A 57,413-nucleotide genomic window follows, 5' to 3' on the forward strand; every position below is an offset into this window, starting at 1 on the left:
CATCGTCCTCGCCACCCGCGTGATCGTCCTCGCTACCCGCGTGATCGTCCTCGCTACCCGCGTGATCGTCCTCGCTACCCGCGTGATCGTCCTCGCTACCCGCGTGATCGTCCTCGCCACCCGCGTGATCGTCCTCGCCACCCGCGTGATCGTCCTCGCCACGCGCCCGACCTCCCTGCGATCTTGGAAAGTTGGCGCCCGTGCCGCCGCAAACCGCCAAGATCGCACGCAGGGCGCGCGGCCCGGGGCGCGGGGCGCAGGACTCGGGGGCGCTCGCAGGACGTGATCTTGGATAGTTGACTCGCACCGTTTCACGCGGCGGGCGGCTTTCCCAAGGGTGGTGCACCGGTCGCAGCCCTGGACGGCCCCTGACTTACCAAGATCCGCGCACGCCGGAGCCGAGCCGTAGCTCCGGCAGCAATGACGCCCCGATAACCTGTCCCCACTACGGCTCGGACCCGCGAGCCGTAGCCAGCGCATGAAATCCGAGCCCGGAGGCATGCGCGCCCTACGGCTCGCCTACCCGAGCCGTAGCCAGCGCAGGGAATACGGCTCGTTGACCTGTCCTGACTACGGCTCGGCCGGCAATGCACCGCCAGTCGACCCGATCTTGGCGAGTTGCGCACCGCCCGTGCGTGCGCCGCCCGTGCGTGCGCCGCCCGTGCGTGCGCCGCCCGTGCGGTAGCAAGTCGCCAAGATCGCGAGGCGAGGTCAGGCTGCTCGCGCCCGACGGCTGCGCGGATGCACCCCGCCTGCTCCGACCGACAGCTGATCAACTGCCATCGCTGACAGTTATCCGGACCGCCGCCGGCAGGCCGGCGGCATCCAGATCGAGATGTACGGGGAAGACCCCGTCACCGACCGACGTCATCGCCATCATGATGTGCGCGCCACCGACCGCGACCGTGGCGGCCTCGTGCTCGGCCGCGCGCACCGCGGCCATCACCTGCCAGTGGTCCGAATGCGGCCGGAAGTCGAACGCGAACTTGACCTCGGGCTCGGCGTGCTGCCGGTGCTGCAGGGCAACGGCTCTCTCGTAGGCCTCCTCATCCGGCATGTTCAGCCACCCGAAGACGTCGTCGCCCGGGGTGCCGGTGCGGCCGGCGCCGAACTCGGCCGCCACCAGGTCCTCGTCGCGGCCCCAGAACACCAGGTCGGCGAGGCCGTCCCGGGTGGCCTCGTGCTCCCACGAGCCGAGCGCCTCCACATCGGCGAACACGAACCGGGCGTAGTCGACGAACATGCTGCCCAGCGGGCGGGTCCGGGCTACCGGCGCCACACCGAACCCGATCTGGATCTCGCGCCAGCCGTGCGCGCCAGGGGTCGCCGTCACCGGCAGCGGACGATCGGCGGGCACGTTGCCGATCGGCACCACCGGGACACCCGTGATCAGGAAGTCCGGATCGCCGGCTGCCAGAGCGCGCCGGAATCTCTCCCGGTGCGGCACCCGGCGTGGGAACAGCCGCAGCGACGCGTCGTACCCATGGTCCTGGCAGTGTTCCTCGAACAGCGCGTGGATCTTGGCGACGCCGTGCTGCGGGATGTCGTAGAGAAACAGTCCCGACTGGCGGTCGAACGACCGGGCCGCGGCCGCCGCGTCCGGCCCGGCGATCTCGAAGTCAGCAGCCGCGACGGAGCCTGGCTCGGCGGTGTCGTCCGGTGACTGCTCGCCGGACCACAGGCCGAGATAGCCGCCATCCATCAGGACGAGCTCACCGGACGGGCAAGTGATCTCACCGAGGCGCACACGTTCCTCCATGGGCGCGGAGTCTAAACAGGCCGAGCCGTGCGAAGCCAGGTCAACCTGTGGGGCTGCCCGGGCAAGAACCTGATCGGGGTAAATCGAACACCGCCGGTCCGAACTCGGAGACCTGCGGGTTTCGGGACCGCACGGGTGTCCGGCGGCAGCGGTCCGGCGCTAGCATGGTCGTGGGTGGAGCGCCCGCCCGAGCCCGGCATCTCCGATGTGCCAAGAGTCCCCGACTCAGCGCGTTCCTTGAGTCACTGTGCTTGTGAGGGACGTGATGGTGATGTTCGAGAGGTTCACCGACAGGGCGCGACGAGTGGTCGTCCTGGCGCAAGAAGAAGCGCGGTTGCTCAACCACAACTACATCGGCACCGAGCATGTCCTGCTCGGCCTGGTCCGCGAGGGTGAGGGCGTCGCAGCCCGATCGCTGGAGAGCCTGGGCATCACCCTCGACCGGGTGCGCGAGCAGGTCGAGGCGATCATCGGGCAGGGTCAGCAGCCGGCGAGCGGGCACATCCCGTTCACGCCGCGGGCCAAGAAGGTGCTGGAGATGTCGCTGCGCGAGGCGCTCCAGCTGGGACACAACTACATCGGTACGGAGCACATCCTGCTCGGCCTGATCCGGGAGGGCGACGGCGTGGCCGTTCAGGTGCTCACCCGGATGCAGCCCGACCTCAACCGGATCCGCCAGCGGGTGATCCAGCTGATCAGCGGCTACCCGGAGAAGGAGCCCACCGCCACCGGTTCCGCCCCGCCGACCGGCCCCTCCACATCGCTGGTGCTGGACCAGTTCGGCCGCAACCTCACGGAGGCCGCCCGCGAGGGCAAGCTGGACCCGGTCATCGGCCGGGAGAAAGAGATCGAGCGGGTCATGCAGGTGATGTCCCGCCGGCTGAAGAACAACCCGGTCCTGATCGGCGAGCCCGGTGTCGGCAAGACCGCCGTTGTCGAGGGCCTGGCGCAGTCGATCATCCGGGGCGACGTGCCGGAGACGCTGACGGACAAGCAGCTCTACACCCTCGACCTGGGCGCGCTGGTGGCCGGCTCGCGCTATCGCGGTGACTTCGAGGAGCGCCTGAAAAAGGTGCTCAAGGAGATCCGGTCCCGCGGCGACATCATTCTGTTCATCGACGAGATCCACACGCTGGTCGGTGCGGGGGCCGCCGAGGGAGCGATCGACGCCGCATCGATCCTCAAGCCGGTGCTGGCTCGTGGCGAGTTGCAGGCGATCGGCGCCACGACCAACGACGAGTACCGGAAGAGCATCGAGAAGGACGGCGCCCTGGAGCGCCGCTTCCAGCCGATCCGGGTCGAGGAGCCCACCCTCGGCATGACCATCGAGATCCTCAAGGGGCTGCGCGACCGATACGAGGCGCACCACCAGGTCAGCATCACCGACTCGGCTCTGGTCGCGGCCGCGTCGCTCGCGGATCGGTACATCTCGGACCGCTTCCTGCCGGACAAGGCGATCGACCTGATCGACGAGGCCGGCGCGCGGATGCGGATCCGGCGGATGACAAGTGCGGAGGCCGGCGGAGACGTCGGTGAGGAACAGATCGCCGAGGTGCTGGGCAACTGGACCGGCATCCCGGTCTACAAGCTGACCGAGGAGGAGTCGACCCGTCTGCTGCGCATGGAGGACGAGCTGCACAAACGGGTCATCGGGCAGGACGACGCGGTGCGGGCCGTCGCCAGGGCGATCCGGCGTACGCGTGCGGGGTTGAAAGACCCGAAGCGCCCGTCCGGTTCGTTCATCCTGGCCGGCCCGTCCGGTGTCGGAAAGACCGAGCTGTCCAAGGCTCTCGCCGAGTTCCTCTTCGGCACCGAGGACGCGCTGATCCAGCTGGACATGTCGGAGTTCCACGATCGGTACACGGTGTCCCGGCTGGTCGGCGCCCCGCCCGGATATGTTGGTTATGACGAGGGCGGACAGCTGACCGAGAAGGTGCGTCGCAAGCCGTTCTCGGTGGTGCTCTTCGACGAGATCGAGAAAGCTCACCCGGACGTCTTCAACACGCTGCTGCAGATCTTGGAGGACGGCCGGCTCACCGACGGCCAGGGCCGGATCGTGGACTTCAAGAACACGGTCGTCATCCTGACGACGAACCTCGGCACGAAAGACGCCACGAAAGCGGTGTCGCTCGGGTTCCAGGCGTCGGAGGCCTCGGAGAGCTCCTATGAGCGGATGAAGAACGGGGTCAACGACGAGTTGAAGCGCAGCTTCCGGCCGGAGTTCCTGAACCGGATCGACGACACGATCGTCTTCCACCAGCTGCGGCTGGACGAGATCCTGCAGATCGTGGACATCTTCACGGCGCGCATCGAGGCGCAGCTGAAGAACAAGGACATGGGGCTGGAGCTGACCGACCGGGCCAAGAAGTACCTGGCTGACAAGGGGTTCGACCCGGTGCTGGGTGCGCGGCCGCTGCGCCGGACGATCCAGCGCGAGCTGGAGGACACGCTGTCCGAGCAGATCCTCTTCAACGAGCTGCGGCCCGGCCACACCGTGATCGTCGATTGTGAGGAGGGCCAGCTGACGTTCCGGGGAGCCAGCGACACCGTCCCGGTGGGCTGAGCCCCGGCTGGTCCAGGGACCGGCGGCCGCCGCTCACGGGACCGGCCCGGCGGTTCGCGGGACCGGCCCGGCGGTTCGCGGGACCGGCCCGGCGGTTCGCGGGACCGGCCCGGCGGTTCGCGGGACCGGCCCGGCGGTTCGCGCGACCGGCCGCCCGCTCACGGGAGCTCGTCCCGCTCCGGAGACCCGGCGAGGTCCCAGGAGCGGGCCGGTGCTGGCGCTGCCCGTTGAGGGTGACGCTGCGCTGATGGGCTCGGTCAACCGGGGAGCGACTCCTGACCCGGCGGGACGGCCAGCTCGCCGGCTGCCATGCCGAGGGTGCCGGTCGCGCCGTCGAGCTGGATGCGATAGGCGATCGGCGGGCCCAGGGCGCCCCAGACCGCTCCGACGATGGTGGCTGTCTTGCTGGTGTGCGGGCCGGCCAGGACGCGCACCCGCGTTCCCGGGGCGTGGCCGTCGTCGGCGACCACCAGCAGGGCGTCCAGGATCTGCCGGACCCCGTCAAAGGGCGGCGACAGAACGAACGGCAGCTCGTGCGGCCCGTTCGACGGCTGCGGCTCGAGTCCGGCGTGGGCGGGTCCGGCGTGGGCGGGTCCGGCGTGGGCGGGATCGGCATGGGCGGGTGCGGCGTGGGCGGGTCCGGCGTGGGCGGGGCCAGCGTGGGCGGGATCGGCATGGGCGGGGCCGGCGTGGGCGGGATCGGCGTCGGTGGGGGCAGCGGTGGGGCGCCGCGTGTTCCACGGAGCCGGGGACGCTGTCAGCCGCTCCGCTGCCAGGCGCAAGTGCGGGTCGGGGCCGGCGGCGGCTGCTGCCAGCGCTTCGGCCAGGCGGGGAGACAGCTCGGTGGTGTCGCACTCCAGCATCGACCGGGCCTGCCGGTCGAGCAGCGCGCACTCGATGTCGACCGCCGTCTCCTCGCCCATCTCGGCGACCCACGCGATGTCGGCGGGCTCCGGAACCAGGCCGGGGAACTCGACGGCGACCGCCAGGTACAGCATGGTGAGCAGCTCGGGACGGCCCGCGCCCTGGTAGAGCTGGCCCACCCCGCTGCCGACCCGCCCGCGACCCGGCGGGAAGCGGCCGACGAGATGCTGGGCGCGGCCCTCCGGCAGCACGGCGGCCCGCCGGGTGTCGGCCAGCCGCTCCGCGAACGACCGGCGGCCGCGCTCGTCGACCGCCCGTTGCCGGACCGGGTCGCAGGGATAGATCGTCCGCCCGTGTGAGGCGATCGACTCGCCGGGCCGCAGCCCGAGCTCGGCGATCACCCGGGCGGCCACCGAGTAGGGCACGCCGGTCCGTGCGGCTTGCTCACGGATGGCTCGTTTGCGGGCGCGGCCGGGGCGTGGATTACGCCTCCGGGGATGGGTGTCATTCATGATCGCCTCCGAGGCAGCCCCACGCCCTGCACACCGACGGCAGCAAGGACCGGAACGCTGAGTCGGTGACTCTTGGCCCGAACGGACGACCAGGCGTGGGCGGCCACCCAAAGGCTCCGGCGGGCGCTCCGCCTGGACTCGACTATAACGCCCAGGCGGTGCGCCACGCGTACACCGGAACCGCGATCAGCAGGGTTGCCCGACCGGCGAAATCATCACGAGGCGGTACTGCTGGGCCACGGTCTCCGGCATCGAGCCGACCTCGGCGTTCGGGTTCGGGTGACCTGGGAAGTTCGTGCCGACGCCGCCCACGACCAGCAGTCGTTTGTCGACACCGAGGTCGGTCAGCACGTCGGTGACGGCCTTCGCGCGGGCCCGCGACAGCGGATTCGACTTGTCGCGTTCCCGGTAGGCGGTGGTGCCGACGACCGTCGCCGCCGCGTTGTTCTCCTTCAGATCGGCCGCGATCGGGGTGAGTACCTTGATCGCCTTCTTCGGGTCCTTGAAGACTGCCTGATCGCCGACGAACCCGACCTTGTCGCCACGGATCTTGTAACAATGCGGCTTGATCGGGACCACCTCCTCGCTGTCCGGCTTCACCACGCCGACCTTCGGCATGCCGGCGGCGACCGGCTCATCGTCCGGGATGCTCGCGGTCTCGATCTTCACCGTGGCGCCGCCGGCCGTCAGCACGGCCTCCCAGAGCCTCTCCAGCTTGGCCGTGTCAGCGGGCGGCAGGGGCTCCTGCGGGGTACGGGCGGCGCCCAGCCCGGTGAAGAGGACTTCCGTGTCGTTCAGGTACGCGAGCCGGTCACCGGTGGACAGCTCCGCGGCCACCAGTTCCGGATCGGCGGCGAGGGCGCCGTCGCCGTTCAGCGGAAGCTCTCCGGTGGTCTGGAGGCCGTTGTCCACCACGACGATCCGGTGCGGGCCGGAACCGTCCATGTTGCGGGCGGCGAGCTGGATCGCGCCGAGCGTGTCGGCCTCGGGGGCGGTGGCCCGGGCCTGGTCGAAGATGTCGGTCACGCCCTTCTGATATTCCTCCACCACCGACTCGCACGCCTTCTCCGAGTCGCACTCGTGGTCGGCGCGGTCCTGCAGCAGGATCTCTGGCTTGCCGGAGACGCCGACCACGACGATGCGGTCCTTGCTCAGCACCGCGTCCCGCAGCCATGCCTGGGCCTCACCGACGAGTCGCGGTTTGGGCATGTTGCTGCGTCCGCCGACGACGAACGCGATGGTGCCGGGCGGGTGCGGGATCGGCGGCGGATCCGGTACGCACCCGGCGCCGGCCAGTCCGGTCAGCCCGGCCAGAGCCACGGCGCCGATCGAGCGTCGCCTGTTCGGTGTCACAAGGTCCTCCGGGGGGAGTGTGTCGGGCCGGACTCAGATCTCCGGCGGGTCGTCGTAGGGCCGGCGCGCCGTTCGCGGCGACGGCACGGTCCTGGGGTAGTTGTTCAGGGCGTCGGTGGCCGCCGGGTCGTGCTGCGTCTCGGCCGCTTTGATCCGGGCCGCGCTGCGCAGCACGTCGCCGCGGTGCTTGTCGATCTCGTGGTCGCGGTCCCGGGACTGCGTCACCCGTACCTGATCGGCCCGGACGTGGTTGAGGTTGCCATTGGCCTGCTCCACCTCGTACTCCCGGGTGGAAAGTTCTTTGAAGAGCTTCGCCTTGGCCCGGTACGCGGCGCGCACCTCGGCCAGCCGCGGATCTCCCCAGCGGTATCCGTGACCCATCGCCAGCGCCCCGGTCATCAGGAAGAGCACGAGCAGCAGCAGAGCGATGTGCAGCGCCTCCTGGTCGAATCCGGCGGAGGCGGCGGCGGGGGCTTTCGGCGCGAGGGCGCCGGTGGCGTTGCCGAAGACCGAGGTGTCCCGGTCGCTGGCGCGCAGCCACCACATCGTGGCGCCGAGCCCGAGCCAGAGCACGCTCAGCACGAAGATCCAGATGATGCTGCCGCCGTATCCCACCTGGCGTGACCGGCTGACCCGGCCGATCTCGTGCGGGAGCGCCACCGAGCCGATCGACATCGCGACGACGAAGACCAGCACCAGTGTGGTGTCGCGCTGGATGATTCCGGTCAGCGTGTTCCAGAATCCGAAGCCGTCGGCGCCGGCCATCAGGAGCAGGACCGGGTACGCGGCGTACCGTCGCCACCACTGCCCGCGCAGACCCTCGATGGGCGCTCGGAACGGACGCCCCCAGGTCCTGCCGCCGGCGGGCCCGTCCTGCGTGGTTGTCATTGGTCCTCCGCTGTCGGTTCGCTCACTGCGGTTGGTTTCGGCTCCCGGCGGGGCGGGGGAGCCTCCTCGGCGGGCGGGGGAGCGGGCTCGGCCACCGGCGGGGGAGGGTTCTCCGGCGGATGCGGCTTCGGGCGTCGCCGGAACAGTTCGAAGCGGCGGCGGCGTCGTCCGGCCCGGGGCCACTCGGTGACCGCGGTGAGCCGTTCGATCTCGGCGTTGACGGCGGCGTACTCGGCGTGGACGACGCTGAGCATCGTCCTGCGCCGCTCGAGTTCCGCGGCCGCTTCCGTCTCGAGCAGCTGCAGCTCGCTCTGGCGGGCGTCGTGCTCGTTGTCGATGTCGTTGTGCCACTGCTCGACCCATGCGTCGATCGCGACGTCCAGGACGCCGCCGTTGCCCTCGTCGATGGCGCGTTCCTTGGCGAGCCGGCCCATCTCGGTACGGACCAGGTCCGCCGCCGTGCCGACCTTCGGCGCGAGGGACGGCAGGTTGCCGTGCCGCATCCGGGTGAGGATCGGCGGCTCGTCCGTCTGCTCCGGGGCGAACGCGACCCGATCCATCACCCGGCGGATCAGCGGGGGCCGGCGCTGTTCGCCGGCATCGTCCGACGCGCTCACCGACCGCCCTGTCCCTCGTGCCGCGAGTACATCGGTTCGGACACCACGGCCGGCAGCCGGAACGGCGCCCTGTCGAGAAGCAGTCGCACGAGTTCCCTCTCCGTGTGTCGTTTGAGCAGTGCCTGCTGGTACACCTCGTGGGCGGACTCGTAGAGCGCCGCGATCCGGCGGGCCGCGTCGACCGCCTCCCGGGACAGCTCGGCCGCCTCGGCCTCCAGCCGGGTGACGCTCTCCTGGGCCGCCCGCAGGTCCGCCAGCGCGGTGAGGTGCACGCCCGCCGCGGCATCGCGGCGCCGCTCGAACTCGCGGAAACGGCGCCGGCGCAGCACGCCGTCGGGGGTCTGCTCCTCGCCGGCGAAGCGCTGCACCTCGTCGGTGACGTCCGGCTCGTCCTGCTGGACGCGGCCGAGCCGCTTCTCGGCGTCGGCGATCCGCATCGAGATCATCGGGATCGTGGATGCGACTGACTGGGCCTGGACGAGCTTCTCCGAGACCCGTTTGGCGTACGCCGACCAGGTGACCTCGACCTGGTAGCGCATCTCGGCCTCGAGCTGGAGACGGGTCGCGGTGCGCACCGGCGGTTCGGCGAAGTCGGGGTCCGGGTGCCGCTGCCGCCCGTCCTGGCGGCCGAGCCGGCGCAGCCGCCATCGCCAGCGCCATCCGACGCCGGCTGCCTGCGGTTTCCCGGTGCTGCTCGTGGTGGCTCTCGAGGGTGCCATGGGCGATCCTTGATTGCGTGTCGGCCTCGGTCGGCGCGCCTCGGAATAGGGATCTTGCATTGGATCCAGTAGATGGATCCAGTAGATGGATGCGGCGGATCGTGTCATCGCCCGGCCGCATAAGCAAGATGGATTCTGGTACGCGACATCCGGTTCATCTGTACGGCTGAGTCCTCATCGGCCGGTGGGACTCGTCAATGTCTGACCGGCTCTTGCCGGGGCCCTTGCGGGTGAGCAAACTCTAGGCGTCGCGCAGATAGGGGCAGCAACGAGATGAGTGAGCCGCCGGGCCAGCCGGATGATTCGCCCGCTTGGGTAGGTGAGCTTTATTCATGGCTTGCCGTGAAACCGCAGATCGTGCTGACCGGCAACATCGCTGACGAGCACCTCATGCGCTCACGGGATGACGAGAGTCGCTCGCTTTTGTCGACCACCGAGGCGGTGGTCGAATGTCTGCGCGCCAGCGCGTACCAGTTGGTGATGGGCTGGGATCCGGTGGACGGCCCGATGGCGCACTATTTCACCAATCCCAAGCTCGCCGATGACGTGGTGCCCGAGGCGGATCGATTCCACGGCGAGGAGCAGGCCGATCCGGACCGGCTGGCGACCCTGATGCGCGAGGTCGTCGAGGGCACCGGGTCCCGCGCCGCCCTGATCGTCGAGGACGCGCCGCTGCTGGCGGGCTCACCCCAGGACCCGGACCTGCACCGGGTGTACCTCACCGGCCGCCGGCTGGCCCGGACGGCGCCCCGGATCGCGGCCGAGACCGACGGCCGCAACGGCCTCTACAACACGATCATCTGGATCGTCGGCCGGGAGGCGGACCTGCCCGCCTGGCTTCTCGACCCGAACGCGGTCCGGGTGATCCGGGTGCCGCCACCGGGCATGTCCGAGCGGCGCCGGCTGAGCGCCATCCTGCTGCGTGCGCTGCCGGAGTACGTCCGGCTGACGGCCGACGACCGTGACGGGGCGGGATTACGCCTGGCCCGGCTCACCGACGGATTCTCGCTGCGTGATGTGGCGACGTCGGTGCAGCTCGCAGCGGACGACGCCCTGCCGCTGGCCCGCATCGAGGAGGCGGTGCGCACCGTCCGGTCCGCCGACGGGGGCACTCCGTGGCGGGACCCCGACCTGCGCCGCCGGATCTCCGGCGCGGCCGTCGCGCTCAACCGGACCGTCCTGGGCCAGCGGCGTGCGGTCCAGAAGGTCGCCGACGTGCTGGCCCGGGCGGCGCTCGGGCTGTCCGGGGCGCAGAGCGCCAGCCATCCGACCCGCCCGCAGGGCGTCCTCTTCCTCGCCGGGCCGACCGGCGTGGGCAAGACCGAGGTCGCCAAGCAGGTGGCGGAGCTCGTCTTCGGACGGCCGGAGGCGATGCTCCGGTTCGACATGAGCGAGTTCAGCGAGGAGCACGCCAAGGCCCGGCTGATCGGTGCGCCACCGGGTTACCGGGGACACGGCGACGGCGGCGAGCTGACCGAGGCGGTGCGCCGCAAGCCGTTCTCGCTGCTGCTCTTCGACGAGATCGAGAAGGCGCACCTCAATGTGCTGGACATGTTCCTGCAGATCCTGGAGGACGGCCGCCTCACCGATTCCGCGGGAGTGACCACCTATTTCGGAGACACTCTCGTGGTTTTCACCTCCAATCTGGGAACCGTCGCACACGGCACCCGCCCTCACCGTGCGGAAATAACTTCCGATCAGCTGGAAGGCCGCGTCATCAGCGCGATCCGGCGGGAGTTCATCAAGCTCGGCCGGCCGGAATTGCTGAACCGGATCGGGCAGAACATCATCGTCTTCGGCTTCATCGACGGTCCGACCTCGGTGCGGATTCTTGAACGCAATCTGGAGACCGCCGTGCAACGGGTCGTCAAACAGACCGGGCACCGGCTCACGATCGGCGTCGAGGCACGGCTTTACCTGGAGGAACGGGTGCAGCGACCGGAAGTCCTCGCTTTCGGCGGCCGGGGAGTCGGTTCGGTCGTGGAGGCCTGTTTCCTCAATCCCCTGGCCCGGATTCTGGTCGACGCCGATCCGCGCGACGACTACGAGATCGTGGGGATCGAGGAGGACGACGGGGGAGTTCGGCTGAAGACGACACATCATCGACGAGAGGCGTGACGAATGGCGGATCAACGACGATGCTTCAAATGTCGGGCCGTGCTGCTCGAGGGCGCAGAGGTCTGTGCCTCGTGCCAGAGGAAACAGCCCGGACAGGAGGAGCCGACGGAGCTCTCTGTTCGCCGGGACAGGAGGACCCGCGGCCTCAAGGCGATCCTCCGGATCGGTACGCGGGACAGCTTCTTGACAGCGTCCCCGCTCCTGGTCGCCGACGAGAGACTGATCGTGATCGGGCGAGGGACGCCGGGCGAGATCGGTGACGCCCTCGACCACGAGGACGACCGCTTCGGTGACGTCAGCCGGAAGCACCTGGTGCTGCGGGTGGACGGGTACCAGGCCGAGGTGACGGATCATTCGGCGCTCGGCACCTACGTGGACGGCGTGAAGCTGCCGCGAAACGTCTCGAAGTGGTTTCCCATCCCGCTCGACATCCGTCTTGCCCGCGAGTGCTGGATGCGCATCGAAAGAGCTGACTGAGTGGTGGACGAACGTCGGGTGCGCCGCCCGAAGCCGACACGGGCACCCGAGTCCGCGCCGGAGACCGCTCCCTTCGACGGCGTCCCGCTGCCTCCCCTGCTCGTGAACCTGGTGGAGTCGCCGCGGCCGTTCGCGTCCGGTGGAACATTCGACTTCCTGCGGCTGGCGACCTGGAAGGAGACCGGCAGGCCCGTCGTGATCAAGCACTTCAAGAAGACGAACCCGGATCTGGAGAAGGTCTGGCAGCGGTGGAAATCGGCGGACGAGCGCCACGTGACCCGGTTGCTGCACACCGAGAAGGAAAGGGTCCGGGGTGGGGGAACGCAGCCGTGGTACTTCGAGGTGACCGAGTACCACCCCCTCGGATCGCTGCACGACTACGTCGAGAAGCTGGACGACCATCGCCTGGCCGAGGAACAGGCTTTGGAAGTCCTCGCACAGCTGACCGAGGCCCTCAATTACCTGCACACGTCGATCGCCGAAGGCAACCGCTCGCAGAACCTCGTGCACTGCGACATCAAACCCAGCAACATCCTGGTACGAGGGACCGACCCGCTCGACGTCGTACTGGCCGACTTCGGTTCGGCCCGCCTGCTGATGACCGAGCAGAAGGTCGAGACGGCCGGCTTGACCGTGCCGTACGCGGCTCCGGAGGCCCGGTGGCACCGTGCGCCGCAGATGGACTGGTGGAGCCTCGGGATCAGCATGATCGAGCTGGTCCAGGGCTTCCACCCCTACGTCAATCCCACGAACCTCGAATTGCTACCGGACCCGGTGATCAGCGAGATGGTCCGTTCCAGCCCGGTTCCGATCGACTCCGAGCCGGGTCCACGCTGGACGAACCTGTTCCAGGGCCTGACCGCGTGGCAGATCGGCGAGCGCTGGTCCGCCCAGAAGGTCGGCGCCTGGCTGGAGGGCAAGCATCTCGACGTCGACTCGTCGATCGGACCTCGGGGAGGACAGGAGCTTCCCTTCGAGTTCGCCGGCCGGACGGTGTACCGGCCACGCGATCTCGCGCGGGAGATGCGAACGCATTGGAGCGCGTCGGCCGCGCTGGTGATCGGGTCTGCCTGGACGGATCTGCTGCGCTGGAGCAAGGAGGTCGACCCGGCGCTGCGCGGCCGGCTGGACGCGGTGAGCCGGGAGCTCATCGACAAACGCGCGCATGTCGACCTGATCGTCACGGAGACGTTAGTCCAGCTGGATCGGTCCGGACCTCCCTACTACCGCGGCGAGCGGATGGAGCCCGAGGATCTGGGCCGGCTGGCGGTCCGGGCCGAGAAGGGCGACCGCGAGGCGGCCGATCTCGTGGTCGCGCTCCACGAATCGGGAAGCCTGTCCGCTCTGGGGAACCTGCACGGCCGGCTGTCCCTGCACGAGATCCACGTCAAGTGGCGCACGGCGCTCGACGTCGCGCTGCCGCTGACGGCGAGCATTCCGTCGTGGATCGACGCGATCGACCGTACCGAGCTCTTGATCAAGACCTTGCGGGCCGCCCTGAACGACGAGTACGCCAAGTACCTGAGCGACCACGTCGACAAGCTCGCCACCGAGCGCGCGGCCCGGCACACCCAGTGGTTCACCGCACTGATCAACGCGGCGCGGACCGGTGAGCGGACTCCCGCCATGGACGCGCTCGTCACGGTCTGCTTCCCGCTGCTCACCCGGACCGGTCGTGAGTCCGGCCGCGAGTCCGGCACGGACCAGCAGGAGGAGGCCGAGGACGACCTCGGGACCGCCGCCCGGACGGCCGTGTTCGCCCCGCGCCCGGCGCCGGATCCGCCGATCGTGAAGTCGGTGTGGCGGGTCTGGCCACGGCGGCTGGACCGGCAGGTCGTCCGCCCGAAGCCGTGGACCCGGCGCCGGAAACTGGAGTTGGTCGCGGTCGTGTGGGCCGGCACCGTGCTGCCGGTGATCGCGGCGTCCGGCGTCGGCCTGGCCACGGCGCCCGTGCAGGGGATGCTCGCCGGGTGCGCGTTCGCGCTCGGCGCGGGCCTGCTGTGGCTCGCCGTCAACCTGCGGCCGTCCCGGCTGCGCGGCGCGCTGTTCGGCGGATGGCTCGGCATGGTCTTCGGGTACGCGGTGGCGCTGTTCGCCTTGGTCACGGTCGGGCCGGTGCTGGGCGCCGCGGCCGGTTGGCCGGCGTTCTGGACTGTCTGGACGGGGATTGTCATGGCTGCGACGGCGCGAGGAGCGGCGCGATGAGTGAGCACGGGCTGCCCGCGGCGACGGCGATGTCCGCCGCCGGTCCGGGCCGGGCGCCGGCCGGCCGGGCGAACATCGACTATGTCGTGATCACCGCGGCCACGGCCGGCGGCGGCCACCGGCCCAACGACGATGCCATCGGCGTCAACGGATGGGTGCTGACCGCTGAGGACGTGAACCCGCTCGACCTGACGGTGCCGGTGGTCGACCACCGGGCGGCGGTGGTGTCGCTGACCGACGGCCTGGCCGGAGCGGCCGGCGGCGACGTGGCCGCCGCGGTGGCGGCCCGCCGGCTGACCGCGCGGCAGACCCAGAGGTCCGCCACGGCCGAGGCGTTCCGTGAGGCGTTCCGGCAGGCCGACGAGCTGGTGCACGAGGCGTCGACGGACGACCTGCCGGGCATCGGCTGTTCGGCCGCCGCGGTGCTGATCCGGGCCGACGGCCGGGCGTTCGTCGGCAATGTCGGCGACGTGCGGCTCTACCAGATCCTCAACGGGTACATCGGCCGGCTCACCCGCGACGACCGGGCGCGTACCGAGGAGGGGCCGTCCGGCGCCGACCGGGTGGTGACCCGATGCCTGGGCGGGCGGCTGCGCATCCCGGTCGAGGTCCACTTCACCGAGATCCCGGTGCTGCCCGGCGATCGTCTGCTGCTCTGCAGCGACGGGCTCTACGACACGGTGTCGGACAGCGAGATCGAGCAGGCGCTGAAGGCCCAGCGGCCCGGACACGCGATCGCGGGCCTGGTCAAGGCGGCCAAGAGCCGCGGGGGCGGAAACATCACGGTCGTCCTCCTGGAGCCGCGCGGCCGTTCCGTGCGCGGCCCGGCACCGGTGCTGACCCCACAGCCGAGTCCCCAGCCGAGCCCGGAACCCCCGCCGCAGCCCGAACTGGCCTCGGCGGAGAAGACGTCGTTCCTCAAGAAGCTCCTTCGAGGATGACAAGCCCGGAGTACGAACCCCGCCCTGCCCGGCCGCCCTTCTTCCGCCGCCTCCGGCGGGAGCAACGACCGACCGCCGTCGACGGCCGTCCTCCGGTGCCGCCGACACCCCGGGGCAGCGGCGGTGGCGGGCCGAACCGACCCGAGCCCGACCTGACCGCCTTCATGGATCGGATGCTCGGTCGCCGGGACGGCCGGAATCTGGCCGCGAGCGGGTCCGCCTGCCGGGCGTTCGACGCGACGATCGGCCGGTCGGAATCGCTGGACGCGCTGCTGTCCGGCGCCTACTGGGTCGGGGTGCTGCACACCGCCCGGTTCCGCGACGCGCTGCGGCGGCACGGTGTCGAGGAGCCGGATCGGACGATTCTGGTGGCGCACGGCGGCGGCACCCGGTTCGACCTGCTGGTGATGTCCGCGCGGTACCGGGGTGACCCGGTCGTCCTGCCCCTGAGGTTCGCCCCCAGCGAGGTGTCCACCGCGTTCGGCAGCGCGCAGCGATCCGGCCGGAGCACCATGGCGCTCAGCGTGGAGCGGCGGTATTTCACCCGGCACGGCACCATGCCGGACCTGAGGCAGGCCGTCTCCGAGGTCGCCGCGGCGGGAACCTTCGGGGCGGTGCTGATGCGGACCCCGGCGGAGACGGAGACGTGTGTGCCGGTGCCGGCGCACGGCGTCGGCATGCCCGGGAAGAAGGACTACCGGGCCACCGTCGGTGTGGTGCTGTCCCGGAACGGCGAGACCCTGGTCACGACGGTCCGGCACGTGCTGCCGCCGGACGGCGACGAGATGCTGGTGGGCAAGCGTCCCGGCCGTGTCGTCGCCCGCGACGAGCTGACCGACTCCTGCCTGATCGCGGTGCCGGGACTGCCGACCGGCCGTACCGAAGCCTTCGCGGGCCTCGGCCCCCGGATCCTTCCGGCTTTCGTCCGGGGACATTTCAACCGGGTACGGTTCGGCCGGCTGGACACCGTGATCAACGGCGCTGACATGAGCATCCTGGAGTACCAGAGCGCGTTCGCCAGCAAGTTCTACACGACGGCCGACACGATTCCCGGCGATTCCGGCACCGCGCTGATCGACAACGACGACCACCTCGTCGGCTTCGCCGTGATGCGGTCGAGCGAGGGCCCCCGCAATCCCGCCTACTCGATCTGGGTGTGCGCGGAACAGACCACGAGACGCCTGGAGATCGAGATATGACCGGAGCAGTGCGCGACCTCTGGGACCGGATCCGGCGTACGCCGGCCGAGGACTGGCATTTCGAGCACATCCCGCCGGAGCGGGCGCCCGCGGACGGCGCCCACCACGACGTCGCCGCGGAGGAGGGATACGTCAGCGCGCACCTGGCGGCCATGCGGCTCAGTGAGGTCCGGATCGGGACCAAGCGGCTGTACGCGTCGGTGACCAGCCTGTTCACCGCCGACACGCTGGCCGGCACGCGGGCCGAGTTCCTGACCGTGAGCACGCCGGAGATGCTGCGGGACGCCGACGCGGCGAACCTGGACCGGGTGGTGGTCGCCGGCAAGCGGTTGCTCGGCCCGATCCCGTACCGGGGTGGGGACATCTCCGCGGAGATCGGCCTGTTCGCGGTGCCGTCGGCGGACCTGCTGGACCCCTATCTCGATCTGGTCGAGCAGGTCAGCGCGTTCGCCGGGGTGAGTTTCGTGCCGGCGGCCAAGAGCCTGGTGCCGACCGCCAAGGCCGCCCTCGACGCGATCTTCGGAACCAGCGGGTCGCCCTCGCTGGAGATCGGTGTCGCCAAGGACTTCAGCACGGTGACCACCGGGTACTACTGCGTGGTGCGCACGCCGAGGTCCGGCGCCTCCCCGGCCGGGCTGCGGGTCGCCGCGGACGGCCGGCTGGAACGGGACGACGGCAGCGAGGTCACCGAGCCGTACCTGGTCTTCCAGATCTCGGCCGACACGAAACGCGACGACTGGGCGATGATCCCCGATCTGCAGGCGGGGTACGAGCGGATCCGCCAGGCGGCACGCTTCGGTGACCTGCGGCTCGCCACCGCGGAGATGGCCGTCTTCGAGCGTGCGGCGATCTTCTCGCCGGACCTCCTCCCCGAGGACGGCCGCCGCATCGCCGATACGGTCCGCGCCCGGATCCAGCTCGCGTTCCCGCAGACGAAGACGGCGAGATCCGATCCCGCGGAGGACGTCATGCCCGCGTTCGCGGACCTGCCGGTGCCGTTCTGACGGCCGAAGCCCCAGAGGTGCACAGACCTGACCGGCGGCCCTAGGGATCAGGAGCCGGCGTGGGCCGCGCTCGCCGCCTGGAGCAGCGCCGGCAGCTCGGCCATGTCGGTGAAGATGTGCGTGGCCCCGGCCTCGATCAGCACCCGCGGCTCGTTGTGGGCCAGGCTGCCGGGCGGGCAGTACCCGTACACGGTGGCGCCCGCGGTGACCCCGGCGAGCACACCGGTCGGGGTGTCCTCGACCACCGCGGCCCGGGCCGGGTCGACGCCGAGGGCGGCCGCGGCGGCCAGGTAGACGTCCGGCGCCGGTTTGCTGCGTGGCATCTCCATGCCGCTGAAGATCTTGCCGGCGAAGACGCCGTCCAGGCCGACCTTGGCCAGCTGGAGCTCGACCTTCGGGCGGTCGGCGCCGCTCGCGCAGGCCAGGTTGCCGCCGAAGAGCCGGTCGATCTCGTGCACGGCGGCGACCGCGCCGGGGATCGGCTGCACGCTCGTGGCCAGGGCGGCGTCGCGCCGGCGGCGGAACTCGGCGATCCACTCGGCGGTCACCACGAAACCGGTGTGCGCGGTGATCACGCCGACCTCGTCGGCGAGGGCCCGGCCGACGAAGAGGCGGAAGCCCTCCTCCTCGGTGAGGTCCCAGCCCAGCTCGTGCAGCATGGCGCGGAGAACTCCGTTGGTGATCCGCTCGGAGTCGACGAGCACCCCGTCACAGTCGAAGAGCACAGCGTCGATCGGCATGCGGGTGACCCTATTCGTCGTGGCGGCGGCGGGACTCGTCGGCACCGGCGGCAGCGACGACGGCCACATCGGCACCGGGATCCATGGTGGGAGGAGATCCGGCCAGACTTTCCACATCGCCGTCGTACGGGCCCACCGCCGACGCCATGAGCTGGGAGTTCGGGATGTTCAGCGGGCCGTCGTCGGTCTCCAGAACGGTGTAGAGCAGGCCGGCCGACAGGATCACGCCCACGTGCGGCCCGTTCAGCGCGCCGGACATCACCCGGATCCGGCGTCCCGGCACGTACGGCCGGGCGAACAGCAGCACCAGGCCGGCGAACAGGTTGCCGAGCACCGGCTGCGCCGCCAGGCCGACGATGATGCCGGTGACCGCCCCGCCGACCAGCAGGTGCTCCAGGCCGACCCCGAGCATGTCGCAGACCGACGCGATGACCAGCAGATATCCGCCGAGCTGCACCAGCATCCGCAGCGGGGTGCCGGCTTCGTCGCCGGCTCGGGCGACGGCGACGCGGTGCACCTCTCGGGCTGCCGAGCGGGTGGCGGCCACCCCGAGGAGGGCCACCAGCGCGGCACATCCGTAGACGACGAGGCGGTTTCCCTGCGTACCGGCGACGAGGGCGACCAATGCGCCCAGGCCGAATCCCACCGCTTTGCGGAAGTCAGCACGGATGTGCTGCTCGATGACCCACATTGCCCGTTCTCCCCAGAACCCGATCTTGGCGAAAGGCTACGCGAGCAGTCGAGTGACGGACGGCAGCCAGGTCCCGGCGCAGAAGGATCGATGGCATAGCCCATAAAGCTGGCACAGCCCCCTAATTCGGAGGAACAACTCATGTCGACCACTCCCACCGTCGTGCTCGTGCACGGCGCCTTCGCCGACGCGTCCAGCTTCGCCAAGCTCATCCCGGAACTGCTGGACAGCGGAGTGAAGGTCGTCGCCCCGGCGGTGCCGAACCGCAGCCTGACCGGTGACGCCGCCTACATCGCCTCGGTCGTCCGGCAGATCGACGGCCCGGTCCTGCTGGTCGGCCACTCCTACGGCGGCGCGGTGATCACCGTGGCCGGCGCCGAGGAGAACGTGACGGGCCTGGTCTACCTCTCCGGCTACGCCCTCGCCCAGGGTGAGAGCCTCGGCCAGCTGCAGGGCGGCTTCCCCGACTCGGACCTCGCGGCCGCGCTCGTCTACACCAAGTTCCCGGTGCCGGGCGCCGAGGACGGCACCGACGTGTCGGTGGACATCGAGAAGTTCCCGGCCGTCTTCGCGCACGACATCGACCCCGAGCTGGCCCGCGTCCTCGCCGTCTCGCAGCGTCCGCTGACCGGTCTCGCCTTCGGTGAGCCGGCGCCGTACGCGGCCTGGAAGACCAAGCCGTCCTGGGGCGTCGTGTCCAGTTCGGATCACACCATCAACCCGGAGGTCGAGCGGTTCGGCTACCAGCGGGCCGGCGCGACGGTCACCGAGATCGACTCGTCGCACCTGGTGATGCTCTCGCACCCGAAAGAGGTCGCGGACATCATCCGCGAGGCCCTCGCGGTCACGACGGGTTTCCAAGCTGGTGCCGCCGGCTGATCCCGGTCTTGCGGTAGACCCGGGACAGGTGGGTGCCGACGGTCCGCGCGGAGATGAACAGCTGCTCGGCGATCGCGCGGTTGCTCAGCCCCTGCGCGGCCAGCGCGGCCACCTGCCTCTCCTGCGGGGTCAGTGCCGCCGGGCCGCTCTCCTGCGAGGTCGCGCTCTGCACACCCACGGCGATCTCGCGGGCGGCAAGCTCGGCGGCGCCCCGCGCGCCGAGCTCGGCAAAAACCTTTCCCGCGTACGACAGGACGAGCCGAGCCTCCCGCGGACTGCGATGCCGTCGCAGCCAGACGCCGTAGTGGAGGTGAGCGAGCGCGCGCTCGTAAGGGTATTCGCTCTCCGCGACGGCCTTCTGGAAGAGCGGCTCGCCGTCGTTGTCGGCCAGCACGGCGTCGCTGAGGTGCAGCAGGATCGACATCCGGCGGCTCGGCTCGGCGCCGGCCGCGTCGCGCACCCGCGCCACCACGGTACGGGCATCGGCCTGCTGCCCGTAACGGACCGCGGTGATCGCCAGCTCGGCGACCGAGCGGGACGACAGGTGCTGGTGCAGCGGCCGCCCGTCCGCGTCGAACATCGACCGCAGATAGCGGTAGGCGTTCTCCTGGTCCCCGCTGTCCGCCGAGGCCAGGCCCGCGGCGCGCAGCAGCCGGATGTGCGCGGCCCGGTTGCCCTGGATGTCCAGCCGCTCCCAGGTCTCCCGGGCCAGCCGCAGCGCCGCCTCGCTCTCGCCGCGCAGCGCGTGGAGCTGGGCACGCATGGCGGCCAGCGTGGTCCGCATCGACGGCAGGCCGGTGCCCAGCAGCGGGTCGGCCAACCGATCCGCCTGCTCCCAGTCCCCGGCGTCGATCAGCGCGCTGACCAGCGTGGGCAGCGTCCCGAACGAGGGCGTGGCCGCCGGGGCGCCGGCCACCGAAGCGGTCAGCAGGGCGACGGCGAGCGGCGCGCGGTCCTCGACGTAGGCGATCGCCCCGAGCAGCCCTGACCGCTGCCGGTCGGCCGGGAGCAGCGCCTGTCCCGGCTCCGGAACGGTGACCGCGTCCAGCAGCTCCCGCCCGGCGTGCCCGGCCGGGGCGATGACCTCGCGCACGTACGCCGCGGTGGCCGGGTCCGGCTCCGGTCCGGCCGCGTCGAGCAGGGCGGACAGGCCCCGCCGATGGTCGTCGTCGCCGGTCACCCAGGCGATCTGGGCGGCGATCAGGGCGAGCTGCGCGGCGACCGCGGGGAACGCCTGCGGACCCGCGCGGTGCGCGGCCGTGACCATCGCGTACGCCTCGTGCGGACGTCCTGCCCAGTGCATGGCGGTGGCCGCCGACCGGGCCGCCGCGGCGAGCACGTCAGGGTCGTCGGTGAGCCGCCACACCCGCGCGTGCAGCTCCGCGGTCCAGGCGATGTCGCGCAGGTCGCGGGCGTCGGCGACGGCCCGGGTCAGGCGCCGGGCGGCAGCCTGCGGCACGGGAGAGCGCTCGGCGGACTGCTGCATCGCGGCCGTCGCCTCGTACCGCAGGCCCTGCCGCCGGAAGATCGCGGCGGCGGTCTCCAGCGCGGTGGCGATCTGCTCGTCCGGGCCCGGTTCGGCCGCCGCCAGCTGCAGCGCGCGGTGCTCGGGCCGGTCGGTGAGCGCCGCCGCGAGGTCCCGGTGCACGCGGCGGCGCAGGTGCGCGGAGGCGTAGCGGTAGGCGGCCTCGGCGGCGAGCGGATGCCCGAAACGGATCAGGCCATCGGTACGGGTGATCAGGCCGGCCTCGACAGCCGGGAGCCAGTGGTCCTCGGCGAGGGAGCCGGCCGCCGTGCCCTGCGGCGCCGCGCCGGTGGGGAAGCCGGCCGCCTCGCTGAGCAGCGCCGGGTCGGCGGGGAAGCCGGCCGCCGCGGCGTAGAGCAGCAGGGTCCGGGCCGGCGTGGGCAGGCCGGCCAGCGCGTCGGTGAACTCGGCCAGCAACCCGCCCGACGGCGAGCCGGTGCTGCCGAACTCGACGAGCGCGGCCGGATTGCCGGCCGCGCGGTGCAGGATCGTGGCCCGGTCGCGGGCCGCCGGAGTGCGCTCGTGGTCGTCCAGCAGCCGCGCCGCGTCGTCCGCGCCGAGTGGCGCCAGCTCCAGCACCGGAATCCCGGCGAGCACCTCCGGCACCGGCATCCGCCCGGCCGCCAGCACGGCCACCGCAGGCTGCCGCCCGCCGGTCCGCACGGGTCCTGAACCGCCGGTCCGCACGGGTCCTGAACCGCCGGTCCGCGCGGGTTCCAGCCCGCCGGTCTGCGCGGATCCCGGCCCGCCGGTCCGCGGCGGCGCGGCGGTCAGCTCGGCCAGGGTGGCCAGCGCGTCCGGGGCCAGCTCGTGCGCGTCGTCCGCGACGACCAGGATCGGGGTGGTGGCGGCGACAGCGGTGACGGCCGCCCGGACCACCATGGGCAGGTCGCCGACCTCGGGCGGGGTGTCCGGGGTGAGGCCCAGGAACGCCAGCGCCGGCCCCTTGATCTCCGGCGGGAGGGCGGCCAGGTCGTGCCGGACGGCGAGCAGCAACTGCCGCAACGGCCACGGTCCGGCGCCGCCCCGCAGCAGCAGCACGCGCCGCCCGGCCTCCCGGGCGGCCGCCGCCGCCGCGGTGAGCAGCGCGGACTTGCCGGCGCCCCGGGCGCCGGTGACGAAGAGCGACCGGTCACCGCCGGGTTCCAGCAGACGACCGGCCCGAGCCAGCTCGGCGTCCCGGCCGACGAGCTGTGCGAACGGCATTCCTCAACTCCCGATCAGCGTGCGCAGCTGGTGGCGGCTCCCGACGCCCAGTTCGGCGTAGATGCGGTACAGGTGGGAGCCGACAGTGCGTGGCGACAGGAAGAGCTTGCCGGCGATCTCCCGGTTGCTCATCCCCTCGGCGGCCATTCTGGCGATCATCTGTTTCTGGGCGGTCAACGCGGTGAACGCGTCCGCTTCCGGCGCCGGCTCACCGGCGGCGCGCAGGCCCACCGGCAGGCCGCGGTGAGCCTGCTCGGCGTGGCTCGCCGCACCGAGCCGCAGGAACGTGTCGCGTGCGGCGAGCAGATGCGGGCGCGCGTCGTGCAGCCGGCGCCGGCCACGCAGCCACAGCCCGAGGTTGAGCTGGACCTCGGCGTACTCCAGGGGCCACTGCAGGGCCCGGCGCGCGTCGGCGAGCGCCCGGTGGAAGTGGGACTCCGCCCGGTCGGTCCGGTCGAGCAGGGCGGCGGCGTGCGCGAGCAGCATGCCGAGCCGGCCGCTCGCCCCGGATGCCCCGGCCGCCGTCGTGGCGAGGGCCAGGATCAGCTCGGCCTCGGCGCGGTTGCCGGTCCGCGCGGCGGTCAGCGCCAGCTGCGGCAGGCTGCGCGGGCCGAGGAAGTAGTGCCGGGGCGCCCCGTCGTCGTCCCACATCCGGCGGAAGCGCTGGTAGGCCGCCTGGTAGTCACCGGCGGCCAGGGCGGTGAGCCCGGCGGCCCGCTGCTGGAGGCTGTCGATCAGCGTCGACGGTGGCTGTTCGTCGGGCCGGGCGGCGTCACCGGCCGTACCGTCGTGGCGCAGTGCCCGCAGGATGGCCCGCAGCGCCGGCAGGGCCCCATCGAGCACCGGCACGCGCACGTCGGCGCACTGCTCGGCGCTGTCCAGCAGACGTTCCGCCTCGCCCCACTTCCCGGCGTCGATCAGCGCGAGCGCCATCGCCGGGAACGAGCCGAGCGCCGCGCCGTGAGCGCCGTACTGCGTGCCCATCTCCCAGACCCCGTGCAGCTCGGCGCCGGCCTTCGCGGACTCGTCCAGCAGGAACGCGATCATGCCGGTGAGCAGCATCCGGGTCACCCCGCCCGGCCCGGTCCCGGTCGGCTGCGGCACGTGCCCGGACGCGGCGAAGGTGGCCGGGTCGGCGATCGCCAGGACGGTGTCCCGGGTGAGCGGATCCTCCGCCTGGGCGCGCTCGCCGGCCAGGGCCAGCATCGCGGGTAGCTGCTCGCGGTGGGCGGGCGACCCGGAGTGCAGCGCCGCCGCGGCGGCGACCAGGGTGGCGGCCAGCGTCACCTGACGGTCGAGGGCCCCGCCGCGCACCGCCCGGGCGGCGACCTCGAAGGCCTGCTCCGGCTGGGCCGAGTGCACCAGGGCGTAACCGGCGCCGCAGGCCGCGAGCCCGATCACGTCCGGGTCGCTGGTCAGCGCTGTCGTCTTCGCGTAGAGCTCGATCGTCCACTCCGGATCGCCGCTGCGATGAGCGGCGAAGACGGCTCGCGCGTACCGGCGGGCGGCGGCCTCGTCGTCACCGCTGCGCTCGGCCGCCGACTGCAGCGCGCCGGCGGCGGCCAGGTAGTCGCTGCGGGCGATCGAGCCGTCGGCCGCGGCCTCCAGGGCCGCGGCCACGGCCTCGTCGCGGCCGGGCGTGCCCTCGGCGAGGTGCCGGGCCCGGTGGTACGGGTCATCGGTCGCCGCCGCCAGATTGCGGTGCGCCCGCGCGACGTCGCCCGGAGTCTCGACGACCGTGCAGGCCGCCCGGTGGAGCGGATGACGGAAGTGTGCCTGCCGGTCCCGTACCGTGATCAGCCCCGCCTGCTCGGCCGGCATCCAGTGGCGCAGGTCCAGGGACATCCCGGCGGCCCGGGTCAGGGTGCCGATGTGCTCGGCGTCACCGGCCAGCGCCGCGTGCAGCAGCAGCCAGCGGGTGGCCGGCGGCAGGGCGCGGATCGCTGTGGTGAACTCGTGCGGCGGCCGCGCGCGCGGGTCGCTGAGCACCCGCAGGGCCAGCGGGTTGCCGTCGGCCCGCCGCAGGATCTCGGCCCGGCTGCGGGCGCCGGGCCGCAACACGCACGTGTCGAGCAGCCGGGCCGCCGCCTCCTCGGGGAGCGGGCCGATCTCGTACCGGGGAATGCCGGGTGTCGCGGTGTCGGGCAGCACGCCGTCGCGGGCGGCGAGCAGCATCGCGATCCGCTCGGTGGAGGTGTTGCGCAGGGCGGAGGCGAGGATCCGCAGCGAGGCCTCGTCGGCGTGGTGGACGTCGTCGGCGACGATCAGCGCCGGTCCGTTGCGGGTCAGCAGGTCGAACGTGAGCAGCAGGGCGGTCACCACGGCCGGCTCGTCGGCCGGCAGCCCCGCGGCCGGGGGCGACCACAGCCCGGTGATCTGGCGGCGCAGATGCTGGGGCAGCTCGGCGAGGTCGTTGTTGCCGTCCCCGAGCAGGTTGCGCAGGAGCGCGTACGGCTGGTGCGCGGACGTGGTGGCGTACCGGATCCGGTAGCCGCGGCGGCGGGCGTCGTCCGCGGCGGCCGCGAGCAGTGCGGTCTTCCCCGTGCCCGCCGCACCGCTGAGCAGCAGCGACGCCGGTCCGTGCCCGGCCGCGCCGACGATCGCGGTGAGGTCGGCCAGCTCCCGTGCCCGGCCGATCAGTACCCCGTCGCCCATGTGTCTGCTGCCCTTTCCTCGAAGGAACAGTGAACTACCCGGATCCGCTCCTCACCGAGCAGGAAACATGAAGTTTCATCTTTCTGCGAGCCCGGGGACGCGGACTGCGAGCATCGCCACATCGTCGCTGCGCACCCCGGTGAGCAGGCTGGCCGCGGCGGCGAGCACCTCGTGCGGCCGGCCGCCGGCCCGCAGCCTGCGGTAGAGCGTGGCGAAGCTCTCGTCGATGTGCCGCTCGCGATCCTCCACCAGACCGTCGGTGTGCAGCAGCACGGTCGAGCCGGGCGGCAGGTGGTACGTGTACGTGTGCCGGGGCGGGTTGCGCCGCATCCCGAGCAGCATGTCGTTGCCGGTCAGCGCGTGGACCGTACGGTCGGGGTGAATGACCACCGGCGGTGGGTGACCCGCGTTCGACCAGCGCAACCGGTGCCCTCCGTTCGCGGCCGGCTCGACGATCGCGACGACAGCGGTCGCCATGGTCGGCTCGCCGAGCGCGTGGTTCGCGGCTTCCAGGCGGCGCAGCAGCACCGACGGCGGTTCCCGGCGGTCCACCAGGTACGCCCGGAGCATGCCGCGCAGCTGACCCATCTCGGCCGCCGCCCGCAGGCCGTGCCCGACCACGTCGCCGATCACGCAGGTGAGCCGGCCGTTCGGGCCGGGCAGCACGTCGTACCAGTCGCCGCCGACGGTCGTGCTGGCGTCCGCCGGCAGGTAGCGCGCGGCCAGTTCGTAGCCTTCGACCTGCGGCAGCTGGGAGCCGATCGCCCGTTGCAGGGTCTCGCTGGCCGCGATCGTGGCGTCGTTGCGGATCGCCCGTTGCAGCGCGCGGGTGACGTACCGGATCAGGGTGACGACGAAGGCGCGGTCCGGCGCGGAGAAGGCGCGCGGCTGCGACCAGGCCAGCATCAGCGCGCCGGGCATGCCCGGCAGCGGCGCGCAGACCGCGGCCTGCCAGCCGAGCCGTGCGACGTCGCCGGCGAGCGCCGGGCGGGCGGCCATCAGTTCCGCCGGTCCGGCGAAGAACCGGGCCACGCCTTCGCGCCGCACCGGGGCGGTCAGCGCCGCGGCCACGCCGGACGCCGGGCCGCGGCCGACCCCGGCCATCACCACCTCGGCGTGCGTGGCGGCGAGCATGTCGTGCATCAGCGCCGGCACGGTGGCCAGCACGTCCGCGGTGGTCTCGGTGGCGGAGAGCTGTTCGCTCGCCGTCAACAGCTGGCGGCTGCGCCGTAGCGCGGCATCCGGAGGCAAGGTAATCGTCGGCATGGTCCAGAGACTTCCTGTGCGACCTCCCCGGGTCATCCGTCGAATGACTGCCACCACCGCAGGAGCAGTCATTCGACGGATGGCATCGCCTTCTCGGGTGGGCAGTTTTGGTGGCGAGCCGGTGCGGGACCGATCCGCATCACCGGCGCTCACACACCGAGGAGCCAGCCATGCCTTACATCACCACGGACGACGGCACTGAGATCTTCTACAAGGACTGGGGCAACCCGGACGGGCAGCCGATCGTCTTCAGCCACGGCTGGCCGCTGAGCGGCGACGCGTGGGACGTCGAGATGAAGCTGGCCGCGGACAACGGGTTCCGGGCCATCGCGCACGACCGCCGCGGTCACGGCCGGTCCACCCCGACCTGGTTCGGCAACGACATGGACACGTACGCGGCTGACCTGGACGCCCTGGTCCGCGCCCTGGACCTGCGCGACATCATCCTGGTCGGCCACTCGACCGGTGGCGGCGAGGTCGTGCGGTTCGCGGCGAAGCACGGCATCGGCCGGGTTGCCAAGATCGCCACCGCCGGCGCGGTCCCGCCGGTGATGGTCAAGTCGGGGACCAACCCGGAGGGCACCCCGATCGAGGCGTTCGACGCCATCCGCGACGGTGTCCTGGCCGACCGCTCGCAGTTCTTCAAGGAGCTCGCGGAGCCGTTCTTCGGCGCGAACCGCCCGGGCGCCAAGGTCTCGCAGGGCGCGAAGGACCAGTTCTGGCGGCTCGGCATGCAGGCCGGCTTCGCCGCCGTCTACGACTGCGTCAAGCAGTTCTCGGAGACCGACTTCACCGAGGACCTCGGCAAGATCGACGTGCCGATGTTCATCGCGCACGGCGGCGACGACCAGATCGTGCCGATCGCGGCGGCCGCCGAGAAGACCATCAAGCTGGTCAAGGACGGCACCCTCAAGGTGTACGAGGGCGCGCCGCACGGTATCGCCGGCGAGTACCAGCAGGCGCTCGACAAGGACCTGCTCGAGTTCTGGAAGAGCTGAGACTCACGCCCGGTAGCGGAGGACGACATCCCGCAGGTGACGGTTCGGATGGGGGACGAACAGGCCGCGGATCTCGGTGAACGGGTTGTTGCCCGGCGGGATGTCGTCCTCGTAACCGGCGTCGGGGTCGTCGGGGAGCTGGACGAACGGCGTCTTCGGCTGGTCCGGGTGGGTGGGCACGACCGGGTTGCGGTACCACGAGGTGCCGCAGTTCCGGTTCTGCACCTCGCCGATGTACCAGCCGGGGACCATCACGTCCGGATCCTCGGCCTCCTCGGCGGCGAGCATGTCGTCCCACCCGTCGAACCGCTCCAGGAGCAGCTTCTCCAGCCGGTCCAGCGACTCGACGGAGAAGTCCCACTGCTGCCCGGTCTCACGGGACCAGACCGGGAAAGCAGCCTCCTGCGTCGCCAGCCAGGTATTCAGCCTCGGGTTGTCCGCCCAGTCGCTCATGGGAATCCCTACATAACGGATTGCTGGCCATAACGGATTGGTATACATAGTCGTCGATCAACTGTATCGGGCTGCGCCGATACGGTCCCGTTCCATATGGTGCCACACGGCGCCGGGAACCAGACGACTACAAACGGGGAGACATCCGGCGTTTCGCTCCCCGGACGGGGACCCACATGAGCTACCCCAGATCGGCCAGGCGCGCACGCTTGACGATGCGCGGCCTGGCCGCCGCCTTCTGCGCGGCCGTGCTGGCCTTCGGCGCCGCGCCGGTCGCCGCCGCGCCGGCGGCGCCGCTACCGTTCACCGGGCAGCGCTGCGACTCCAAGTTCGACCTGTCCGGCGCTCCGAAGAAACCGGACACCATTCCGGTCGGCGACGCCAGCCGGATCAAGGCGAACTGGGACACCTACGACTTCACGAACCAGCGCCAGGCGATGGACGGCCTGGCCGCGCCCACGCCCCAGGACCTCGCCGACGCCGGTGACGACCCGGATCGCTGGAAGGAGGGCGACAAGCGCAAGGTGTACGCCAGCTACCTCCGCCGCCAGCGCAGCAACAACCCCTACGGCGGCACGTTCAAGGACTGGCTGAACGAGGTCTACATCGAGAACGCCGCCCGCAACTCCCGCGGCGCCGCGTTCGGCCGGAAGGTCGCGCTCGACTTCGGGATGGTCGGCCCGCACTGGCTCTGCGAGGTCCAGGTCAAGGACGCCAGCGGCAAGGTCATTCGTACCTACGACGCGGTGAACACGAAGACCAAGGAGTTCATCGAGTTCAAGTCCGGTGGCGCGCACACCGGCAACCAGATCCCCGGCGACCGGGCGGTCATGAACGACAGCCGGTTCAAGGAGTACCGGCTCCGGTACGTCTTCGGCCAGGAGCAGGAGAAGAAGACCACCACGGCGCTGCGCAACCTCGGCAAGGCCGTCGGCAACACCTCGGGCGGTCTGCCCCGGGTCACCGCGTACGAGCACCGGTCCACCCCGGTCGCCCGGTTCACGCCCGGTCAGTACACCAAGTTCGACCCCACGCTGAACCCGAACCCGGCCACCGGCTCGGGCTCCCGCGGCGGCCTCAACGACATGCTGAACCAGTCGAAGCCGACCCCGGAGACGATGCGCCAGCAGATCGAGCGGATCCGGGCGAACGACCCCACCGGCCAGCGCCTGCGCGGACCCGGCGGCGTCGACTTCTCCACCCTGGAGCTGCGTTTCGTCGGCGCCCCGGCCAAGGGGGAGGGCCTGGACTACTCGTTCACCGCGAAGAAGATGCCCGACCCGGACGAGAACCCCGGATACGGCGGCGAGGAGAAGGCCCAGCTGATCTCCGACTCGTTCTTCACCTGGCTCGCGCTCACCCCGGACAAGTTCTGGGTGAACCTGAACCCGGACGAGCCCAACCGGATCATGGACGCGAAGTTCGGCGCGACCGACGCCGGCCGGGTGCTGCTCGAAGCCGACCTGCAGATGAAGCACGACTTCGCGCAGGCGATGAACCCGGAGAAGCCGCTCGGCAAGAAGTTCTGGGACGCCACCCAGCTGACCGACGGGCTGCCCTGCCTGCACAGCTTCCGCAACTGGATCGAGCCGGCGCCCGCGCAGGTGCGGGAGCAGGACGGCGGCATCTACATCCTGGACGCGCCGCTGAAGGTCAACTCGGTGCCGCAGAACTACACCAACCTGCCGCCCGGCGCCGACCAGGCGTGCAAGCCGACCGAGGCGCAGATCAAGCACAACCACAAGGCCGTCCAGGATCTGATCGTTCCGGAGGTCGAGCGGAAGATCAACGAGGACCCGTACTACGCCGACCTGCGCCGGGTCTACACCTCCCGGGTCGCCGCCGAGTGGATCCGCCAGCAGGACGCGAAGAAGGCCACCGACTACCGCGCGATCATCAACAGCAACAACGTGGCGAAGTGGCCGATCCGCGACGGGAAGTGGGACACCGACGACCTGTGGAAGCGGTTCCTGAAGTCGTGGAACGAGGGCGACTACGAGTTCGAGTGGGAGGCCGGCGGCAAGGTCTACGTCTACCAGATGGGCGGTGTCGACTTCTCCCGGTCGCCGAAGAAGAACGCCAGCAAGCAGCAGTTCACGGCGAATCACCAGTACCTGCCGCGCAGCACCAAGGTCTCGGTGCAGACGATGACCGACGACGCCGAGAGCGACGAGATCCTGCTGCTCGGTGGCAACACCGACGCCAAGCCGACGACCGGCGCCACGAAGCCGCCGACCCAGAACCCGGGCGGAGGCGGTGACGGCAACGGCGGTGGCGACGACGGCGACGACGGCGATGGCGGTGACGACGACGGGGACGGCAGCGGCGGTGGCGCCACCACGCCGCCGGCCGACGACACCGCGGGCGGTCTGCCGATCACGGGCGACAGCGTGCCGGTTCCGGTGCTGGTCGCACTGGCGGTCACCCTGATCGCCGCGGGCGCGGCCCTGGTCTGGTGGGCCCGCCACCGGCGCCGCACCTTCGTCAGCTAGCCCGCACACCAGCTAGCCCTCTTCCGGCGAGCAGCGGCGGCCCCGGGAACCGGGGCCGCCGCTGCTCCGGCTTGAGGCACTTCGGCGCAACGCGGTCGGATTCCTGCTGCTGGCCCCATAAGTTGGTCAGTCCTCCATTCGGCTGACGCGGGCTGGCAGTGGCATTGGTCATTGTGGCTGGTATGGGTCTGGCGGCTGGCAATAGGCGGATTGATGTTTTTATCAGTTATGCCGGTCCGGACCGGCCGTGGGCGAACTGGGCGGCGCAACAATTGGAGCGGGCTGGGATGTCCGTGGAGCTGACGGCGTGGGACTGGTCGGCCGGGGACAATTTCGTGCTGCGGATGAACGATGCGCTCGGCCGAGCGGACCGGGTGCTGGCGTTGTACTCGGCGGCGTATTTTGCGCCGGATCGGTTCACGACCGACGAGTGGGTGGCGGTGCTGGCGGCGCCACCGGATGAGCGAGGGCGGCGGCTGGTGCCAGTGCGAGTGGAGGAGGTGACTCCACCACCGATCCTGCGTGCGGTGACGTACCGGGATGTGTTCGGTCTGCCGGAGCAGCGAGCCCGGCAGGTGCTGCTCGAGGCAGTCACCGGCCGCGCGCGGCCGTCGGGTGACGTCCGTTTTCCCGGAGGCAGCGGGATCGCGGTGGCGGATGTCGGGGTCCGGGTGCCGGGCTCGCTGCCAAGGGTGTGGAACGTGCGCCGGCGGAATCCGGCGTTCACCGGCCGTAGCCGTGAGCTGGCCTTGCTACGCGAACGGTTGTGTTCGGGGGAGCGGGCGTTGGTGCAGGCCCTGCACGGTATCGGCGGGGTGGGTAAGACCGAGCTGGCGGTTGAGTATGCGCACCTGTTCGGCAATGAGTACGACCTGGTGTGGTGGATCGACGCCGAACACCCGGAGCTAGTGGGAGAGCAGTTGGCGGCGCTGACCGCTGCGGCGAATTGGGGTGAGGCATCTGGAGCGGATGTGGTGCTGCGCCGGTTACAGCGCGAGTCCGGATGGCTGTTGATCTACGACAATGCGAAGACGGTCGACGCGGTCGCAACGATGATTCCAAGTGGCGGCGGGCACGTGGTGATCACGTCCCGGAGCCGGCAGACCGGTGGCGTGGCGTCCGCGCCGATCGGTGTGGACCTGTTGGGACGTGCGGCATCGACGCGCCTGGTTCGTGAGGTTGCCCCGACGTTGCGGGTCGCCGAGGCGGACCGGCTCGCCGGAGCTGTCGGTGATCTGCCCTTGGCGTTGGGGCAAGCGGCTGGCCTAGTGGCCGAAACCGGCATGAGCGTCGATGAATACCTTGCCGAACTCTCCGCCAACCCGGCGGAATTACTGGACGAGGGGCCGACGGGCCGATATCCGCGGTCGCTGGCGGCGGTCATCACCGCATCGATGCGGCATTTGTCTGGGCAGGACGAGGCTGCGGGCCAGTTGATGCGCCTGGCTGCTGTCCTGGCGCCGGAACCCATGCCGCTGTCGTGGTTGACCGGAACCGCTGCCGAATCGTTGCCCGAACCGCTGGCCGCCGTTGCGACTAGCACGATTGCCAGGCGGCGCATGCTTGGCCGGATCGCGGCTGTGGGGCTGGCCCGGGTGGATGCCGACACCATGCAGCTGCACCGGCTCACCCGAGCCGTCATCGCTCCGACCACTGCGTTCTCTGAAGCCGAGCACGCTGACCGGCTGCTCACCGCCGCCGCACCGATTGACGAACGAGATCCGGACTCGTGGCCGAGATGGGCCGTCCTGCTGCCGCATCTGCTCGCGCGAGCCAAGAGCACGACCAGTCCCGAACTCCGGGTCACCGCAGGGCGTGCTCTGTACTACCTGGTGCTGCGAGGCGAATATCGCACCGCGCAGAACCTGGCGACAGACTGGCACCAACACTGGCAGCGAGCCGTCGGACCTAATGATCCTTCAGTGCTGAGAGCAGCCAACCAACTCGCGAACACTTACTTGCTCCTCGGCGAGTACGAACAGGCCCGCCGCCTGCACGAGGACACGTTCGTACGGCGGCGACGGGTTCTTGGTGATGATCATCCGGACACGCTGCGTTCGGCCAACAACCTCGCCAACAGTTGGAACGGGCTGACCGAGTACGAGCAGGCTCGTGAGCTGCACGAGGACACGTTGGACCGGTTGCGACAGGTTCTTGGTGATGATGACCCGGACACGCTGCGTTCGGCCAGCAGCCTCGCCAGTAGTCTGCACGAGTTGGGCGAGTACGAGCAGGCTCGCGAACTGAACGAGGACACCTTGGCGCGGCGGCGACGGGTTCTCGGCGACGATCACCCGGACACGCTGCGTTCAGCCAGCTACCTCGCCATCAATCTGCACAAGTTGGGCGAGTACGAGCCGGCCCGCCACCTCAACGAGGACACCTTGGTGCGGCGGCGACGGGTTCTCGGCGATGACCATCCCGACACCGTGGCTTCCTCCGGAAATCTTGCCAGCGATCTGCACGAGTTGGGCGAGTACGAGCAAGCTCGCGGGCTGCATGAGGACACGTTGGCGCGGCGGCGACGGGTTCTCGGTGATGACCACCCCGACGCTCTGTCTTCGGCCAACGACCTCGCTAGCACCTTGCAGAAGTTGGGAGAGCACGAGAGGGCCAGCCGCCTTCTCGCGGAGATCGCTAAGCGCAGCCGCGCGGGCCACTGAGACGGCCTGCAGGTCAGATGGGAGTACACATGTACTCCACCCATCGAGGAATCCCGCCGCGCGTTGAGCGCGGCTAGCGTTCATGGCATGCCCGAGGACGAAGAGCTGATCGAGCCGCATCCCGACCTGGTCCGCCTATGCGAGGCACTCAACCTGCCTAAACCAGGCCCATGGACCAAGGCGGAGATGGACGAATTCTGGGAAGAAGAGAACCGCGCCGACGCAGACCTCGCCGCGAGGATCGCTCGCAGGAATCCCCGCGCTGCATGAAGAGGTCACGTCAGCTGCGCGTCCTGGACGCCTCTGCGGTGGTCGAACTGTTCGCAGGCCACCCCAAGGCGATGAAAGAGCTGCAGGCCGCCGTAGACGGACACCTCCTGCTCTGCCTGCCCGCGCTAGCCGTTGCCGAGGCGCAGGCCGCGCTGCGCCTTCCCGCCAGAACCTGGTTCTACTTCTTCGGCCAACGCGCCATCCACGAGCAGCCGCTGTCGTGGCACGGTGCGTTGGCCGCAGGGCTGCTCGCGGCGCCACGCCTCGAACACCATCCCATGCAGGCCGCGCTGATCGGCCCGATCATGGTTGGCCAGGTGATCAACGAAGCGACGTTGTTGCATGCTCCGATCGTCACTCGCGTTCCTGAGGCCTACGGGGCTTACGACGTCACTCTCCGCGTTCTGGATTGAGCTGGCCGGGAGCCTGATCGGGGTCTCGTGCGTTGTTCCTGGTGATCGAGAGGGGCGCGCATGCGGGTGGGCATGAGGGATGGGCAGCTGGTGGCGTGGGACCAGGTCACCGGCGCCTGGGTGGTGGTCGGGGACGACCTGTTGACCTTCCTGAGTGGCGGGATCGACGCCGTGCGGGATGCTGAGCGCGCGTTCGGTGACCCGTACCGGGAAGAAGCCGGCGGCGGACCGGCAGGCTTGCCCCTGGAAGCGGCTTCGCTGCGGTGTTTCGCGCTCTGGGAAGAGCACATGATCAACGGTGCGCGCGGGATGGTGCAGCGGTTCGGGTCGCCGGGCATCCGGCGGTTCGCCAGGAGCTTCGAGCGTGTCACCGGGCGGGTGCCACCGCCGATGCGGCCCAAGCCGAACTTCTACCGGGATCCGCAGTTCTACATGGGTAATCACCGGGCCATGCATGCCGACGGGGCGACCATCGGGTGGCCGTCGTTCGCCTCGGTGCTCGACTTCGAATGCGAGATCGGAATGATCGTCGCGCGGCCGGTGAAGGACTGTGACACCACCGAGGGACGGGCCGCGATCGGCGGGTTCGTGATCCTCAACGACTGGTCGGCGCGGGACACGCAGTGGGACGACACGCGGCGCGGGACGTTCGGCGGGGTGGTCAAGGCGAAGACGTTCGCCAACTCGATGTCCGCGGTCGTGGTGACGGCGGACGAGGTGCTGCCGCGCTGGCGGGAGCTGACCGGCCAGGTCACCGTGAACGGCGAGATCTGGGCCAGGAATCAGACGAAGGACGCGATGTACGACCTGGGCGCCGTGGTCAGATACGCCGCCCGCGGTGAACATCTGCAACCGGGTGACGTGCTGAGCAGCGGCACCATCCCGACCCTCTGCGGCCTCGAGCTCGGCCGTTTCCCCAGCCGGGGGGACGAGGTCCGCCTCGAACTGGACCTGGCCACCGGCGAACCGATCACGCTGACCAACAGAATAGAGGGGTGACCGACGCTTCATCCCGGGTTCGGGGACGCCGCCCGCCCGCCGGCGACCCGGTCGTCGACCGGGCGCTGTCGCTGCTCTTCTCGTTCGACGCCGCCCACCCGCTCCTCACCCTGAGCGAGCTGAGCCGGCGCAGCGACATCCCGCCGAGCTCCGCGCTGCGCCTCGCGAACCGCCTGCTCGCGTGGGGTGTGCTGGAACGCGACGCGAGCGGCCGGTTCTCGATCGGGCTGCGGCTGTTCGAGGTGGCGTCGCTCGCCCAGCGTGGGCACGGGCTGCGCGAGGTGGCGCTGCCCTACCTGGGTGACCTGGCCGAGGCGACCCGGCAGCACGTGCTGCTCGCGGTGCGTGACGGCGACGAGGCGGTGCTGGTCGAGCGGTTCAGCGGCCACGACGCGATCCAGGTTCTGTACCGGGTGGGCGGCCGCCTGCCGCTGCACTCCACCGGCGTCGGGCTGATCCTGCTGGCCTTCGCGGACCCGGAGTTCCAGGAGTCGTACCTGGCCCGGCCGTTGCGGCGGGAGCCGGAGCACGCGGTGATCCCGGCGGCCGAGCTGCGCCGGACCCTCGCCGAGGCCCGCCGGGAACGGGCCGTGACGGTGCGCCGGCTCGTTCCGGAGGCGGCGATCTCGGTGGCCTGTCCGGTGCACGGGCCGGGTGACGTGGTGGTCGCCGCGCTCTCCGTGATCGTGCCCGAGGACTGGCCCGATCCGCGCTCGCTGATTCTCGCGCTGCGCACCTCGGCCCGCGCGATCTCCCGCGCCCTCGGCGCGCCCTGAGCGGGCGGCTTTGCCGCCCAATGGCATAGCGGTTGGTTGCGCTCCGACGTCGGCCGCAGAGTGAGGACCATGATTTCGCAGACTCTTGGGTACGGGGAGATCGAGGGGTACCGCCCCCTCCTGCTCGACCTGCACCTCCCCGAGACGGCAGAGGTCCCGCCGCCGATCGTCGTGTTCGTGCACGGCGGCGGCTGGCGGCGCGGGTCCCGGCAGATGTTCTGCCCGACCTGGCGCGACTGGCAGCCCGGCCCGTTCGCCCGGCTGGTCGCCGAGGGGTTCGCGGTGGCCTCGGTGGACTACCGGCTCAGCGGGGAGGCGATCTTCCCGGCCCAGCTGGACGACGTGACCGCGGCGGTCGCCTGGCTGCGCGCGCACGCCGGTGAGCTGGGCGTCGACGGCGGGCGGATCGTCGCGTGGGGCGAGTCGGCCGGCGGGCATCTGGCCGCGCTGCTCGGGCTGACCGTTCCCGGACTCGCCGGCGTGATCGACTGGTACGGCCCGTCGGATCTCCGGTCCCATCAGGGGGAGCGGGAACTGCAGCTGATCGGCTCACCCGACCGGGCCGCGCAGGCCAGCCCGGTCACCTACGTGCACCCCGGCGCGCCGCCGTTCCATCTGGCGCACGGCACGGCCGATCAGTTCGTTCCGGTGTCGCAGAGTGAGCAACTGGCGGCGGCTCTGCGGGCTTCGAACGTACCCGTGGATCTGAATTTGATCTCCGGGGCGGGTCATCTCTGGGTTGACGCGCCGGATCCGGAGGCCATCTTCGCGGCCGCCGTCCGGTTCGCCCGCTCGGTCACGGAAGGCTGACGTGCCGCCGCGCTGGAAGACCTTCGTGCTCACCGCGGCGGTGATCCTGATCCTGCAGAACCTGGTGTCCGCGCTGCTCACGCCGCTGACCACCGGATGGCCGCCGGTGCTGCGTTCGGCCGTGGTGATCACCGGCGTGGTGGCGCTGATGACATGGGTGATGATGCCGCGGCTGACCCGGTGGCTGGCCGGTTGGCTGCGACCTGCGCCACAAAAGCCGTTTCATTCAATGGCAAGCCGCTGGGCTGAGGAGCCGTCGGATGGCGAACCTGTTTCCCATACGTTTCGTGACGGGAGACACCGATGAGCATCGAGTACTTGGCCGGCAACCACCGGTCGCTGCCGGGTTCGCCCCAGCCCTACTTCCTCGCCGCCGGCGAGGGCGAGCACGCCAAACTCTTCGCCGACACGTTCACGGTGTTGCTCAGCGGCGACGAGACCGACGGGCAATTCGGGATGTTCACCAACCGGTGCGCGGTCGGCGACATCATCCCGACGCATTCACATGCGGACACGCACGAGACGTTCTACATCGTCGAGGGCCTGGTCCGGCTCTTCGTCGAGCTGCCGGACGGGGAGAAGACGAATCGGCTGCTCGGCCAGGGCGACTTCGGTTTCGTGCCGGCCGGCGCGGCGCACGCCTACCGGGTGGAGAAGCCGTCGCTGATCCTCGGCGCTGCTACCGGCGGTTTCGAGCGGTTCTTCCAGCAGATGGGCATGCCGGTCGCCTCCGCGGCGAACGACGGGGAGCCCTACGTGCCGCCGTACCCCCGGATGCAGGCCGCCGCCGAAGCGCACAACATGCGGTTCATCCCCGACGCGCGGTGGTGATTTCCGGTCAGTTTTCGAGAAGCGCCGGTCATGCTCGGGGTTCTAGCGTGACCGGCATGAATACATGGATCCGGCAGTGTCATCGGTGGTTGGCGATCGCTTTCACCGTGACGGTACTGGTCACGACCGTTGCGCTGGCGCAGGAGGATCCGGTTTTGTGGGTCTCCTATCTGCCGCTGCTGCCGCTGGCGCTGCTGTTCTTCTCGGGGTTGTACCTGTTCGTCCTCCCGTATCTGGCCAGACGCCGCGCGGCCCGGTAGGCCCGCCGGGTGTTCGCCGGAACAGAAGCGGCATCAGGGCGGGCAGACCCGGTGATGGGGCAGCCCGTCGGTCGCCTCGTCCCACTCCTGCTTCGTCATGCGGTGCCCCGAGATCTCCGCGCAGGCGGCGGTTTTCGGGGCGCGCGCCTCGGGCGGCATCGGCCGATCGAGCCGCCAGATCGACATCAGCTGCCGCTCCGGCCAGTCTCCGGCTCTCCGGTGGGAGAACAGAAGTGCCCACCGGCCGTTCGTGGCGGGGAAGACATCCTCGGTGTAGCCGCCGAAGTCGTGGGCCGTGATGTTGCCGTCCTCGTTCCGGCTCCAGGCCAGCATCCTGCCTTCGCTGGTCAGCGTGGCCCACGCGCCGCCGGCTCGATGGTCGCGATCGCTGAGATCGTGCGGTGGCAACGCCGGCGTCCGACGGAATGGCGGAAATGCCGCTAAATAAGTGGCGTTAGCGTCTTGGGTCCAGATCCAGCCGCCGCCCTCCGGCGCGGGTTGCAGCATCAGCTCGGTGGGACCCGGCGAGATGATGAGTTCTCCGATGCGCCGGGGGCCGTTCCGCACGTTCCACACTGATACCCGGCCGGTGTCGTGCCGGACGAGCGCCCACTCCCCGCCTCCCTGCACCTCGACATCGACCGCCCGCCCGCCCGCCGTGGTGGATGCCAGCGGATCGCGGCGCAGATCGTGGAAAGTAGCTCGCCCCGCGGTGTCGATCGTCGCCAGTGCGACCGCCGCGGTCCCGGGCATGTCGCTGCCGTCGTTCGGCGGCGCGGCGAGGAAACGAGAGGTCACGATGCCGGACGCCAGCGGGGACGGGCCGCGCCGGGGATCGTCGAGATCCCGGCGCAGCACCCTGCCGTCGCTCGTGTGGACGATCAGTCCGCCGGCCGCGTCGAACGCCGCGTTGGTCACCTGCTGGCCGACGGTCTCGGCCGGTCCGCCGGCACGCGTCAACAGAGCCTCCGGGCGCTGGGAGTACGAGAAGACCCAGCGGCCGTCCGAGGAGATCAAGTCCTCGGAACCGACGATGATCGGGATAGGGGCCGGTGGCCAGGTGGACATATCCCAGAGCCGGCCCTGCCCGGAACCCGTCGCCAAGTGCAGAGCGGTGCCGAACAAGGTCGCCGACGTCGGGCTCTCCTCCGAGATCTCCGCCCGCTTTCCGGTGTGAAGGTCGACGACGAGGTAGACGCCGTCCTGGTCGGCGAGGACCCAGCGACGGCCGGGCAGAATCGTGACGTCGTAGAGCCCCTCGCCGAGATCGATCTGCGGCACTTCCGGACGCTCCACGTCGACCACCCAGGAATGGTCCTCGTAGTCCCTGACCACGACGATGCCGTCCACGGGCCCGACCATCCGCTGGGCGTCGGAGGTCCGTAAAGGTACGGAACGAGGAGCGGCGCCGGACAGGTCCCAGTACACCGCCTGGCCGGCGCTCCTGACGAGCGCGCCGCCGGTGACCGCCGCCAGCCACAGGTCGCCCTGGCCGAGGAGCACGGAGGCCGGCGTGACCGACTGGTTGTCCCAGGCCTCCAGCAGGCCGCGATGGTCCAGGGTGAGCAGCCAGCGATTGCCGCTCACCACCTGCCGGATCGGGACCACGCCGGCGTCCGGATCGGCCTGCCGCGCCCGGACGACAGCGCCGAGTTCGGTCAGCGACCCGTCGTCGCTGTCCAGTTCGGCGGCGGCGATGCGCAGTTCCAGCGCCTTGCCCGGGTCGCTCCCGGTCAGCTCGTCGGCGTGCTCCGCGAGAAGGTCGGCGTGCCGGCTTTTCAGCTCGCCGACCCGGAAGGTGAGGCCGAGGTCGACGTTGGGCACGATGATCAGGGAGCTGGTGAGCAGCACGATGATGCTCGCCGCGGCGGTGCCGGCCCGGGTCCGGTGATGGCGGCGAAGGCTGTCGAGCGCGAGATCCTCGGGGCCGGTGAACGTCGGCGAGGCGGGCGAGAGCGGGCGGCGGGGCCGGTGGACGCCGGCCAGGTGCACCTCCAGCAGGTCGTGCCGGAACTGATAGACGGCGCCGATCTGGCGGAGAATCTCGTGCTCGTGCGCTTCCTCCAAAAACTGCATGGTCCGCCACGGCAGCAGGCGCCAGATCGCCAGCCAGGCGTGCGCGATCGCGTACGCCACCCACGGCGCGCCGCTGCCGAGCAGCAGCCCGCCCACCAGGATGCAGACCACGCTCACCACGGCGGCGATCGGATCGAGACCGCCGGACTCGTAGTCCACGTCGGCGATGGTGGCTGTCACCCCGATGGCCGCTGCCGCCACCGCGCCGGTGACCGCGATGATCAGCGAGGTCAGGGCGTCGGATCGCAGAACGGCTCGGGGCGAGACCATCGTCTCGTCGTTGACCGGGGTGGTGAGCCACAGCCCGACGCCCACCGGCAAGCCGATCATCAGGGTGAAGCCCAGCGCCACGGCCAGGCCCAGCGGGCCACCGGTCTGCAGCATGCCCCAGAAGACGCCGACCGTCGGGTCGTCCAGGTCGGAGATCCGCAGTGTCCCGGCGAAGGTGCCCACCACCAGCCCGAACACGGTGCCGATGCTCGCGCCGAGTCCGAGCCCCGCGATCAGCCGCCCGGGCAGCTGGCTCAGGCGCCACTGGGAGCGGACCGGCAGTGCGCCGCGCACCGCGCCCAGACCGGAACTGATCAGACTCTGCACCGCCGCGATGATGACGACGGTGGTCAGCACCGCCAGCAGACCGGGGCCCGGCGGTTTGATCTGTGGCACGCCGTCCGAGTCGGCCAGCCGCATCCGGTACAGCACGAGCATCGGCGGCCCGGCGAGGATCATGGCCGCCGCCACGTCGCGGAACAGCGTCGCGAGGTGGCCGGCCGCCGCACGGATCCGGCCGCGTGCCGCCGGGCGTTCCTCGTGCGCCGCGCGGGCGACGTGCAGGCCGGCGATCAGCCCGCTCGTCATGCCGACCGCCCAGCCGAAGACCGCGGCGTACCGCGACGTCGAGTCGTCCCACCAGGTGAGTACCCCGGTGATCGTGCCGACCGCTCCGAGCAGCAGCACGAGCGGGACGACCAGGACCGCTGCCGGAACCGCGCGGGCCAGCTCCCACCACGCGAGGTTCGGCCGGTGGATCCGGAACCGCAGGTGCTGCGCCAGCGTCCGCAGGTAGCGCTCGGCCCGCCCGACGTCGATCTTCGAGTTGCGGTAGACGGCCGGCACGAACCGCGACAGCAGGTGCTCCCGGACCGCCCCGGCGCTGCCCAGCCGGGCGAGCTCACCCGGATCGCTGGCCGGCGCCCGGTAGACGGTCCGGGCCAGGGAGATCATCAGAGGGGTGGAGAGGGCGGTCGCCAGTGGCCCGTACTCATCGGATCTGATAGCGGCCGTGACCGATTCCCATCGGCCGCCGCCCTCGGGTTCCCCGGCCGTGAGGAAGGCGATCGCGTCGGCGCCGGTGACCGGCGCGATGGTCACCTCGGCGGCCAGCGGCAACCGGCCCTCGGCCGCGACCACCTCGTCGTACTCGGTGCGCCGGCAGGTGATCACCATGGGGAGGCCCTCGACGTCGGCGGCGTCGCCGAGGTGCCGGGCCGCCTGCCGGCGGACCGGCGCGGGAAGCTCGTCCAGGCCGTCGAGAACGAGCAGAACCCGGTTCTGGTCGATCAGGGGGAGTGCGCTCGCGGCCACTTCCGGGTACGTCTCCGCGACCGCTCGCCCGGCCCACGCCCGCAACTCCTCGCCGGGATCCCAGGACGCCAGTGAGAGCAGCACCGGCACCGGCTGCCCGGCGTCGTCGGAGGGTGCGGCGGCGGGTAGCGCCGCGATCGTGAAGAGCATGGCCAGGGTGCTCTTGCCGGCGCCCGGCTCGCCGAGCACGACCAGCTGCCGGGCGGGCAGCCGGCGGAACGCGTCGACCAGGTCGGCGGCGGGCTGCCGGGTGCTGTCGTCGATCAGCAGCGAGCCCTCGTCCGGCAGGAACGCCGCGGGTCCGAGCGGTGTGGCGGTCCGGTTCCAGGTCAGGCGCAGCGGCCGGGGCTGGCGCAGCCGGCGCTTGCCGATCTCCCGCTCCCACTGCCGTCGCACCCGGAGGGCCAGGGTGCCGGCGGCCCGGTCCAGCGCCGCCGCCTCGTCCGTGGCGGCCCGGCCCTGCCGCAGGCTCAGAATCCCGAAGACGAACGTGGCGGCCAGGCCGACCAGTGTCGCGACCGCCGACACGATGCTGGCCACCTGGTCACCGGTGGAGAGCCCGTTGGTGAACCGGGAGAGTCCGAAGACGCCCAGGGCCACCCCGGCGACGCCGATCAGGGCGAGCCGGCGCGCGGTTGTCGGTCGAAGCACGGTCCATCTTGATCCGAGCGGGCGTCCGGCAGCCATCAGCGAAACGTCTGGTGCGCCATCTGAACACATCCCGGGGGAGTAATCAGACGGCTACCTTCGGGTAACAAACCTCGGTACGGTGACCGGAGACGAGGGGTCAAGGAGGGCATGCCCATGACCACGACGCACGTCTCCGAGAAGCAGGCCCGGCAGACCGCCGAGGCCGCCCGGGAGTCCGAGTGGCGGAAGCCGAGTTTCGGCAAGGAACTGTTCCTCGGCCGGCTCCGGCTCGATCTGATCGATCCACGGCCGGACGCTCCGCCGAGCGCCGACGCCGAGGACTTCCTGGCGAAACTCGGCGCCTATCTGCGTACCGACGTGAATGGACCACAGATCGAGCGCGACGCGCGCATCCCGGACGAGGTCTTCCAGGGCCTCGCGCGGCTCGGCGCGTTCGGCATGAAGATCGACAAGGAGTACGGCGGCCTCGGCCTGTCGAATCTGCACTACTGCAAGGCGCTCACGCTGACCGGTTCGGTCAACCCCGCGGTCGCGGCCCTGCTCTCCGCGCACCAGTCGATCGGCGTGCCGCAGCCGCTGAAGAGTTTCGGCAGCGCCGAGCAGAAGAAGGCGTTCCTGCCCCGGCTGGCGGCCGGCGAGGTGTCGGCGTTCCTGCTCACCGAGCCGGACGTGGGCTCCGACCCGGCCCGGCTGGGCACCGTCGCCGAGCCGGTCGAAGGCGGTTACCGGCTCAACGGGCTGAAGCTGTGGGCCACCAACGGCACCCTCGCCACGCTGCTCGTGGTGATGGCCCGGGTGCCGGAGAAAGGCATCACCGCGTTCGTGGTCGAGGGCGACTCGCCGGGGATCACGATCGAGCGGCGTAACGCTTTCCTCGGGTTGCGCGGTTTGGAGAACAGCGTCACCCGGTTCCACGACGTGTTCGTACCCGAAGCGAATGTGATCGGCGGGCTCGGCAAAGGCCTGAAAATCGCGCTGACCACGCTCAACACCGGCCGACTGTCACTGCCCGCGATGTGTGTCGGCGCCGGTAAACGAGCGCTCACGATCGCCCGCGAATGGTCCGCGGACCGGGTGCAGTGGGGCCGCCCGGTCGGCGAGCACGAGGCGGTGGCCAAGAAGATCGCCTTCATCGCCGCGACCACGTACGCGATGGAGTCCATGCTCGACCTCTCCTGCCTGATCGCCGACGACGCGAACAACGACATCCGGATCGAGGCCGCCCTGGTGAAACTCTTCGCCAGCGAGATGGCCTGGAAGGTCGCCGACGAGCTGATCCAGATCCGCGGCGGCCGGGGATACGAGACCGCCGACTCCCTCACGGCCCGTGGCGAACGGGGCGCCGAGGCCGAGCAGATCCTGCGTGACCTGCGGATCAACCGGATCTTCGAGGGCTCGACCGAGATCATGCACCTGCTGATCGCCCGGGAAGCGGTCGACGCGCACCTCTCGGTCGCCGGCGACATCATCGATCCCGACGCCGGCCTCGGGCGCAAGGCCCGCGCCGGGGCGCGAGCCGGCGCGTTCTACGCGCGCTGGCTGCCGACGCTCGCCGTCGGCCAGGGCCAGAACCCCACCGGGTACGCCCAGTTCGGTCCCCTGGCGCACCACCTGCGGTACGTGGAACGCGCGTCCCGCAAACTCGCCCGCTCCACGTTCTACGCGATGTCGCGCTGGCAGGGCCGCCTCGAACGCAAGCAGGGCTTCCTGGGCCGGATCGTGGACATCGGCGCCGAGCTGTACGCGATAGCGGCGGTCTGTGTCCGGGCCCGCGCCGAGGACCGCCCCGAGGGCCGTGAGCTGGCCGACCTGTTCTGCCGGCAGTCCCGGTTGCGCGCCGAGGCGCTGTTCGCCACGCTGTGGGAGAACACCGACCGCCTGGATGTGAAGGCGGCCTCGCGGGTGCTCGCCGGTCGTTACGCGTTCCTGGAGGAGGGCGTGATCGCGCCGGAGCCTTCGGCGGACGAGGCGTGGGTGGCGGCGTGGCGGCGCGGACCGGCCGAGGTCCCCGACGTCCGTCGTCGCGTGCCACCACTGGACTGACGGCTTCGTGTTCCCGGATCTTGGTGTTCCCTGATCTTGGCAGGCTGCGACCTGTCGCGGCGGGGCTTGCCAAGATCCGCGCGCCGGGGCTCGCCAAGATCCGCGGGCCGGGGCTCGCCAAGATCCGCGCGCCGGGGCTTGCAAGATCCGGCGCGCGCGCCGGTGTGTCAGCATGACCGCGTGACGACGGACGCGACCTCCACCCCCGACCGCCCCCGCCGCCGCGACGCCGAGGCCAACCGGACCCGCATCCTCCAGGCCGCGCACACCCTGCTGATCACCGAGCCGAACGCCAGCATGGACGGCCTGGCCCAGGCCGCGGGCGTGGTTCGCCGCACCCTCTACGCCCACTTCCCGACCCGGGACGCCCTGATCACCGGCTTGGGCGACAAGGCGGCGGCCGACATCCTGGACGCGCTGAGCCACACCGGCCGCGAGGCCCTGGAGCCCGCCGTGGCGCTCGCGGATTTCTCCCTGACCATCTGGACGGCCGGCGACCAGTACCGCCTGCTCATCTCCCTGGCCGAATCCGAATACGGCACGGACCGCCTCCGCGATCTGCTGGCGCCGATCCGCGCGCAGGGTTTCGACCTGCTGGCCCGCGCCCGCGACACCGGCCGGTTCGCCACCCACCTGCCGCTGCCGGTGCTCAGCAACGCCCTCCAGTCGCTCACGTTGTCCCTGCTGCGCTCCGTGAACGACGACCTCTGGACGGACTCCGGCGACAGTGCCGCGCGAGCGATTCTGATCGCCGCCGGTCTGCCCGGAGCGGATGCCACCGCCGCGATCGAGCAGGCTAAGCTAATTCGCACATAGCTGTGCAGGTTGGTGGAGGGTGGCTCGGTGAACCTCACGTTCGCGGTCCTCGCGATGGGAGCTTTCGGCGTCGCCGGCACGTCCAAGGTCACCGGTGCCCCCGACACCCGCGAAACCGCCGACCACCTGGGTTTCTCCCCGGGCGAGTTCCGCTTCATCGGCCTGATCGAGCTGATCGGCGTGCTCGGCGTGACGGCCGGCCTCTTCATCACCGGCATCGGCGTCGCCAGCGCGATCACCCTGCTCCTGCTCATGGCCGGCGCCGTCGCCAGCCACCTGATCTGCGGCGACGGCCTGCGCGGGGTGCTGCTGCCCACCCTCGCCGCCACCGTCCTGACCGGTTACCTGATCACCCTCTCGTAAAACCTTTCCGGTACGAGTCGGCGGAAGTCCCCGAGAGTCGCCTCCCTGACGAACGCGGCCCGGCTCCCGCCGCCGCCGGCCCCGGCGTCCAGTCACCCTTCACCGCCGACCCCTCGCGTCGCCCGCATCACCGACCCGGTGAACGTTCGTGGTCAACGCCCTGGCTGGTCCGGCTGGTGCTGAGTGTTGTGCGCTGGGAGCCGGCTGGTCCGGCTGGCGCTCAGTGCTGTGCCCCCGGAGCCAGCTGGTCCGGCTGGCGCTCAGTGCTGCTCGGCGCCTCGTCGACAGCACTGACGGCCAGCTCGCCGCGCTGGGCTGGCTGTCAGCGCTCCCGAGTGCCCGTTTTGTCCGCGCTGAGAACCAGCCCGCTTCGATCGTTCCAAGATCGGCCAGGCCCCGTTTCGAAGACGGATCGTGACTTGCCGGGTCTGGTGACGCTGACATCGGCGGCAAGCCATGCGGCCGCATGGGCGTATGTTGTCTACTGCTCGCCATGGGTGGAACGGCATTGAGCGTCCTGAGTCCCTGCGTGGCTGAGGGCGTCGAACCAGTTTCGGCACTCCGCCCTCGGCAGACCTGGTCGTCTATGCTTCTCACACCGTCGCGGCGAGCAGGACCAGCGCGCTGGCACCGATCTCGGTGATCCCCACTCTTCGGGGTGTCAGCGCCCGCCCCGGCAGTGCCCACGCCCGGACCAGCAGCACCGCGAACACCACGCCGGGCAGGATCCCGGCGGCGAGACCGGCGACGAGTGCCGCAGCGTGATAGGCCACCGAAGCTCGGAAATATCCAATATTTCCTCTCTCGCGGATCATCGTCTTCACGTAGAGCACCGTGCCGACCAGGTACAACAGCACCACCGCGAACGGCGTGACCACATCCGTGAGCGGACGCCCGGCGACGACCGCCACCACGAAGACCATGAGACAGCTCTGCAGGACCGACGCCAGATCGTTGACCAGGGCTCGTTCCCGCCGGCGATAGGCGTACCAGGCGTTCACCGCGAGCAGCGCCGCGTACGGCGGCGCGAAGAGCAGCAGCCGCGGGCAGGCGACCAGGACCGGAGCGGCGAGCACGGCGGTGACCGGCGCGTACAGCGTGATCTGCGCCCGGTACCGCCGCGGACGCCGTGACTTGATCGCCTGCAGGACGAAGTAGGAGAGCAGGTACCCGGCCAGCCAGGCGCCGAGCAGCGGCACGTCCGGCCACCGGAAACCGGCGACGATCACGCCGGCCAGGTAGGGGAGGAGCAGCATCGCCCAGGCCCCGTGCTGCGGAGGCACGTACTGCCGGCGGGCCGGCCGGCGCACAGCGGTGGTCACTCCCGCACGCTATCCGCCGGCCGGACGCTCGATCAGGGCCTTAGGACCCCACTTCTGCGGCGGTGCTCGCGGGCCAGGTGCCAGGTCGCGATCGGCACCGACACCAGGGCGAAGAGGGTGATGCCGGTGGTGAACCAGGCGAGCCGATGATTTTCCGGGACGCGAGTGTCCCGTACCTCGGAAGTCGGGTTCTGCGGGTCGTAGGCGATCGGGATCGTGTCGCCGGCCCGGGTACCGTCCGCCTCGTCACCCTGCCCGACCAGCGTCGAGACCTGCCGGCCGTCGGCCGTGGTGAACTCCACCCGCACCCGGCCCTTGCTGCCGACGTCGGTCACCCGCGCCGTCGTCTCGACGCCCCGGTCGGCCAGGGCGAGGTCGTTCGTCCAGTTCTGATAGGTGAGCCAGGAGAAGAGGGCCACGACGACCACCCCCATCCCGGCGAAGAGCCACACCGGCGGAAGTCTGCGCGAACTCATGACCGCCGATTGCCCGGTATCGTCGTTGATCAATCAGCGGGATAGGCGCGCGTCTCGGTCGCCTTCACCGCCACCCAGATCTCCAGGCCCGGCTCCAGGCGCAGCTGGGCGGCGGCCGCCGGCGTGATGTCGGCGGCCACCGTGATCGGGCCGTCCAGCACCACGCGCAGGTTGTCGCCGTGCCGCTGGATGTCGGCGAGCACGGCCGGCCAGGTGTTGCGCGGGCTGCCGCCGGGCCGGGACGGGTGCAGCGCGACAGCGGCCGGCGGGAACGCCACGAACGCGTCCCCGTGCACGGTGTCCGTGGTGGACAGCGCGAACCCGTCGGCCAGGGTGACAGTGTGCCCGTCACCGCGGCCCTGGTAGAGGTTGAGCCCGACGAGCCGGGCCACGTAGTCGGTGCGCGGCCGGGCGGTGATCGTCGCGGCGTCGCCCTCCTGCACCACCCGGCCCTGCTCGACGACCACGAGCCGGTCGGCGAGCACCAGCGCGTCCAGCGGATCGTGGGTGACCAGCAGCGTGGCGCCCGGGTGTGCGGCGAGGTGCCGCCGCAGCTCACCGCGGGTCTCCAACCGGGTACGGGCGTCCAGCGCGGCGAGCGGCTCGTCGAGCAGTAGCAGCACCGGGTCGACGGCGAGCGCCCGAGCCAGCGCCACCCGCTGCGCCTGCCCGCCGGAGAGCTGGCGCGGCTTGCGCCGGCTGTAGGCGGCCAGCCCGACCCGGTCCAGCCAGCGGTCGGCGATCTCGTGGGCGGCACGCCTGTCGACGCCGTGCCGGCGCGGACCGAACGCCACGTTGTCCCGGGCGCTGAGGTGCGGAAACAGCAGGTAGTCCTGGAACACCACACCGATCGGCCGGTCCTCCGGCGAGGCGTCGCTCAGGTCCGTGCCGTCCAGACGCACGTGTCCGCCGCTCAGCGGGGTGAGCCCGGCGAGCGCGCGCAGCGCCGTGGTCTTCCCGGCGCCGTTCGGCCCGAGCAGCGCGACGGTCTCGCCGGGTTCGATGCCGAGCTCGATGTCCAGGCGGAACGAGCCGCGTTCCGCGACCAGGTGCGCGTCGAGGAGGCTCATGCCGAGGTCAGCCAGCGGTCGCGCAGCGTGGCGAGGATGGTCACCGACACGATCAGCAGGATCAGGCTGAGCACCACGGCTCCTTCCAGGTCGCCGCTCTCCATGGTCTGGTAGACGGCGAGCGGCATGGTCTGGGTGATCCCCGGATAGTTTCCGGCGAACGTGATGGTGGCGCCGAACTCGCCGAGCGCCCGTGCCCAGCAGAGCACCGCCCCGGCCGCGATGCCCGGCGCGACAAGCGGGAGCGTGACGTGGGTGAACCGGGTCCAGGGAGCGGCGCCGAGCGTGGCGGCCGCCTCCTCGTACCGGGTGTCGGCGCCACGCAGCGCGCCCTCCACCGAGATCACCAGGAACGGCAGGGCCACGAACGCCTCGGCGATCACGACTCCGGCGGTGGTGAACGGCAGCGTGATGCCGAACGTCGAGTCCAGCCACGAGCCGAGCAGACCGCGCCGGCCGAGGGCGAGCAGCAGCGCGATGCCGCCGACCACCGGCGGCAGCACCAGCGGCACCGTGACGAGCGCCCGCACGATCCGGCGCCCGGGGAACTCGACGCGGGCCAGCAGCCACGCGAGCGGCACGCCGAGCAGCAGGCAGACGCCGGTGGCGATGGTCGCGGTCAGCAGCGACAGGCGCAGGGCCGTCATCACTTCCGGCTCGGCGAGCCGATCAAGAAGAGACGACCATGGGGTACGGGCCAGCAACCCGATCAGTGGCAGCACCAGAAAGGCGAGCCCCAGCCCGGCCGGAACAAGCAGAGCCAGGGGTACGCCCCGACGACGGTTGGACACGATGATCAGGGTGCCTGGAATCCGGCCCCGGTGAGGACCTTCGTCCCCTCGGCGGAGCGTACGTAGTCGGCGAACGCCTGGCCGCCGGCCGGGTTCTTCGCGGACTTCAGCACGGCGATCGGGTAGTCGTTGACGGCTTTCCCGGACTCCGGGAACTCGATCGCGTCCACGTCGGCGGCCGAGGCCTTCGCGTCGGTGCGGTAGACCAGGGCGGCGTCCACCTCGCCGAGCTTCACCTTGGCGAGCGCCGCTTTCACGTCCTGTTCCAGCGTGACCGGGGTGATCGTCACGCCGGCCGCCTCGGTGGCGGTCTTCGCGGCGGCGCCGCACGGCACGGCGTCGGCGCAGAACGCGACCTTCAGATCCGGGCTGGTCAGGTCGGCCAGCCCGGTGACGCCCTTCGGGTTGCCCGTGCCGACCGCGATGACCAGCTGGTTCCGCACGAACGTGGTAGCCGGGCCGGCGTCCGTGACGGCCTGCATGTTCTTCGGCGCGGCGGCGGCGAAGACGTCGGCCGGGGCGCCCTCGTTGATCTGGGTCGCCAGCGCCGAGCTGCCGCCGAAGTTGAACGTCACAGTGCTGCCCGGGTGCGCCGACTCGAACTGCCTGCCCAGCGTGGTGAACGACTCGGTCAGGGAGGCGGCGGCGAACACCATGACCGGGCCTCCGGCGGACCCGGACCCGGCCGGAGCCGTACCGGTGGTGTCCCCGCCGCAGGCGGCCAGGCTCGACGTGAGGAGCACGGCGAGCCCGGCCACGGCGAAACGAAGGGTATTCACGGCGAGCACTCTAGCCGTTCCGGCAGATGCTGCCGAAGATTCCCATCGGTGACCGCAGACACCAGGGTGGTCTCGGCGGTGGCTATCGCATCTGCAAACTGTGGGTGATCTGCTCGACCTGGCGGCGGATCTCCGGCACCGCCGTCGCCTCCCAGCGCCGGCCACGCCGCAGCGGGCCGACCAGCCAGAGCCCCGGCGCGACGGTGCCGTCCGCGCCGATCGCCCGGCCGTCCTCGTCGGTGTCGATGCCGAGACCGTGCGGACCCGGCCGGAGCAGGCCGGCGCTCAGCATCTCCGCCACCAGCGGATTGGCCGTGTCCGGAAGTGATCCCGGTCCGGTGCAGTTCACGACAGCGCCGTACCGCTGGGGCGCCGCGCCCTCGACGGTGACCGTCAGGCCGCCGTCCGGGTGCGGGACGACCGAGGTGAGCCGGCCGGAACGGGTCTCCAGCAGGCCTTCGGCGCGCAGGGTGGCGACCCGTGCGGCGATCGGCGGGGCCATCCGGTGCCGGTGGACCTCCCAGAACCGGTGGCAGTGGCGCAGGAACCGCTGCTGGGCGGAGGAGTCCAGGGAGGACCAGAGGGCGTCCGCTTTTCCCCGTACCGAATCCATCACCGCGACCCAATCGGCGCCGGCGGCGATCTGCTCTCGGACGCGGCGCAGCAGCGGCCCCAAGGCCGCTGCAGGCGGAAGGTCGAAATCGGTCGCGGCGGGAGGAAGTTCCGGCTGCGAGCGGGGCACCAGGCCGCGGCGGGAGATCGCCACGAGCGGGGTGCGGCGGCCGTTCGCGGTGAGCGTCAGCGCTACGTCGATCGCGGTCAGGCCGGTACCGATGAGCAGCACCGGGAGGTCGGTGGGGATCGCGTCGAGCGCGCCGAACGCCCACGGGTCGGCGACGTACTCGACACTGCGGGCGGCCTCCTCGCCGACCGCTGCGGGACGCCGTGACGCGGGGCTGCCGACCGCGAGAATGACCTGGTCGGCATGGGTCTGGCAGCCGTTGTCGTCGGAGATCAGATAGCCGCTGGGCCCGCGCCGGACCGAGGTGGCGCTGGCGAGATGGTGTCGGAATCGGTCACCGGCTGCCTTCGTGACCTCGGCGAACTGGTCCGCGAGATAGTCGCCGTAGAGCGACCGGGGGAGGAAGTCGGCTGGCTCGGCAGGCAGGCCGCGCTCACGGCACCAGCGAACCAGGTGCAGCGGATCCGCGGAGTCCACGGTCATCGCCGCGGCGCGCGAGTTGAGCACGTGCCAGGGCTCGGCCGTGCCGTAGGCGACGCCCCGGCCGGGCTGGGAATCCGGCGCGACGAGGACTGTCCGCCATTCGGGACCGGCGAGCAGGGCGCGCGTGGCGAGTGCCCCGCCGGCGCCGCCGCCGACGATCGCCACTGTTCTCGTCTGTGTGCCGGGCCGGTTGCCGGGCACCCGTCCGTGAGCAACGGTGCTGGTCACCGCTCATCCGCCCGGTTCGATGGCCGCCTGGTACAGACGCTTGACATGGTGTCCTCCCGGTGTCCGGCCTCGCTGCTGTTATGACCAGACAACCATAAAGCCTATAGTTTTGGTAGGTTATTCGGCCGTGTGTCGAAGGTGTGACGAGGGCTGTTAGGGCGGTGTTAGGTGGGCTTCGCCATGATGATGGCATGGCTCGCGCACTTCATGATCACTCAGTCGGCCCCGGCTCGCTTCTGCCCTGGTCACGGGCACACGCGCTGGCCCGTGAGGTCGCCGAGCCGCTGCCCGGCCACCCCGTCGCGGTGGTCGCGGCGGGCGGGCAGGTGCTGGCCGAGGCCGTTCATGGTGTCCGGCCGGTGCCCGCCTTCGACAACGCCGCGATGGACGGCTATGCCGTCAGTGGTCCCGGTCCGTGGTCGGTGACCGGCCTGCTCCTGGCCGGCGGCTTCACCACCCTGCCGTCACTGGTCCCGGGCGAGGCGGTCGAGATCGCCACGGGCGCCCCGGTGCCGCACGGGGCCACGGCGGTGCTGCCCTACGAGGAGTCGGCGCTCGGCGAGTCGGCGCTCGGCGCCGACCGGGTGGTCTCCGGGGTGGTGGGCACTCGGACGCACATCCGGCGAGCGGGGGAGACCCTGGGGGCCGGCGAGCTCGTGGCGCCCGCCGGCCGGGTCGTGACCGCGACGCTCGCGGCGGCCGCTCTCCAGGCAGGCGTCGACAAGGTGGTGACCCATCGCCCGCCGACGGTGACGCTGCTGGTCACCGGCGACGAGGTGGTGGACAGCGGGGCGCCCGGTCCCGGCCAGGTCCGCGACACGTTCACCGGCCTGGTGACGGCCATCACGACGCGAGCCGGCGGCCACCTGCGGGCGAGCCGTCACCAGCGGGACGACCCGGCGTCCCTGGCGGCGGCCCTCGACCGCGCCGACACCGACGTGATCGTGGTGAGCGGCTCCTCCTCGGCCGGCGCCGCCGACCACCTGCACGCCCTGCTCACCGCCCGGGCCGCGACCTGGCACGTCCGTGGCGTCGCCTGCCGTCCCGGCCATCCGCAGGCGCTGGCCTCCTTGCCGTCCGGCCCCGCCGGGATCGGCCGGTGGGTGGTGAGTCTGCCGGGCAATCCGTTCGCCGGTCTGGTCGCCGCGCTCACCCTGCTGGAGCCGCTGCTGGAGACGATGGCCGGTCGGGTGCCGCGGCCGCTGCCAACGATCCCGGTGACAGGAGCCGCGAAGCCGATGCCGGGTGGCGTCCGCATCGTCCCGGTGTCGGCCGCCGGCATCCTCCCCGAGAGCGGCCCGGCGGGTTTGCAGGCGGCAGCGCTGGCGGATTCTTTGGCGGTGCTGCCCGACGGCTGGAGCAGCGGAGAGGCGGCGGCGCTTTTGACGCTCCCGTGAGGCCGGCGCCCTGGTCGGCCGGTCCTTGGAGGTTGGCGTGAGTCCCTGAGTCTGGCGCGAGCCCTTGGGCCTGGCGTGCGGGGACCGCGCGGGTGGCCGGGGAGACTGAGCCTGGCGCGCGGGGACCGGGCGGGTGGCCGGGGAGGCCGCCATGGGGCTGCGCGTGCGCATGCGAGCCGCCTGCGAGCCGCATGCGAGCCGCCTGCGAGCCGCACGCGAGCCGCCTGCGAGCCGCACGCGAGCCGCCTGCGAGCCGCACGCGAGCCGCCTGCGAGCTGTCCGCGATCCCCCGCGTGCGCCGCCCGCTTGTGAGCCGCCACTTGCTGCGTGCCGGAGCCGCTCCCAACCCACTTCCGTGTGCCCGCCGTCCGTGTGCCGCCGTCCGTGTGTCGGTCACCTCGCTTGTCGCCCGTCGTGCTTGTCGCCCGTCGTGCTCGTTGGCCGTCGTGCTCGTTGGCCGTCCCGCTCGTTGGCCGTCCGGCTCGTCAGCCGTCACGGTTTGCGGCTTTTGCCCGCGCTCGATCCGACCGAGGGCGGCCGAAGCGCATGGCCACTCGTCAGCGCGAGTCCTTGTCACTCTGCGTGCTGGCAACCGAGGTAAACGCCGCGCTTTTCGGAAGTCTGCGGACGCTCCGGGCCCCACAGAATGACGCGGACCCCCGCAGCGCTCCACCCCCGCCGGCACCCGGCGTGACACAGCGGCATCGGCACGCTGGCGGGTGGTGGCGGATAGCAGTGATGGCGGCGGGGAGTGGTGGCGGCGGCAGTGGTGGTGGTTGGTGGCGCGGGGGTGGGTTAGGGGCCCGGCTGTAGGCGGTTGGCTGTGTCTCGGACCAGGAGGATGGCCTCCTCCAGGCTGGCGGGGCGGAAGCGGCGTTCGCCGGCGCGGGTTCGCACGTCGGGGTTGAGCAGCACGCTTACCAGGAGGCGATTGTTCTCGATTCGCATGGTTAGCACGCACACGGCTGTCGGCGGTATCGCTGGGCCGTCGTCGCCGGTGGTCGGTCCGTGAAGGGCTGCCATTGACTCAGCTTCGTCGGTGGTCGTCACGCTGCTGTCATCGTGCAGTTCAGTGGTGCCCTCGTGCAGTTCAGTGGTGCCCTCGTGCAGTTCAGTGGTGCCCTCGTGCAGTTCAGTGGCGCGCTCGCGAGGTTCACGGTGGCCTCGCGAGGTTCAGTGGGTGGTGATCACTGAGTGCTCCCAGGCCTCCAGGTCGGAGGGGGCCCGCAGGTCCAGCTCCTCGCACATCCGGGTGCGGAAACAGCGGTAGAGGCGCAGCGCCGAGGCTATGTCGCCGTCGGAGAGGTGGGCGGCCATCAGGGCGCGATGCACGCTCTCCCGGAACGGGTCCAGGCGGGCCGCCGCTTTTCCGGCGGCGACGGCCTCGGCTGGTCGGTGCTCGCGGGTCCGGCGGCGGCAGAGGTGCTCCAGGGCGCGTACCCGGAGAAGCAGGAAACGCTCCCGGGCCATGATGATCCAATCCTCTTCCTGGTCCGGGAGCAGGTCGCCGGCGGTGACCAGCAGGTGGTCGTCGGCGGGTTCGGCGTCGGCCGGTTCGGCGATGGCGCCGGCGGTGATGGCCTCCGCCAGCGCCGTGCAGGTCCACAGGTCGACGGTGACGTCCGGGTGCAGGGCCAGGTTGGACCGGTCGGCCAGCAGCCGGTCGCCGATCAGCCGCCTGGTGCGGTGCACGACGCCGCGCAGGTTGCCGCCGGCTCGCGGCGCGGGCGCGGTCGGCCAGAGGGCCGACGCGGCGCCGGCCCGGTCGACCGAGCCGTCGTTGACCGCCACGTAGGCGAGCAGGCGCCGGCCACCGGTGCCGACCGTGATCTCGGTGGCCCCCCGGTAGAGGGCGAACCGGCCCAGGACACGGAGGTGCCAGTCGGTTCGGGAGTCGCATTTGCCGGGCATGCGTCCCTCCGGCACGGTCGGGGCGATACGGACAGAGTCTCGCCCTCATCGTGGCCCCGGGGGGACGCCGCTGTGAATCCATGAACTGACGGAGTCGGGTTACGGACTTCAGGGGCGACCGGTGCTGGTCTCCTCTGCGACGCTGGAAGGTTGCTTCACCGCGGCGATGGTCTCGCTGACCAGGTTCTTGCGCAGGTCGTCGCAGCGGGTCCGGCGAGCGCTGGCCTGGCAGTCCTCGAACGTCTTGTCGGCGACCAGTTTCGCGAGCAGCCCGCGACCCTCCAGCGAGCAGGTGAGCCCGCGGCAGAGGTCGTCCTGATACTTGTTGGCGTCGTCGAACGGCCGGTAGACGGTCTTCAGGCGCCAGTCGGCCTCCAGCGCCTGTACGTAGAGCCGCTCCCAGTCCTGGGGTTCGACGTCCTTCGCCTTCGCCAGGTCGTCGACCAGCTTGGTGACGGCGGTGACCCGGCCCTTGAGCGCCTCCGGCTCGGTGGCGAGCTTCTCGTCGAAGTGCTTCTCCACCTTCTCGACGCGGGCGCGCAGACCAGCGATCCGATCGGTGGTCCACTGTTCGCCGGTGAATCCGCAGTCCTCCGGAACACCGTCGTCGGCCGTTTCCGAGCACTCCCGGATGCACGCCAGCACCTCGTCGAAGGCGGACTTGATGGCCGGCCGCCGATCCGCTCTCACCTTGCACTCGATGGTGTCGAGCAGGTCCTTCAGCCGGGTCGTCAGCGCGTCGACGGAGGTCTTCGCGGCGGTCCGTTCGGTGCGGTACGCGGTGCGCGCCGCTTCGAACGCCTTGTGCCGGTTCTCCAGTGGGATGGCGCTGGCCGCTCGCTCGGCGGCCTCCGCCTTGACCCCCTCGTTCTCGCACTTGAGCTTGTCGATCCCGGAGGTGTCGCAGCTCATCGAGGGCGGGCAGCGGCGGGGAGGCTTCGAGTCGGCGGGCTTGTAGGTGGAAGGCTCGTCAGGCGTCGGCTTGTAGGGCTCGGGCTCCGGCGGCTTCTTGGGGTCGTATCCCTCGGGCGGGGTCGGATACTGCGGGTCCTCGGGCCCATACCCGGACGGCGGCTGCTGCGACGGCGGGTATTTCTCGCCGGGCGGCGGCTGCGACGGCGGGTATTTCTCACCAGACGGCGGGTATTTCTCACCAGGCGGCGGGTACTCCTCACCAGACGGCGGGTACTTCTCGTCCGGCGGCGGCTGCTGAGATGGCGGGTACTTCTCGCCAGGCGGCTGCGACGGCGGGTCGGGCGGCCGATAGCCGGGCGCCGGCACCCCTCGCGGCTGGTTCCCGTAGCGCGCCGATCCGGAGTCGCCACTGTGCGGGTCGGAGGTCTGAGGGGAGCTCATGGCGCCTTCTTTCATCAAGACGAACAGAGAGACGAACCGAGAGACGAACAGAGAGACGAACAGAGAGACGAACACGTCGGGAGAACACCTGGCATCGTCGGAGACCGGCCGTCAGGGAGGCGTCACGACGGCGTCTCCGGGGTGTGGTACGTCCGCAGGTCGACACTGGAGAACAGGAAGAAGTCGAGAGTCGGGGCCCGATCGGCGAGCCGCGGCGGCAGCGTGATCGCCAGCATGGTGACGGTCTCCAGCGCCGCACCCCCGGCAAGCAGGTGGTTCAGCGGGGCGGTGACGGTCAGGTACGTGCTGAGCGGCGTCAACTGATGAGCCGGCCGCAGATCGGTCGGGTCGGTCGAGGGCGGCGGCACGTCGCAGTGCCCCACGTCGCCGAAGCAGCCGCCGTGCCCGAAGACGTGGAACCGCCCGGCGTACCCCTCGGCCTCGGTGCGCCCGGTCCCGGCGTGCGCCGCCGGATTGTTCACGAAGACCCGGACCTCGTACGAGGAGTGCCCGTGGTCGACATCGAGGAAGACCAGGTCGGCGCGGGTGAACGCGGCCCCGCCGGCGTAGCGCAGCGTGGCGGTGCGGGTCATCGTCTCGGTGGAGACGGTGGTGGCGTCGAAGTCGGCCATGTCCGATCACCCGGCCACGTCGACGGCGTAGCCGTACCCGAGCCGGGTCAGGCTGAGGGTGTCCCGCACGGTCATCGGGAACGGTGTCAGCGCCTGGTCGAGCAGGTGCTCCGGTGGTGGCCGCCCGCGCGGGCCGATCTGCCACAGGTACCAGACCCGGTCGATCATCGCGTGGTGCGTCCAGAAGATCGGGTCGTAGGCGGCCACCGAGATCAGCGTCATCGCGCCGCCGACCCAGCCGTGCACGCTGTTGTGCATGCCTTCGACCAGGCTGGTGAAGTCGCCGAAGGTGGGCGCGTCCAGGGCCCGGCGGATCGTCGCGGCGCGCGGCAGCTCATCCGGGTTGTCCGGGTCGCGCAGTGTCCACGGCGCCGGCCCGTCACTCAGCGCGCCCTGGTTGATCGGCTCGTCGCGGAACCGTTCCAGGTCGGCCGCGCTGAGCGTGACCGGCCCGGTGGACAGCGGGTTGCGGTTGATCCGGCCCGGGTCACGCCGGTACGCGGCCGGCAGCCCCTCCCGGTGTGAGCGCGCTGTCGTCCAGTCCCACCACGGCAGGTCGGCGCCGGGTTCGAGGTCCTGCAGCGCCCGCTCGAAGAGGTACAGGTAGGCGCGGTGCCACGGCAGGAACAGCGGCCTGTTGTGCGGGCATTCGTTCGGCAGGGGCAGACCGTGCAGGCCGGCGAAATACCCGTACCCTCGCTCGTCCCTGATGCCGTAAGCGCGAGCGAACGCGGCGCGCAGCGCCCGGAGCTCGCCGTCGCCGAGCGTCGAGGCCTCTCTGCGGATTCCCATGTCGCGCAGCATGCGAGGGCGTGCGTCGCATCGGCGTCAATCGGGGGAGCAGGACGGAGGCGGGGGAAGACGGCCGCCACGGCCGCGTGACGACCACGTGACGGCCACTGCGGACAGTCGTGGCATGAGCGGTTTCCGGGTTCTCTCCGTCGCGAGCGACGGTCTGCGGCGACTGCTGTGGAACTCGTTCGCCGGTGACCCCGCTCTGGCCGAGCTGCTCGGCACCGAGGAGGGCATCGTCTTCGAGAATCCGACGGAGACCGCGAAGGACTCGTCGCGGCGGCTGTCGCTCTGGCTCTACCACGTCGCCGAGGACGAGCATCTGAAGAACACCCCGGCGGTACGGCTGGCCGACGGCACCTTCCGGATGACACCGCTCGTCCTGGACCTGTACTACCTGCTCACACCGTTCGCCCTGTCCGGGGTGGCCGGCCATCTGATGCTCGGCCGGGCCATGCAGACCTTCCACGACACGAGCACGGTCCGGGTCACCGACGGCCGGCCGGACGGGGTGAACGAGGAACTGCGGATCACCCTGTACCGGCGGTCGCTGGACGAGATCTCGCAGGTGTGGCAGGCGCTGCGGGAGCCGTACCGGCTGAGCGTCTGCTACCAGGTGAAGGTGACCCGGCTGGACTCCGGCCGCATCGACGGTTCGGCGCCGGTGATCGAGGTGTCCGCCGAGTGGGAGCCCGACCTCGTGCGGTCGGTGTCGCCATGACGGATCTGCGCACCTACCGGCCCGCCGGCATCTT

General features: G+C 71.1%; 50 protein-coding genes (1 of these 50 cut by a window edge). 26 read left to right on the forward strand and 24 right to left on the reverse strand.

Translation table 11 applies throughout. The annotated features are described in order from the left end of the window. Positions 1-286 (forward strand): hypothetical protein (locus tag AB0F72_RS16920; protein ID WP_360431393.1); only part of this gene is annotated, 286 nt, incomplete at its 5' end. 486 nt (positions 287-772) lie between these two features. On the opposite strand, the gene AB0F72_RS16925 is transcribed toward AB0F72_RS16920, so the two are convergent. After that, entirely contained in the window at positions 773-1,759 is a 987-nt protein-coding gene (locus tag AB0F72_RS16925) for a hypothetical protein (protein ID WP_360431396.1), read from the reverse strand. 271 nt (positions 1,760-2,030) lie between these two features. On the opposite strand from AB0F72_RS16925, the gene AB0F72_RS16930 reads away from it, so the two are divergent. Then, positions 2,031-4,322 (forward strand): ATP-dependent Clp protease ATP-binding subunit, encoded by a 2,292-nt coding sequence (locus AB0F72_RS16930; RefSeq protein WP_360431399.1) that lies wholly within the window; start codon positions 2,031-2,033, stop codon positions 4,320-4,322. A 257-nt stretch (positions 4,323-4,579) separates the two neighbouring features. Here the strand turns inward: AB0F72_RS16930 and AB0F72_RS16935 are convergent, their stop codons facing one another. From AB0F72_RS16935 to AB0F72_RS16955, 5 genes are all read right to left on the reverse strand, one after another. Beyond that, complete coding sequence (locus tag AB0F72_RS16935; RefSeq protein ID WP_360431402.1) at positions 4,580-5,698, reverse strand: hypothetical protein; 1,119 nt, start codon at positions 5,696-5,698, stop codon at positions 4,580-4,582. 186 nt (positions 5,699-5,884) lie between these two features. Further along, positions 5,885-7,051, reverse strand: a complete 1,167-nt coding sequence (locus AB0F72_RS16940; RefSeq protein ID WP_360431405.1) for a hypothetical protein — start codon at positions 7,049-7,051, stop codon at positions 5,885-5,887. Positions 7,052-7,084: 33 nt separating this feature from the next. Further along, a complete protein-coding gene (locus tag AB0F72_RS16945; protein WP_360431407.1) occupies positions 7,085-7,939 on the reverse strand; it encodes a hypothetical protein in 855 nt (284 codons plus the stop codon). Then, on the reverse strand, positions 7,936-8,556 hold the full coding sequence (locus tag AB0F72_RS16950; protein ID WP_360431410.1) for a hypothetical protein: 621 nt from the start codon (positions 8,554-8,556) through the stop codon (positions 7,936-7,938). The genes AB0F72_RS16945 and AB0F72_RS16950 overlap by 4 nt, the downstream gene beginning before the upstream one ends. Further along, a complete protein-coding gene (locus tag AB0F72_RS16955; protein WP_360431413.1) occupies positions 8,553-9,275 on the reverse strand; it encodes a hypothetical protein in 723 nt (240 codons plus the stop codon). Before AB0F72_RS16955 ends, AB0F72_RS16950 begins: the two co-directional genes overlap by 4 nt. A gap of 342 nt (positions 9,276-9,617) precedes the next feature. Here AB0F72_RS16955 and AB0F72_RS16960 point away from each other — a divergent pair, with 342 nt between their 5' ends. The 6 genes from AB0F72_RS16960 to AB0F72_RS16985 all read left to right on the forward strand — a co-directional run bounded on the left by AB0F72_RS16960 (position 9,618) and on the right by AB0F72_RS16985 (position 17,219). Continuing rightward, a complete protein-coding gene (locus tag AB0F72_RS16960) occupies positions 9,618-11,393 on the forward strand; it encodes an AAA family ATPase (protein WP_360431416.1) in 1,776 nt (591 codons plus the stop codon). A 183-nt stretch (positions 11,394-11,576) separates the two neighbouring features. Further along, complete coding sequence (locus AB0F72_RS16965) at positions 11,577-11,870, forward strand: FHA domain-containing protein (protein WP_360431419.1); 294 nt, start codon at positions 11,577-11,579, stop codon at positions 11,868-11,870. Beyond that, positions 11,871-14,075, forward strand: coding sequence for a protein kinase (locus AB0F72_RS16970; RefSeq protein WP_360431422.1), 2,205 nt, complete (start codon positions 11,871-11,873; stop codon positions 14,073-14,075). Further along, positions 14,072-15,016 carry a protein phosphatase 2C domain-containing protein gene (locus tag AB0F72_RS16975; protein ID WP_360431425.1) on the forward strand — a complete coding sequence of 315 codons (945 nt, stop codon included), beginning with the start codon at positions 14,072-14,074 and terminating at the stop codon, positions 15,014-15,016. The genes AB0F72_RS16970 and AB0F72_RS16975 overlap by 4 nt, the downstream gene beginning before the upstream one ends. After that, a complete protein-coding gene (locus AB0F72_RS16980) occupies positions 15,013-16,215 on the forward strand; it encodes a hypothetical protein (protein ID WP_360431428.1) in 1,203 nt (400 codons plus the stop codon). Before AB0F72_RS16975 ends, AB0F72_RS16980 begins: the two co-directional genes overlap by 4 nt. Next, entirely contained in the window at positions 16,212-17,219 is a 1,008-nt protein-coding gene (locus AB0F72_RS16985; protein WP_360431431.1) for a hypothetical protein, read from the forward strand. Before AB0F72_RS16980 ends, AB0F72_RS16985 begins: the two co-directional genes overlap by 4 nt. Positions 17,220-17,266: 47 nt before the next feature. Here AB0F72_RS16985 and AB0F72_RS16990 read toward each other — a convergent pair whose 3' ends face one another. Together AB0F72_RS16990 and AB0F72_RS16995 are read right to left on the reverse strand one after the other, a co-directional pair. Continuing rightward, the gene (locus AB0F72_RS16990) at positions 17,267-17,959 is read right to left on the reverse strand and encodes an HAD family phosphatase (RefSeq protein WP_360431433.1); all 693 of its coding nucleotides are present in this window, start codon (positions 17,957-17,959) and stop codon (positions 17,267-17,269) included. Positions 17,960-17,969: 10 nt separating this feature from the next. Next, positions 17,970-18,650, reverse strand: a complete 681-nt coding sequence (locus AB0F72_RS16995; protein WP_360431436.1) for a mechanosensitive ion channel family protein — start codon at positions 18,648-18,650, stop codon at positions 17,970-17,972. Positions 18,651-18,791: 141 nt separating this feature from the next. Here AB0F72_RS16995 and AB0F72_RS17000 point away from each other — a divergent pair, with 141 nt between their 5' ends. Beyond that, positions 18,792-19,529 (forward strand): alpha/beta hydrolase, encoded by a 738-nt coding sequence (locus AB0F72_RS17000; RefSeq protein ID WP_360431439.1) that lies wholly within the window; start codon positions 18,792-18,794, stop codon positions 19,527-19,529. Here the strand turns inward: AB0F72_RS17000 and AB0F72_RS17005 are convergent. The 3 genes from AB0F72_RS17005 to AB0F72_RS17015 form a co-directional block, all read right to left on the reverse strand. Continuing rightward, on the reverse strand, positions 19,495-22,260 hold the full coding sequence (locus tag AB0F72_RS17005; RefSeq protein ID WP_360431442.1) for an AAA family ATPase: 2,766 nt from the start codon (positions 22,258-22,260) through the stop codon (positions 19,495-19,497). The two genes, AB0F72_RS17000 and AB0F72_RS17005, sit on opposite strands and share 35 nt — an antisense overlap. 3 nt (positions 22,261-22,263) lie before the next feature. Beyond that, positions 22,264-24,915 carry a LuxR family transcriptional regulator gene (locus AB0F72_RS17010; RefSeq protein ID WP_360431445.1) on the reverse strand — a complete coding sequence of 884 codons (2,652 nt, stop codon included), beginning with the start codon at positions 24,913-24,915 and terminating at the stop codon, positions 22,264-22,266. A 75-nt stretch (positions 24,916-24,990) separates the two neighbouring features. Next, entirely contained in the window at positions 24,991-26,181 is a 1,191-nt protein-coding gene (locus AB0F72_RS17015) for a PP2C family protein-serine/threonine phosphatase (protein WP_360431448.1), read from the reverse strand. 170 nt (positions 26,182-26,351) lie between these two features. Between AB0F72_RS17015 and AB0F72_RS17020 the strand changes: the two genes are divergently transcribed. Beyond that, positions 26,352-27,179, forward strand: coding sequence for an alpha/beta hydrolase (locus AB0F72_RS17020; protein ID WP_360431451.1), 828 nt, complete (start codon positions 26,352-26,354; stop codon positions 27,177-27,179). Between the two features lie 3 nt (positions 27,180-27,182). Here AB0F72_RS17020 and AB0F72_RS17025 read toward each other — a convergent pair whose 3' ends face one another. Next, complete coding sequence (locus AB0F72_RS17025; protein WP_360431454.1) at positions 27,183-27,632, reverse strand: hypothetical protein; 450 nt, start codon at positions 27,630-27,632, stop codon at positions 27,183-27,185. Positions 27,633-27,808: 176 nt separating this feature from the next. Here AB0F72_RS17025 and AB0F72_RS17030 point away from each other — a divergent pair, with 176 nt between their 5' ends. The 10 genes from AB0F72_RS17030 (at position 27,809) to AB0F72_RS17075 (ending at position 37,146) form a co-directional block, all read left to right on the forward strand. Further along, positions 27,809-30,124, forward strand: a complete 2,316-nt coding sequence (locus tag AB0F72_RS17030; protein WP_360431457.1) for a hypothetical protein — start codon at positions 27,809-27,811, stop codon at positions 30,122-30,124. Between the two features lie 182 nt (positions 30,125-30,306). Further along, positions 30,307-32,787, forward strand: coding sequence for an FxSxx-COOH system tetratricopeptide repeat protein (fxsT, locus tag AB0F72_RS17035; RefSeq protein WP_360431460.1), 2,481 nt, complete (start codon positions 30,307-30,309; stop codon positions 32,785-32,787). 87 nt (positions 32,788-32,874) lie between these two features. After that, entirely contained in the window at positions 32,875-33,057 is a 183-nt protein-coding gene (locus AB0F72_RS17040; RefSeq protein ID WP_360431463.1) for a hypothetical protein, read from the forward strand. A 38-nt stretch (positions 33,058-33,095) separates the two neighbouring features. Then, a complete protein-coding gene (locus AB0F72_RS17045; RefSeq protein ID WP_360431466.1) occupies positions 33,096-33,470 on the forward strand; it encodes a hypothetical protein in 375 nt (124 codons plus the stop codon). A gap of 72 nt (positions 33,471-33,542) precedes the next feature. After that, complete coding sequence (locus AB0F72_RS17050) at positions 33,543-34,469, forward strand: fumarylacetoacetate hydrolase family protein (protein ID WP_360431469.1); 927 nt, start codon at positions 33,543-33,545, stop codon at positions 34,467-34,469. Next, entirely contained in the window at positions 34,466-35,245 is a 780-nt protein-coding gene (locus AB0F72_RS17055; RefSeq protein WP_360431472.1) for an IclR family transcriptional regulator, read from the forward strand. Before AB0F72_RS17050 ends, AB0F72_RS17055 begins: the two co-directional genes overlap by 4 nt. 69 nt (positions 35,246-35,314) lie before the next feature. After that, positions 35,315-36,055, forward strand: coding sequence for an alpha/beta hydrolase (locus AB0F72_RS17060; RefSeq protein ID WP_360431475.1), 741 nt, complete (start codon positions 35,315-35,317; stop codon positions 36,053-36,055). Between the two features lies 1 nt (position 36,056). Further along, complete coding sequence (locus AB0F72_RS17065; RefSeq protein ID WP_360431478.1) at positions 36,057-36,362, forward strand: hypothetical protein; 306 nt, start codon at positions 36,057-36,059, stop codon at positions 36,360-36,362. Continuing rightward, entirely contained in the window at positions 36,359-36,886 is a 528-nt protein-coding gene (locus AB0F72_RS17070) for a quercetin 2,3-dioxygenase (RefSeq protein WP_360431481.1), read from the forward strand. The genes AB0F72_RS17065 and AB0F72_RS17070 overlap by 4 nt, the downstream gene beginning before the upstream one ends. 56 nt (positions 36,887-36,942) lie before the next feature. Then, positions 36,943-37,146 carry a hypothetical protein gene (locus AB0F72_RS17075; protein ID WP_360431823.1) on the forward strand — a complete coding sequence of 68 codons (204 nt, stop codon included), beginning with the start codon at positions 36,943-36,945 and terminating at the stop codon, positions 37,144-37,146. Positions 37,147-37,179: 33 nt separating this feature from the next. On the opposite strand, the gene AB0F72_RS17080 is transcribed toward AB0F72_RS17075, so the two are convergent. Beyond that, the gene (locus tag AB0F72_RS17080) at positions 37,180-41,457 is read right to left on the reverse strand and encodes an NACHT domain-containing protein (protein WP_360431484.1); all 4,278 of its coding nucleotides are present in this window, start codon (positions 41,455-41,457) and stop codon (positions 37,180-37,182) included. A 153-nt stretch (positions 41,458-41,610) separates the two neighbouring features. On the opposite strand from AB0F72_RS17080, the gene AB0F72_RS17085 reads away from it, so the two are divergent. The 3 genes from AB0F72_RS17085 to AB0F72_RS17095 all read left to right on the forward strand — a co-directional run bounded on the left by AB0F72_RS17085 (position 41,611) and on the right by AB0F72_RS17095 (position 44,679). Continuing rightward, positions 41,611-43,500 carry an acyl-CoA dehydrogenase family protein gene (locus AB0F72_RS17085; protein WP_360431487.1) on the forward strand — a complete coding sequence of 630 codons (1,890 nt, stop codon included), beginning with the start codon at positions 41,611-41,613 and terminating at the stop codon, positions 43,498-43,500. Between the two features lie 180 nt (positions 43,501-43,680). Further along, positions 43,681-44,316, forward strand: a complete 636-nt coding sequence (locus AB0F72_RS17090) for a TetR/AcrR family transcriptional regulator (RefSeq protein ID WP_360431490.1) — start codon at positions 43,681-43,683, stop codon at positions 44,314-44,316. Between the two features lie 27 nt (positions 44,317-44,343). After that, positions 44,344-44,679: a DoxX family protein gene (locus tag AB0F72_RS17095; RefSeq protein WP_360431493.1), complete on the forward strand. Its 336-nt coding sequence runs from the start codon at positions 44,344-44,346 to the stop codon at positions 44,677-44,679. Between the two features lie 593 nt (positions 44,680-45,272). Here the strand turns inward: AB0F72_RS17095 and AB0F72_RS17100 are convergent. From AB0F72_RS17100 to AB0F72_RS17125, 6 genes are all read right to left on the reverse strand, one after another. Further along, on the reverse strand, positions 45,273-46,001 hold the full coding sequence (locus AB0F72_RS17100; protein ID WP_360431496.1) for a YwiC-like family protein: 729 nt from the start codon (positions 45,999-46,001) through the stop codon (positions 45,273-45,275). A gap of 32 nt (positions 46,002-46,033) precedes the next feature. Beyond that, positions 46,034-46,477, reverse strand: a complete 444-nt coding sequence (locus tag AB0F72_RS17105) for a DUF3592 domain-containing protein (protein ID WP_360431499.1) — start codon at positions 46,475-46,477, stop codon at positions 46,034-46,036. Positions 46,478-46,506: 29 nt separating this feature from the next. Further along, complete coding sequence (locus AB0F72_RS17110; protein ID WP_360431502.1) at positions 46,507-47,547, reverse strand: ABC transporter ATP-binding protein; 1,041 nt, start codon at positions 47,545-47,547, stop codon at positions 46,507-46,509. Further along, positions 47,544-48,338, reverse strand: coding sequence for an ABC transporter permease (locus AB0F72_RS17115; protein ID WP_360431505.1), 795 nt, complete (start codon positions 48,336-48,338; stop codon positions 47,544-47,546). Before AB0F72_RS17115 ends, AB0F72_RS17110 begins: the two co-directional genes overlap by 4 nt. 5 nt (positions 48,339-48,343) lie before the next feature. Continuing rightward, positions 48,344-49,081 (reverse strand): molybdate ABC transporter substrate-binding protein, encoded by a 738-nt coding sequence (gene modA / locus AB0F72_RS17120; RefSeq protein WP_360431826.1) that lies wholly within the window; start codon positions 49,079-49,081, stop codon positions 48,344-48,346. Between the two features lie 118 nt (positions 49,082-49,199). After that, on the reverse strand, positions 49,200-50,570 hold the full coding sequence (locus tag AB0F72_RS17125) for an FAD/NAD(P)-binding protein (protein ID WP_360431508.1): 1,371 nt from the start codon (positions 50,568-50,570) through the stop codon (positions 49,200-49,202). Positions 50,571-50,761: 191 nt separating this feature from the next. Here AB0F72_RS17125 and AB0F72_RS17130 point away from each other — a divergent pair, with 191 nt between their 5' ends. After that, positions 50,762-51,967, forward strand: a complete 1,206-nt coding sequence (locus tag AB0F72_RS17130; RefSeq protein WP_360431511.1) for a molybdopterin-binding protein — start codon at positions 50,762-50,764, stop codon at positions 51,965-51,967. Between the two features lie 795 nt (positions 51,968-52,762). On the opposite strand, the gene AB0F72_RS17135 is transcribed toward AB0F72_RS17130, so the two are convergent. From AB0F72_RS17135 to AB0F72_RS17155, 5 genes are all read right to left on the reverse strand, one after another. Next, positions 52,763-53,098: a hypothetical protein gene (locus tag AB0F72_RS17135; protein WP_360431829.1), complete on the reverse strand. Its 336-nt coding sequence runs from the start codon at positions 53,096-53,098 to the stop codon at positions 52,763-52,765. 42 nt (positions 53,099-53,140) lie between these two features. Next, a complete protein-coding gene (locus AB0F72_RS17140; RefSeq protein WP_360431514.1) occupies positions 53,141-53,878 on the reverse strand; it encodes a BTAD domain-containing putative transcriptional regulator in 738 nt (245 codons plus the stop codon). 108 nt (positions 53,879-53,986) lie between these two features. Then, positions 53,987-55,234, reverse strand: a complete 1,248-nt coding sequence (locus AB0F72_RS17145; RefSeq protein ID WP_360431517.1) for a hypothetical protein — start codon at positions 55,232-55,234, stop codon at positions 53,987-53,989. A 122-nt stretch (positions 55,235-55,356) separates the two neighbouring features. Further along, positions 55,357-55,866: a hypothetical protein gene (locus AB0F72_RS17150; protein ID WP_360431520.1), complete on the reverse strand. Its 510-nt coding sequence runs from the start codon at positions 55,864-55,866 to the stop codon at positions 55,357-55,359. Positions 55,867-55,872: 6 nt separating this feature from the next. After that, entirely contained in the window at positions 55,873-56,658 is a 786-nt protein-coding gene (locus AB0F72_RS17155; protein WP_360431523.1) for a tyrosinase family protein, read from the reverse strand. Between the two features lie 124 nt (positions 56,659-56,782). On the opposite strand from AB0F72_RS17155, the gene AB0F72_RS17160 reads away from it, so the two are divergent. Together AB0F72_RS17160 and AB0F72_RS17165 are read left to right on the forward strand one after the other, a co-directional pair. Next, the gene (locus AB0F72_RS17160; protein ID WP_360431525.1) at positions 56,783-57,379 is read left to right on the forward strand and encodes a DUF4255 domain-containing protein; all 597 of its coding nucleotides are present in this window, start codon (positions 56,783-56,785) and stop codon (positions 57,377-57,379) included. Continuing rightward, positions 57,376-57,413, forward strand: partial view of a hypothetical protein gene (locus AB0F72_RS17165; protein WP_360431528.1) — the start only. 709 nt of this gene lie beyond the right edge of the window; only the first 38 of its 747 coding nucleotides appear in the window; it begins with the start codon at positions 57,376-57,378; its stop codon lies beyond the right edge, outside the window. The genes AB0F72_RS17160 and AB0F72_RS17165 overlap by 4 nt, the downstream gene beginning before the upstream one ends.

The organism is Actinoplanes sp. NPDC023936 (assembly GCF_040639325.1).
Classification (GTDB): domain Bacteria; phylum Actinomycetota; class Actinomycetes; order Mycobacteriales; family Micromonosporaceae; genus Actinoplanes.

What these genes read in the sequence shown, in the direction of transcription:
- AB0F72_RS16975 (WP_360431425.1), top strand. Translation starts at nt 14,072, where the DNA reads ATGAGTGAGCACGGGCTGCCCGCGGCGACGGCGATGTCCGCCGCCGGT.
- AB0F72_RS17060 (WP_360431475.1), top strand. Translation starts at nt 35,315, where the DNA reads ATGATTTCGCAGACTCTTGGGTACGGGGAGATCGAGGGGTACCGCCCC.
- AB0F72_RS16980 (WP_360431428.1), top strand. Translation starts at nt 15,013, where the DNA reads ATGACAAGCCCGGAGTACGAACCCCGCCCTGCCCGGCCGCCCTTCTTC.
- AB0F72_RS16935 (WP_360431402.1), bottom strand. Translation starts at nt 5,698, where the DNA reads ATGAATGACACCCATCCCCGGAGGCGTAATCCACGCCCCGGCCGCGCC.
- AB0F72_RS17015 (WP_360431448.1), bottom strand. Translation starts at nt 26,181, where the DNA reads ATGCCGACGATTACCTTGCCTCCGGATGCCGCGCTACGGCGCAGCCGC.
- AB0F72_RS16990 (WP_360431433.1), bottom strand. Translation starts at nt 17,959, where the DNA reads ATGCCGATCGACGCTGTGCTCTTCGACTGTGACGGGGTGCTCGTCGAC.
- AB0F72_RS16945 (WP_360431407.1), bottom strand. Translation starts at nt 7,939, where the DNA reads ATGACAACCACGCAGGACGGGCCCGCCGGCGGCAGGACCTGGGGGCGT.
- AB0F72_RS16985 (WP_360431431.1), top strand. Translation starts at nt 16,212, where the DNA reads ATGACCGGAGCAGTGCGCGACCTCTGGGACCGGATCCGGCGTACGCCG.
- AB0F72_RS17110 (WP_360431502.1), bottom strand. Translation starts at nt 47,547, where the DNA reads ATGAGCCTCCTCGACGCGCACCTGGTCGCGGAACGCGGCTCGTTCCGC.
- AB0F72_RS17075 (WP_360431823.1), top strand. Translation starts at nt 36,943, where the DNA reads ATGAATACATGGATCCGGCAGTGTCATCGGTGGTTGGCGATCGCTTTC.
- AB0F72_RS17085 (WP_360431487.1), top strand. Translation starts at nt 41,611, where the DNA reads ATGACCACGACGCACGTCTCCGAGAAGCAGGCCCGGCAGACCGCCGAG.
- AB0F72_RS17105 (WP_360431499.1), bottom strand. Translation starts at nt 46,477, where the DNA reads ATGAGTTCGCGCAGACTTCCGCCGGTGTGGCTCTTCGCCGGGATGGGG.
- AB0F72_RS17010 (WP_360431445.1), bottom strand. Translation starts at nt 24,915, where the DNA reads ATGGGCGACGGGGTACTGATCGGCCGGGCACGGGAGCTGGCCGACCTC.
- AB0F72_RS17005 (WP_360431442.1), bottom strand. Translation starts at nt 22,260, where the DNA reads ATGCCGTTCGCACAGCTCGTCGGCCGGGACGCCGAGCTGGCTCGGGCC.
- AB0F72_RS17000 (WP_360431439.1), top strand. Translation starts at nt 18,792, where the DNA reads ATGTCGACCACTCCCACCGTCGTGCTCGTGCACGGCGCCTTCGCCGAC.
- AB0F72_RS17150 (WP_360431520.1), bottom strand. Translation starts at nt 55,866, where the DNA reads ATGGCCGACTTCGACGCCACCACCGTCTCCACCGAGACGATGACCCGC.
- AB0F72_RS17050 (WP_360431469.1), top strand. Translation starts at nt 33,543, where the DNA reads ATGAGGGATGGGCAGCTGGTGGCGTGGGACCAGGTCACCGGCGCCTGG.
- AB0F72_RS17160 (WP_360431525.1), top strand. Translation starts at nt 56,783, where the DNA reads ATGAGCGGTTTCCGGGTTCTCTCCGTCGCGAGCGACGGTCTGCGGCGA.
- AB0F72_RS17145 (WP_360431517.1), bottom strand. Translation starts at nt 55,234, where the DNA reads ATGAGCTCCCCTCAGACCTCCGACCCGCACAGTGGCGACTCCGGATCG.
- AB0F72_RS16930 (WP_360431399.1), top strand. Translation starts at nt 2,031, where the DNA reads ATGTTCGAGAGGTTCACCGACAGGGCGCGACGAGTGGTCGTCCTGGCG.
- fxsT (WP_360431460.1), top strand. Translation starts at nt 30,307, where the DNA reads ATGGGTCTGGCGGCTGGCAATAGGCGGATTGATGTTTTTATCAGTTAT.
- AB0F72_RS17140 (WP_360431514.1), bottom strand. Translation starts at nt 53,878, where the DNA reads ATGCCCGGCAAATGCGACTCCCGAACCGACTGGCACCTCCGTGTCCTG.
- AB0F72_RS17155 (WP_360431523.1), bottom strand. Translation starts at nt 56,658, where the DNA reads ATGGGAATCCGCAGAGAGGCCTCGACGCTCGGCGACGGCGAGCTCCGG.
- AB0F72_RS16995 (WP_360431436.1), bottom strand. Translation starts at nt 18,650, where the DNA reads ATGTGGGTCATCGAGCAGCACATCCGTGCTGACTTCCGCAAAGCGGTG.
- AB0F72_RS17025 (WP_360431454.1), bottom strand. Translation starts at nt 27,632, where the DNA reads ATGAGCGACTGGGCGGACAACCCGAGGCTGAATACCTGGCTGGCGACG.
- AB0F72_RS17130 (WP_360431511.1), top strand. Translation starts at nt 50,762, where the DNA reads ATGGCTCGCGCACTTCATGATCACTCAGTCGGCCCCGGCTCGCTTCTG.
- AB0F72_RS17020 (WP_360431451.1), top strand. Translation starts at nt 26,352, where the DNA reads ATGCCTTACATCACCACGGACGACGGCACTGAGATCTTCTACAAGGAC.
- AB0F72_RS17030 (WP_360431457.1), top strand. Translation starts at nt 27,809, where the DNA reads ATGAGCTACCCCAGATCGGCCAGGCGCGCACGCTTGACGATGCGCGGC.
- AB0F72_RS16925 (WP_360431396.1), bottom strand. Translation starts at nt 1,759, where the DNA reads ATGGAGGAACGTGTGCGCCTCGGTGAGATCACTTGCCCGTCCGGTGAG.
- AB0F72_RS16955 (WP_360431413.1), bottom strand. Translation starts at nt 9,275, where the DNA reads ATGGCACCCTCGAGAGCCACCACGAGCAGCACCGGGAAACCGCAGGCA.
- AB0F72_RS17070 (WP_360431481.1), top strand. Translation starts at nt 36,359, where the DNA reads ATGAGCATCGAGTACTTGGCCGGCAACCACCGGTCGCTGCCGGGTTCG.
- AB0F72_RS17040 (WP_360431463.1), top strand. Translation starts at nt 32,875, where the DNA reads ATGCCCGAGGACGAAGAGCTGATCGAGCCGCATCCCGACCTGGTCCGC.